Here is a 51,815-nt window from a genome sequence, read left to right as displayed (position 1 = left end):
GTTTGCAACACTACAAACGTTTCAACTCATTAAAAAGTTGATTTCTTAAGAAATCAACTTTTTAATTGTTTTATTAAATTTATTACACCTATTTTTTCGAAATAACAGTAAACATCCCTGTCATGTTAGGCGAATAATCTTTAAAATCATATTTTTCGTAGAATGACGTTTTCCCTTGCGACGCAAACAAACCAATGAATGCTTTATCTGGAGCATTCTGATTTAAGTATTCTACTAAAGTATTCATTATTTTCTTTCCAATACCATTCTTTTGATACTCTGGATGAACCACTATATCTTGAATATAGAAATAGATAGCCCCATCACCAACAATTCTGCCCATGCCGATGATTTGATTATTATCCTTGACTGTTATACAGTAAATCGAATTTTGAAGTGATATTTCCACCATCTCAAAGTTCATATAATTAGTCCATCCCACAGAATCACATAAATATTTATATTCTTCCAATGTTGGAATGTCACTTTTAATCTCATATTTCTTCAAAATGTCCCCTCCAAGAATTCATTTCCACCAATACAAAGTAAATTCGACAAACTTTTATCTAACCCTTCTTACTAACTTAGCACTGTAAATCCCGATTAACCTCACGCTAATCCTTATATAATAAAGAAAGAGGCTGACGTATAGCCGTCATCCTCTTTCTTTATTATATATTACGCCTTATGACACTCTGGACAAACGCCATAAATTTCTAAGCGATGACTATTGATAACGAAGCCTGTCGTTTTCGCAGCTTCCTCTTCCAGCTTTTCCAAGCCTCCATAAGGAAAATCAACAATCTTACCACATTTTTCGCAAATCACATGATAATGTTGACTTGTAACATAATCAAATCTACTTGAAGCGTCTCCATAAGTTAATTCCTTTACAAGTCCAACCTCTTTAAACACACGTAAGTTATTATAGACAGTTGCAACACTCATATTTGGAAACTTACCTTCTAATGCTTTATAAATATCATCCGCTGTTGGGTGCGTCATTGATTCCACAAGGTACTCTAAAATAGCATGACGCTGTGGAGTAATGCGTACACCCGTATTTTTCAGCATTTCTAGCGCTTCTTTTAATTCTTCTTTGACCACCGTCATGCACCCCGATTCTATACGGATTATTATTTTATAATTCTTATAAAGAGTGTACTCCTTTTCTTATAAATCGTCAATATTTCTACTATAAGTATGTGGTTTATTTTTATATTCAGGACTTGTTTTTATGTATCTTTCCCTTTTTCTTCATATATTACATAGAAAAAAGTGCGACATAATCGCACTTGGAATACTATCATCTGAGGAGGTATGCCCTACACTTCCACTTTATGTAAGGCAGTAAAATATGTATAGACACTTGCCTTGTTTCTGCATATTTTATCTCCAACGTAGATTTATTTTATATAAGAAAGAACATCCTCAATATGTCCTTTCACTTTCACTTTACGCCACTCTTTTACAAGTTCACCGTCTTTATTAATAAGGAATGTAGAACGCTCGATTCCCATATACTCTTTCCCAAAGTTCTTTTTTAACTTCCAAACATCGTATAACTCTGCTACTTTATGATCTTCATCTACTAAAAGTGTAAATGGCAATTCATGTTTCTCAATGAATTTCAAATGTCTATTCGCTGAATCAGGACTTACTCCAAGAATAACCGTATCCTTCTCTTGAAATACTCCATACGCATCACGAAAATCACATGCTTCAGTTGTACATCCTGGCGTCATATCTTTCGGGTAAAAATAGAGAACTACATTTTTACCGCGAAAATCAGCTAGGCTAACTTCTTCTCCGTTACTTCCCTCTAATGTGAATTCTGGTGCCATTTCTCCTACTGTAATCATTGTTATCACTCCTACTCTTTTCCTTTACTATAACAAATGCTTCCTTATTTTTCATTGTCTATTACAGACCTCATCACAAAAGCAAAAGGGAGTGTATATCCAATTAGCGCTTCTGCAATTGCAATCCATCGCCCAATTCCAATCGGAGATATGTCACCATATCCAACAGACAATAAAGTAACTGCGCTAAAATATAAACAAACTTCAACGAGTTGAAAAGAATGAGCGTTCAAACTTTCTCCGTCCTCTTTCAAAACTGCGAAACCCATTTCCTCTAATACAACGTAACTTAATCCAAACGCGATCAGTACTGTTGTATAGATCAAAAATAATGTGGCCAAATTATACAGCGAAAAAAAACGCGTTGAATCTGAATAGGAACTCCATAATAATTGGACACTTTTCAAAATAGCGATTGCTGCAATTAATAGAATAAATCCCCATAACATGTCCTCCACCTCATTTTATATGTATGAGGTGGAGGACTGATTTATCCCTTAGAAACGAACAAGCTTCTATAATTAATTACCCGCGCCACGGTATCTTTTTACTCCTTGGTTCCAGAGGTTGATTGCAATCGTAAAACAGATAACACCAACAAGTGGCGTCGCGAATGCATAACTATTCCATTCTGTTTTTCTTAAAAAGTACGCTGCTGGATATACTCCAACAAACGCGAACGGTAAAACAAACGTTAAAATGAAACGAATTACACGATTATAAATATTAACAGGATAGCGCCCGTAATTACCTATGTTATACATAAGGGGCATAATTGAACTTTTCGCATCCGACCAAAAACCAAGGCTCGCAAGCGTAACAAATATCCCTCCATATACAAGTGCTCCTCCTCCTACCATCAATATAAATAAGAAGAAATCATACCAGTAAAAAGATAATTGTAACTCCACAGCTGCATATCCCATTACAACAATCCCTGTAATGGCTCCAATTAAAGATTCAAGTTCCATTCTCTCTAATATAATTTGAAATAGGCTATGGATCGGTCGCGTTAATACACGATCCATCTCCCCTTTAATAATGTATCGATCATTAAAATCCCATATATTAAAGAAAGCTGAAAAGATGGCAAATGGTACTAAAAAGAAACCATAAATAAAGATTACCTCTTCTCGACTCCATCCCTTCAATGCTTGTGTATGCCCAAATACAACGAGAATAAATATTAAATTAACTGCTTGAAGCGATAAATCAGAAAGTAAACCAACGATAAAATCGCCTCGATACTCCAATTTCGTTTTTATATATTGACTTGCATATTGTAAAAATAAGTTTATATATAGCATCTCATCATCCCCCTTGTACAATTAGACGTTTTCTCGCCGTTCTCCACATGAGTACAATTGGAATAATAAGTACAATCGCCCAAATCACTTGAAATACTAAAGCCTCATACAACTTACTCCCCTGTATACCTTCAGAAAAAATCATACTTGGAATATAACTAATAGCCTGAAACGGTAAAAACATCATTGCTTTTTGGGCCCATAACGGATAAAAACTAATTGGTAATAATAGACCTGAAAATAAATCAATAACAACGCGTTTTGCATACATAATCCCACTATTATTAAATAGGAAAAACGTAAGCATTCCCGTCATTAAATTAATTTGTGTATTAATAATAAAACTAAATATTAAGGATAAGAAGAAATATAACCAAGTTTGAAAATTCGTTGTAATTTGCAACGAAAATAATAACGTAACGATAACCATGCCTGGAATGGAAAAGAAGGCAAAACGGAATATCCCCTCGCCAAGACCTTGCATAACTTTCATTCCCAAATAGTTATACGGACGAATTAATTCTACAGCCACACGTCCTTCTTGAATCTCCATCGCAATTTCCCTATCTATATTATTAAAATAGAAGGCACGTGCCATCCACGCGATTGCGATATACGTGGTCATTTGCGAAATAGATAAACTTTCAATATTCTCTTTTCCGCTATAAATTGCTTGCCATAAAAAATAGTAAGCACCGATATTAATCGTATAAATTAAAATCCCACTATAGTAATTTGTACGATACGCAAGCATCATTAAAAAGCGAATTCGAATCATTTCAATATACTTACCCATGCGTAATACCTTCTTCATAAATGTTACGAATAATTTCCTCTGTAGACACTTCGTTAATTTTTAAATCTTTAATTTGAAAGGCTTGTACTACTTTAGAAATCAGCATTGAAATAATAACTTCTTCATTCGGAATTTTTGCAACCCATGCATTTTCCTCTTTTGCTTTCGACCAAACGACATGATTATCTGGCATAACCATTGATAAAGCTTGATAGGAAACTGGTGCAACAAACTGAAAGTGTATTTCCTTCTCTGCTCCCCACTGCGTACGAAGATTATTTAAAGAACCGTCATACATAATATTTCCTTCATCCAGCATGATAACACGCTCACATAAAGCTTCAATATCCGTAATATCATGAGTAGTTAATAAAATTGTTGTTTTATAACGTTCATTCATTTCTTTTAAAAATTCACGTATTTTCAATTTCACAAGTACATCTAACCCAATTGTTGGCTCATCTAAAAATAATAACGGTGGATTATGAATTAAGGCTGCTGCTAATTCACAACGCATTCTTTGACCGAGAGATAATTTTCGAACTGGTTTATCTAATAAAGGCCCTATATCTAACGTTTCAATTACGTGCTCCATATGCTCCTTATACTGAGCGTCTGATACACCATACACTTTCTTTAATAAACGAAACGATTCTTGGACTGCAATATCCCACCAAAGTTGCGAGCGCTGTCCAAAGACAACACCAATTGTTCTTACAAATTCTTCTCTTTGTTTATGTGGATTCATTCCATTTACTGTGATTTGCCCTGATGTCGGAGTCAAAATCCCCGTAAGCATTTTAATTGTTGTTGATTTACCAGCACCGTTCTCACCGATATAACCAACCATTTCACCTTGCTTTACAGTAAAAGATACATCATTTACTGCTGGTACTATTTTATAATTACGATTTAATAAATCGCGAAATGCACCCTTTAAGCCCGGACGACTTGAATAGGCTGTAAACTCTTTACGTAACCCTTGTACCTCAATTACCGATTTCATAATCGGACCCCCCTCCTAAATGTCACAACGAATAGTTTACCCAACTGCCTTCGCTATCACAAACAATACGTCTTTTCGAAAAACATGTTAGAATAATACATAGATTTTTGTAAGGAGATGAATTGTAGTGAAATTCACAAAGTCAGAAGAATTACATAAAGAAGCTTTAGAGCATATCGTTGGCGGTGTTAACAGTCCTTCTCGTTCTTTTAAAGCAGTTGGCGGCGGCGCTCCTGTTGCTATGGAACGCGGGAAAGGCGCTTATTTCTGGGATGTAGACGGAAATAAATATATCGATTATTTAGCAGCATACGGTCCTATTATTACCGGACATGCTCATCCGCATATAACAAAAGCAATTACAACAGCTGCTGAAAATGGGGTACTTTACGGAACACCAACAGCGCTAGAGGTAAAATTCGCAAAAATGTTAAAAGAAGCAATGCCTGCATTAGATAAAGTCCGTTTTGTAAACTCTGGTACAGAAGCAGTGATGACAACGATTCGTGTTGCTCGTGCTTATACAGGTCGCACAAAAATCATGAAATTTGCTGGTTGTTACCACGGCCATTCTGATTTAGTACTTGTGGCAGCTGGATCTGGTCCTTCTACTTTAGGAACTCCTGACTCAGCTGGCGTACCACAAAGTATCGCACAAGAAGTTATTACCGTTCCATTTAATAATGTAGAAACTTTAAAAGAGGCGTTAGATAAATGGGGTCATGAAGTAGCAGCTATCCTTGTAGAACCGATTGTTGGAAACTTCGGTATTGTAGAGCCTAAACCAGGATTCCTTGAAAAAGTGAATGAACTTGTTCACGAAGCTGGCGCACTAGTAATTTACGATGAAGTTATTACTGCTTTCCGCTTTATGTACGGTGGTGCTCAAGACTTACTTGGTGTGACACCTGACTTAACAGCGCTTGGTAAAGTTATTGGCGGCGGTTTACCGATCGGTGCTTACGGTGGTAAGAAAGAAATTATGGAACAAGTTGCTCCGCTTGGACCTGCATACCAAGCTGGTACAATGGCAGGAAACCCTGCTTCTATGGCATCAGGTATCGCTTGTCTAGAAGTGCTTCAACAAGAAGGACTTTATGAGAAATTAGATGAACTTGGTGCAATGCTTGAAAAAGGAATTTTAGAGCAAGCAACGAAACATAATATCGACATTACATTAAACCGTCTAAAAGGAGCTTTAACTGTATACTTCACAACAAATACAATTGAAGATTACGATGCCGCACAAGATACAGACGGTGAAATGTTCGGTAAATTCTTCAAGCTTATGCTTCAAGAAGGAGTTAACTTAGCACCTTCTAAATACGAGGCATGGTTCTTAACGACAGAACATACAAAAGAAGATATTGAATATACAATCGAAGCTGTCGGCAGAGCATTTGCTGCCCTAGCAGACAATAAATAATCCCGTCATTAAAAGGAAAAAAGAAAGCTCACCTTTCTTTTTTCCTTTTTTCTATTTCATAAATCCCGTATTAATAGTATAATTATTCATAATTATCTGTTTTATATTCTTTTACAGCATTACTATCTCTGTGTACAAGGTGATTCGCACCTTAAATAGTAAGATTATTCTAACTTTTACAAGAGGGGGGATTGACGGATGCTCAATACAAAAAATACATGGACACCGTCTTTATTTCGAGATTATAGAAATGCAGAACACGATGCGTGTGGAATCGTTTCCGTTATGGAGAAACGAAAAATTGCTACAAAAGAAAACATTGACCTTTGTATTCAATCACTCGTCAAAATGAATCATAGAGCTGGTTTCATTAATGGTGAGGGCGATGGCATCGGCATTCACATTGATGTACCAAAAGCGCTTTGGAATGAAAAACTAAAAAGTAGCGGATATAATCCAACGATTGTGGATCATCCCCACTTTATCGTTGGACATTTTTTTCTAAATAAAAAAGAAAACATTACTATCTTAAAAGATTATATTCGTACGCAATTAAACAACAAAAAATTTACAATCATTTTCGAAAGTGATGATGTAACAAACTCCGATGCACTCGGTCCACTTGGTAAACAAGAAGAACCTTTATTTTGGCAAGTTGCCCTTATCGCAGAAAACGAAATTACAAATATTGAGCAAACATTATTTTCTGTCACAATAAAAATAGAGGAAAACGAAGCAATTCATGTTGCTTCATTAAGTCGTGATCATGTTGTATATAAAGTTCTAGGTGCTGGTGATACACTTGTTGCCTACTATAATGATTTACAACATCCACTTATCGCTTCAACTATGACATTAGGACATAACCGCTACTCTACTAATACATTATCTAATTTTTTTCGTGTACAACCATTTAGCATTCTCGGACATAATGGTGAAATTAACACAATTGCAAAATTACGCGATCAAGCTGAAATGATTGATGTACCACTTACTGCTGGAGGCAGTGACTCTCAAGATTTAAACCGCACCTTAGAAACTCTACTTGTTCAATACGACTACAGTTTATTTGAAGCAATGGAAATATTGTTCCCTCCAATTATTAATGAAATTAAACTTTATGAAACACCTTTACAAGATTTATATACGTATATACGTGAAGCATGGGGACATTTTGCACAAGGACCAGCTGGCATCATTTCCCGTTTTAAAGATGAAGCTGTTTTCAGTGTTGATCCCCTTGGATTACGCCCAGTATGGAAAGTAGAGACAGAGAGCTCTTATATTTTCTCTTCTGAACCTGGAGTTGTATCACCAACTAAATATGTAGCAGAACCAAAACCACTCGCCCCTGGAGAAAAGGTTGGATTAAAATGGAATGAACAAGATGAACTTGTTCTTTATGAATATGACAAATATCAAATCCAAGTATATAACCGTTTTAAAAAGCGAATTGATACTACCAATTACCATTTAAATTTATCTATCCCTGAAACGAAAAAAATCCAAGGGCTATGTGATTCTGTTCAAGTTGAAACGAAACAATATGTCGCTTTCGGATGGGACCGAGAACATATTCAGCTCCTTGAACAGATGGCAACAAAAGGCGTTGAGCCAATACGCTCACTTGGGCATGACTCACCACTTGCCGCACTCGATACTGATAGACGAAATATCGCTGACTTTATTAAAGAAAGTGTAGCTGTTGTTACAAACCCTGCAATTGACCGTGACCGTGAAATTGAACACTTCTCTACACGTACTGTACTTGGAGAGCGTCCAAGTTTATTAAGTGGCGCAAAACGGCCATTTGTAGTTGAAATGCTTTCACCAATTATTTTAGAAGGCAGCGTGGCACAACCTATTGCAGAGGAATTACACACAATTACGTACGAACAACTCATAGAGCTATTTAAGACTCATAACTCTATCGCCACAATCTCTGCTACATTCAGCTCGTCAGAAACTCTGCAATGTGCATTAAGCCGCATTAGTTTTGAAGCGATAGCTGCTGTTAACAATGGCGCTTCCCTACTAGTATTAGATGACGCAAAAGCCCATCTAAATGAACGATTGTGGATTGATCCACATTTAGTTACTGCTAAAGTACATCAAGCATTAAGTGAAAATAAATTACGCCGCAATTGTTCTCTCGTTATACGTTCTGGTGCTCTTCGCTCCTTACATGACATTGTCACGCTATATGGATTAGGAGCAGATGGTATTAATCCATATTTATTATTCGCCACTGTAAATGATGGAACAAAAACACCAATTACGAATCTGTATAATGCACTTAATAAAGGATTAGAAAAAGTCATTTCAACAATTGGAATTCATGAGTTACGTGGTTACGGACGTCTCTATTCATCTATTGGGTTACATGAAGAAATCGCAAATATATTACAAATTACAAATTTCTTCGGTTCAAATGATTTAGCCTTTTCACTTGAATCACTTACTGAAGATGCAAAAATACGAGCAGAGGATTATAACAATCCTAAAATTAGAATGCGAAAATCATTTCATATATTCCCGCGAATTTGGAAAGCAATTGGCGATGTTGCAAAAGGAAATTCTTATGATGATTACCGTGACAAGTTAAGTGAACTAGAAGAGAATAATCCAATCGCAATCAGACACCTTGTTCAAACGAAACAAACAAAACATGTCGTTCCAACTGAAGAAGTATCTATCGGCATTCAAAATCATAATTTACCATTTATTATTAGTTCTATGTCATTTGGTTCTCAAAACGAAATCGCCTTTCGCGCATATGCAGAAGCGGCCGATCAGCTAAATATGATTAGCTTGAACGGTGAAGGCGGCGAAATTAAAGATATGATTGGGAAATACCCACATACACGTGGACAACAAGTGGCATCTGGACGATTTGGAGTAAATGCCGAACTACTAAACTCATCAAACTTAATTGAAATCAAGATCGGTCAAGGCGCAAAGCCTGGAGAGGGTGGACATTTACCTGGTTCAAAAGTGACAGCCAAAATAGCTGAAGCACGTAATGCGACAATCGGCTCAGATTTAATTTCACCTTCTAATAACCATGATATTTATTCAATTGAAGATTTAGCTCAAATGATTACAGAAATTAAAACAGCTAATCAACTTGCCAAAGTAGCCGTGAAAGTCCCTGTCGTTCCTAATATCGGAACAATTGCTGTCGGTATCGCCAAAGCTGGCGCTGATTTTATTAACATTAGCGGATTCGATGGCGGAACAGGTGCTGCACGTATTCACGCATTGCAGCATGTAGGTCTCCCTGTAGAAATTGGTGTTAAAGCCGCTCACAACGCTTTATTAGAAGCAAGCATGAGACATAAAGTAGAGATTTGGGCAGATGGTGGTATTCGAAGTGTAAATGATGCCTTGAAAATCATGCTCCTCGGAGCAAACCGTATTGGATTTGGCACACTATCAATGATTGCAATCGGCTGTACTACTTGCCGTGGGTGCCATCTAGATACTTGCCATGTTGGAATTGCGACACAAATCGAGTCTGAAGCACAAGCAAAAGAACACGGATTACGCCGCTTCGTCCCGCGCGAATTAGAAAGCGCAGTTGCCGGCCTGTTAAATTTATTCACCTCTTTCGGTGTAGAACTACAACGATTAACAGGACAGCTTGGGTATACAAATTTACAAACAATTGTTGGGCGTTCTGATTTATTAGAGCAAGTTCGAGGCGAAAATTTATTAAACTTACGTAATTTACTACAAATAATAGAACATCCATCTGTTACAACAACAGAAGACGTGCCGGAAAAACAATTTAAAACCGTTCATTCCGCTGACTCAAAAGAATTAGTAGGCGTTGGTGTAGAGCAACGCGTTATGGGTGGTCTAGAATCATGTTATCGCGTTCGCAGTAAACTATATGAAGCTACTCAACTTGAACCACTTACATTAAAGTATACGAATGGTTCTATTCCCGGAAATGGGTTAGGTGCTTACAATAGTGAAAATTTATTTATACACGTAAATGGCGGCGCACAAGATGGCATTGGTAAAACTTCCTTTGGTGGTGGTATTTATATAACGAAATCAAAAGGAGAAGATGGAGTATATTATAACGGTTCTGTCGGAAAAGGATTTGGATATGGTGCACAAAAAGGGGCACTATACGTGCAAGGGAACGCTGATGCTCGCGCTGGCATTCGCCTTTCTGGGGCAGACATGATAATTGGCGGTAGAATAACAAAACCACTCCGTGAAAAAGAGCACGGGAATATAGGGGCATACTCCAATATTAAAGGGTTTGCTTTTGAATATATGACAAATGGGCGAGCGCTTGTTTTAGGTGACCCTGGTCCATGGATTTGCGCCGGCATGACTGGCGGTGTTGTTTATTTACGTCATGATTCAAACTTAGGCTTAACAGAACAAGCCTTAAAAAGAAGAATCGCAAAAGGGGCAAATGTTACATTACAACCAATTAGTAAAAACGGTTTGAAAGATGTAACTGAATTATTGTTAGACTATATTCGTGTACTAAACGAGCATGAGCAATATGAGGAAGTTGCTTTGTTAACCCCGTTATTAGATGATATACAGAACCAGTTTTTTGAAATTATCCCGAAAAAAGAACAGGCAGATCCATCTATCTCAACAGAGTAACATGAGTAATTTTCATTATTAAGAAAAAATTGACGAAGTACACTTCTCATAGTAATCTATAGTAACAATTTGAGACCTGCTGAAATTCAGCAGGTCTTTTTACTAAAAACTGATGTTTAAAAGAAATTAGGAAAAATTATAAAGTGAAACTTTAATTAGCCTACAGCAATTGAGCGTTTACCGGCATCCAGCTACTGAATTTAGAGGCGGGAATCTTACTGTTCACAATTAGCGCGATAAAATGAATACTAATTTCTTTTAACGTCACTAAAATATCACTTGCTAACATATTGTAATGAATGTATAGTATCATGTTGTACATTCATTATGACAAGAGAAAGGATCTTATTAAGGGTATGAAACTTGGTGCTCGCATTTTAAAAACGGGTATTGCCATCACGTTAGCTTTATTTGCTTGTATTTTACTTCAATTACCGAGTCCGGTATTTGCGGGAATTTCAGCTATCTTTGCTGTTCAACCGTCTGTATACCGTTCTTATTTAACCGCACTTGAACAAATTCAAGCAAATGTAATCGGTGCGATATTTGCTATCGCATTTGCTACTGCTTTTGGACATAATCCTTTTATTATTGGATTAACATGTATATTAGTAATTGCTCTTACACTGCAATTACGATTAGAAAACACAATATCAATTGCTTTAGTAACAGTTATCGCCATTATGGAGTATCAAGGCGAAGATTTCTTTAGTTTTGCCTTACTTCGCTTTGCGACGATTATGATTGGTATTATTGCGGCTTCACTTGTAAATTTAGTATTTATGCCGCCGAAATATGAAACAAAACTTTATCATCGTATCGTTGATAATACAGAAGAAATTGTAAAATGGATTCGAATGAATAGCAGGCAAGCTTCTGATTTTACAACGCTAAAAACTGATATTGATCGTATGAAAGAAAAAATGATCAAATTAAACCATTACTATTTGCTGTATAAAGAAGAAAGAAGCTACACGAAAAAAGTAAAGTTCGCAAAAATTCGTAAGCTCGTTTTATTCAGACAAATGTTAGCGACAACAAGCCGTGCTTTAAGTACGTTAAAATCATTACACCGTACTGAAAACGAACTGCGTTACATGCCGGAAGAGTTTCAGGAATCTATACAAAACGAACTTGACTCATTAACGCATTATCATGAACAAGTTTTATTAAAATTTATTGGTAAAGCAAAAAAACAACAATCTGTTGAGATGCTTGATGAAGTTGAAACAGGTAAACAAGAATTAATTGATATCTTTATGGAATATCAAAATAAGGACGATGAAGAAGCATATAAAACATGGCTACATCTCTTCCCTCTTATTTCTTCCATTATTAACTATAGTGAAGAAGTAGAGCATTTAGATTTACTTGTAGATAGCTTCTACACATACCATAAACCAGAAAAAGAACTCCAAATCGATGATAAAAAAGAAGACGAATAAAAAAACAGCTCCTTTTATGCTAAAGGAGCTGTTTCTGTTATATGTTGAAGTTGATATAAATTGTAATAAAATCCTTTTTTTCGCATTAACTCTTCATGAGAACCAGTCTCTTTAATCTCACCGTCTTCAATGTAAATAATCGTATCAACATGCGTAATCGTCGCTAATCGATGTGCGATTATAATCGTCGTCCTGTCAGCAGCTAACGTCTGAAGCGCCTCTTGAATATACCTTTCATTTTCTAAATCCAATGCCGAAGTTGCTTCATCCAATATAAGTACCGACGGATTCTTTAGAAACACTCGTGCAATTGCCACACGTTGTCTTTGCCCGCCCGATAGCTTTACACCACGTTCTCCAACGACAGTATTATAACCATCTGGTAAGTCTATAATAAAATCATGAATTTGCGCAGCTTTGGCAGCTGCAATCACTTCTTGCTCTGTAGCTTTCGGATTTCCATATAATATATTTGCTCCAATTGTATCGCTAAACAATAAATTATCTTGCAGTACAATTCCAATATTACTACGTAAATTTCTCATATTATACTTTCTTACATCTATCCCATCTACATAAACCGCTCCCTCAGAAACATCATAGAAACGCGGGATCAAACTAGCAAGAGATGACTTTCCTCCCCCACTCGCTCCTACAAGCGCTACTTTCTCTCCAGGCTGCATAGTTAATGACAAGTTGTGTAATATCTCTTTTTCATCTGCATTATAACGAAAAGAAACATTATCAAATACAATTTCTCCATTTAATTTTTTCGTTTGTACCGCATTTGGCACATTAACAATATCGTATTTTTCATCTAACAGTTCAAACACACGGTCCATCGATGCAAAAGATTGTGTTAATGTTGTAGATGAATTAACAAGGCGGCGAAGCGGACTATATAAACTATCCATATATCCAACAAAAGCTACCATCGTCCCTAGCGTTAACTGCCCTTGAATTACTTCATATGCTGCAAAACCAATCACAAGTAATGGACCTAAATCTGTTAACGTATTTACTGCTGAGAATGTTCTCGCCGTCCAACTTGTATGGGTTAATGCTTTCGTTAAAAATTCATTATTTCTTTTTTCAAACTGCTTCCCCTCATACTCTTCTAACGCAAAGCTACGTGTCACTTGCATTCCTTGAATACGTTCATGCAAATATCCTTGCATCGTCGCTAACGCTTGTGAACGCTCTTTCGTCAATTTCCGAAGACGTCCGAAAAAATATTTCACTGCAATTACATAAATAGGTAAAATCAATAACGCAACAAATGTTAATTTTATATTCATAGAAAACATAACAATGATGGCAATAGCAATTGTTGCAGTATCTAACCAGACGTTCATCAAACCAGTAATTACAAAATCCTTCGTTTGTTCTACATCATGGATGACACGCGAAATAATCTCTCCTGTTTTTGTATTGGAGTAATAACGTAAACTTAATTTTTGTAAGTGACCAAAAATATACTTCCGCAAATCATACAGTATTGTATTTGCGATACGCTGCGCGAAATATTGACGATAATATTCAATCGGTGGTCTTAATACCGCAAAAATAAAAAAAGCAATTCCAATCGCTGTTATTAATTGAGATGTTTTATCTTGAAGTGAACCTCCGCCTTGAATTACATCATCGATAATATACTTTAATAACCACGGCATAATAAGTGGGATACCAAACTTAACTAGTCCAATAATAATTGTAATAGCGATAAGCCATCGATATGGTTTAACAAATTGTAAATATCTTTTTATGCCCTGCACATAATCCCCCCTCTAATAGGACAAACCTGCCGGGAAGCCCCCTGCAGGTTTGTTTTAATTTCTGTACATTAAATATCGTTCATACCACATATCTACGAAGTCTGGTGCGAACGGACCTTTTCTTTGATGAATCCACTGTGTTAAATGTGCTACATTTCGTTTTAAAATTGTATCGATAACAGGTGGATACTGCATAATTTGACTATGTTTTTCATACTCATCTTCATCTAGAAGCGTATATGTCATATCTGGATACACTTTAATATCTAAATCATAATCAATATACTTTAATGCTTCAGAATCATACGCAAAAGGGGAGCTTAAATTACAATAATAATATACGCCCTCTTCCCTAAGCATCCCAATCACATTAAACCAATAGTTGGCATGAAAATAACAAATTGCTGGTTCACGCGTAATCCATGTTCGGCCATCCGATTCTGTAACTACTGTACGATCATTCGCTCCGATCACAAGACTCTGTGTCCCTTTTAAAATTGTTGTTTCTTCCCACATTCTATGAATGGAGCCATTATGTTTATAACTATGTATTTGTACTTTTTCTCCTTCTTTGGGAAATCCCATATATGCTCCCTTCTTTCAACTGCAAATGCCCTTTGAACGGCATTCACTTTTCTTCTATTATAACTTTTTTGTCAAAATTTTAAAACTAAAGGGATAAGACTCTATTTTCCACACTGAATATGCAGGAGGTTTATCGTTGAATACAATAATACCCAATCTTCTCAGAACACAAGGATTGTACTGTATTATTTATAAACGAGGACATGTAATAGAAAAAGCCCCTCTCTATTTGAAGGACTTTTCACCTGAAGGCAATAATATATCTTATCCTAAATTTGAAATCATTTTTTCAGTTGCAAAAGATTGGATTACACTATTCGTTTGTTCTTCAAATTTCTCATGTAACATCTTCAACGCTACTTCTGTTCTATATATTTCCTGACGGATAAAATGCAGTTCTTTTTTATCGCACGTTTCTTTTTCATTCATTTCAATTTGTTGATACTTCTCTAGATGTGCTTGTAACTTTAACAACTCATCCATCGTTTCTAATTGCTCCCCTACCAACTTATCAAAATCGTTCATTACTTACCCCCTTTTGGACTTATTCATCAGTTATTATTCCTAATTACATATTTCTAATCTTTAACTTCCTTCTCCTTTGACAACATTTGTTGACTTATTAGAAGTTATGTCGTTCACTTTCTTTTCATTACAATGACCCGCACACAAAGAAAACACTTCTCTCGAATTGGAGAAGTGTTTTTCTTTCATTACTCGTTTGAACTAGAAGATTGTGATTGTTTTGCAGCTGACTTAGCATTTTGTTTTTTCACAGCATGCACGTCTGTTTCAGTTGCAAATTCTGTACCATAACTAGCGTTTGCACTTTGTGCACCAGAAGCTTGTGCTTTCTTTGCTTCTGATTGTGCGTTTGCTTGTTTTACTGCTTGTACATTTGTTTCAGTTGCAAACTCTGTACCATAACTAGCATTTGTACTTTGAATACTAGCACCAGAAGTTGCCTTGTTATAACCTTGTTGTTTTTTACTCATCTTTCTCACCTCCACAATCAATAATGTAACCAATTCAACTAGAAGCTATCCGTAATTTTCTTTTAAAAAAATTCCGCATATATCTCTTGTTACTCATTCAAACTATAGAAAATGGAGGTGGAAATATGTATATAGGACGCGATATGACTGAACTAACGATGCTTTCAAAAAACGAATGGAAAGAAGATGAATTAGCTTATTTTCATCATTCATTACAACAGATTTTGCCCTATTTAAATGCGGAAGGGCAAAGTATTTATAAAGAAATTGTAATAGAGATCGAATCAAGGGGCGGCTTACAAGAAGGTGATGCCAGTTGGACTCATGGGACAAAAATTTCTTACGATTAAAAAAGTGTTCCCAATTTAGGGAACACTTTTTTGTTTATTGCATTGTAATTTTCTCAACACAACTCTCATAAATCGTACGATGCGATTTAGAGAAAGGTAACTGCTCAAATGCTTCTTTCGATACAAGTTTCAATGTATCTGTTTCAACAATATCACCGGTTACTTTTCCGTAAAATACAAATATATCCCAAGTACGATGTGTAAATGTATGTTGTACATTCATTGCGTACTCATCAATAGAAATCGAAAGCTCAAACTTTTCCTTCATATAATCTATAAGCTGTTCTTTCTGACTTCGAATCCCTTCGCCAAGTTCAATATTCGGAAACTCCCACATATTAGCTAATAATCCGCTACTTGGACGTTTATTAATAACGTAACGACCATCTTCAGTTTGAAGTACTCCTGCAACAAGCGGTACCATTGTAGGAGCTTTCACTTTACTTTTTACTGGTAGTTCTTTTTGAACACCTTCAGCATATCCTCTGCAATGCTCACGTACAGGACAAAGTAAGCAAGATGGATTTTTTGGAATGCAAATCAATGCACCTAACTCCATCAAACCTTGATTAAAATAAGATGGATTTTCTTTCGAAATAATTTCACGCACAATTTCTTCAAAAACTTTTCGAGTCTTTGGTTTTGCAATATCATCCCATACTGATAAAATGCGAGATAATACACGCATAACATTTCCATCAACTGCCGGCTCTGGTATACCATATGCGATACTTAAAATAGCACCTTTTGTATATGGTCCGACTCCTTTTAACTTTTCAATTTTCTTTACATCACTTGGTACAACCCCGCCGTATACTTCTTTTACCTCTTTTACTGCCGCATGTAAATTACGTGCTCTAGAATAATACCCTAAACCTTCCCATGCTTTTAATACTTCTTCATCATCTGCGTTCGCTAACGCTTCAAGTGTAGGAAACTTCCCCATAAAATTTGCGTAATATGGTTTTACAGCTTCTACTCTTGTTTGCTGTAACATAATTTCAGAAACCCAAACGCGGTATGGATCTTTATTCTTTCTCCACGGTAAGTCGCGCTGTTCTTCTTCAAACCAACCAATTAAATCATTTTGAAACTGCTCTATATTAAAATTTTTTAGTATTTCAAGTGTCAAACTTGATCCCCCTCATTTTTTTGCATATAAGTACTATTATAAAGATTTTAGGAAAAAATTTAAGTAAGATGACATAGGAAATTGAAGGCAAAGGACTTGAGGTATCGAATAAAAAGAGTTACATTAATAAAAAACGGAGGTGGATTTCTATGGACACAGCCACTCACCTTGTTATGGGTATCACTTTAGGTAGCTTAGCAACATTAGACCCAGCCATAGCACAAAGTGATATTGGCCCACAAGCTGTTATGCTTGCTACAATTGCTGGTTCCAACATTCCTGACATTGACACAGTTTTAAAATTGCGTAATAACGCTAAATATATAAGAAATCATCGCGGAGTTACTCATTCCATTCCCGCGGTAATTCTTTGGTCATTCCTTATAAGTGGCATCTCTTTCGCCTTCTTTTCAGACGCTCCATATCTTCATCTACTACTTTGGTCATTTATTGCAGTCTTCCTTCACGTCTTTGTAGATATTTTCAACGCCTATGGTACACAAGCATTACGGCCTTTCACAAAAAAATGGGTCGCACTCGGCGTGATTAATACATTCGATACCGTAATTTTCTTTATCCATATACTTGCAATTGCTTGCATGCTCGTCGGTTCTCATAAAGGATACACAGCCTTAGCAGCATATATATTAATGATTGTTTACTATATCGGACGAATTATGATGCACAGAAATATAAGAAGCGTTGTACACAAACGTTTCAAAAATGTCGAAAAGATTATCATTTCTCCTTCTTACCGATTTTATCATTATCATTTAGCAGTCGTTACAGCTGATTATTACTACGTTGCGAGGTGGCACCGTGGTAACATCATGATATATGACAAGTTCGATCGGGTACCGTTCCCAGACAATGATATTATGCGAGCAGCTAAACAAGATGAAAACATCTCGGCCTTCCTATCTTTCTCTCCTGTATATCGCTGGGATATTTTTGATCATGATCATTATTACGAAGTACGATTCATTGATTTACGGTATCGAAGTAAAGATTATTATCCATTTGTCGCGATTGTTCAGCTAGACCATAATTTAAATATTATTAGTTCCTATACGGGATGGATTTTTAGTGAAGAAAAACTTCGAAAAAAACTGGAATTACTTCCACATTAAAAAAAGCGACTCAAGTCGCTTTTTTTAATGTTTCAAATGATCTTCTTGATTAATTAAATGACTATACTTCGGATTGTTTGTACGCATTTCATGAAGGCGTACACCATGATTATTAATCCATGATCGTACCACTTGCTCAGTCATTTCCTCACCTTGATAACGCCCTGATTTTGCATAAGTTGTTTGAAAATCTTCCCAAAGTAATTCAACCCATGCACGAGCTTGTCCGTAAGAAAGCTTGTCATTCTTGTCTAATAATTCTTTCGTTAATGCTTCATAAATATCATTCATGTTCTAATCTCCTTTTACCTATTTATCCCTTCATTTCTAAAGGATAGTTTCTTCTGTTTTGCACATTCTATAAGTGATACTTCTTAAAGAGGTATCAACTGATGAGGAGGAGGGCGTTCGCGATGGGTAAACAAGCCGAATTTTGGTCTGAGTCAAAAAACAACAGCAAAATCGACGGTCAGCCGAAAGCGAAATCACGCTTCGCTTCGAAGCGACCTAACGGCACAATTAACACGCACCCACAAGAACGTATGCGTGCTGCAAATCAGCAGGAAGAGTAGTACAAATTAAATTAACTTCCTACACGAGGTGATAAAGATGAGCTACCGTGATCGCTTAGATAGTCGTTCTGAATTATTTAACCATACGTGGACTCGTCCAAAACATGCGAAAGCGCAAGTTAACGGACAGACGCAACAAACCCAGTCTCTCATTATATTGGCAAATGAATGTAAAAAACGCCAATTTTAGAATCTCCTATCTCCTTTAACGCCTACCAAAGATGAAAACCAGAGAGATATGTGCTCTCTGGTTTTTATTTTTCTTGCAATAAGGAAATTGGTATGCCAATCTCTTCATTATCATTTTGCTTATATCCCCAAGCAAATACCCCATTGAAATACGTAATTTTAAATAATACACCAGGTTCTTCTACTAATTCATATATTTCACCAATACGGAACTTGTTTATATCCGTCATATAAGCACGAGCCATTGCCATTTTTCTCATTAATACATCAAATTCATTGACAATCCCAAGCTGCTCAGCTTTTACTGCTTGCTCCTTCAAAGCGCCAATTTCTTCCCTTAGCTCATGCGGTGTCATTTCACTGTAGCGTTTTGGCATATTCATCTTATTCTCCTCATTCCTCTTCGCGTTTCATTTGCAAAAATATCTCAATTTCATCAATAGAGAATCCTTTTCTATATAACGCTTGCTTCATCTTGTTTTCAAATGTCCATCCAACATGCTTCTTATATTTCTCATAATATTTATTCCCATGATAGTGTAACGCTTCTTGTTGCTTTTCGTCATCTCTTTCGTCTTTCAATTCTTCCAAACAAATTTGAATTACTTCTCTAGAATATCCTTTTCGAACAAGCATCTCATCTAACTTTAGCTTCATTTGTAAAAAAGAATGCTTTTGATAAGATTTTTTCTTCTTTTCTATGAGAAACAAGGCATTCTCAATTTGCTTTTCCTTCGGATATTCTTGTAAACTGTGCATAATAAGTAAATCTTGAACACCTTTATTTAACAACTCTCTTTTAATAACAGTTGGACCTTTTCGATTCACATTACTTTGCGTTCGCGTATATAAAACAGCGTACTCTTTATCATTAATATATCGGTCATGTAATAATTTCGAAACGACTTCAGAGATGATGGCTTGTCCCACTTCTTTTTTTCGTAAAAAATCTTCTATTTCTTGTTTTGTTCTCATTTGATAGGATAAATAGGAGATTGCTTGTAAATATGCTTTTTGTACCTCTTCATTGTACAAAATATTTCCTAACTCTATTTCATCAATTTCTAAGCCTTTTTGTAATCCATGTTTCATTAAGATTACTTGATCCACACTAAACCCGTACTCTTCACCTTGGCCTTTATCAATATAAATATTAAATCGTTCTTTCGATCGTTTTTGTACTTCTATTTTTGTAATGACAGCCATACTCTCACCTCTCTATTATTTTAACATAGTCGAGGAACATTTTTTCTTTTCAAGAATATATATAATGAGGAGGAAATACTTGTGAAAATCGCAATTTCTGGTGGTACAGGCTTTATCGGTAAATATCTTTCTACTTTTTTTGTTCAAAAAGGATATACTGTTTACATCCTCACACGAAAAAAAACTACTGAAACTTCCGACCCTAAACTTCAGTATGTTCAATGGACACCAGATTTACAAACCTTCCCCCTCTCTTCTATTGATGTAGTTATTAATCTAGCCGGAGAGTCTATTAATAGTAGATGGACAAAGAAACAAAAGAAAGCCATTTTAAACAGTAGAATTCAAACAACAAAAGGACTCATTAAACAATTGCAGGCACTCCATAAAAAACCACATACATTTATTAATGCAAGTGCTATTGGATACTACGGAACATCTGAAGTAGAGTCTTTTACTGAGCAACAAGAAACTCCTGGAAATGACTTTTTAGCAGAAACAGTATTTTTATGGGAACAAGAAGCAGCTAAAGCATGTTCTCTCGGAATAAGAACAATTTACACAAGATTTGGCGTTGTATTAGGTGCAGATGGCGGAGCCTTGCCAAAAATGTTACTTCCCTATCAATTCTATATCGGCGGCACCATTGGTTCTGGGAAACAATGGTTATCATGGATTCATATAGACGATGTCGTTCGTATGATGGATTTCATCATACACAAAAAAGAAATTGATGGTCCTCTTAATATGACAGCACCAACACCTATAAGAATGAAGGAATTTGGAAAGACCATCGCTGCTGCAACGAGAAAACCACATTGGCTGCCTGTCCCTTCATTTATGCTTCACGCCTTATTAGGTGAGATGAGCATACTTGTACTAGAAGGGCAACATGTATTACCTAGTAAAGCAATTAAACATGGATACCAATACACATTTCCGGCAATAGACCATGCATTACAAAATATACTTTCGCATACAATGTAGTACTTCTAAAACACAATTTTACATGGGCCCTTTTAAAACTTTCATTTTCTAGGATCCGAAGCATTACCATACAAATAACCTTTCAGTTACTTTCCCTTAACTTCCATTAGCATTATAAAGTAACAGAAATGAGGTACCTATGAAAATATTGCTCAAACAAGCCATTGTATACCCTATTACATCTCCAAAGTTTCAAGGCGATGTACTCGTTACAGGAGAGCGAATTACCGAGGTCAAACCTTTTATTCAACCTACTCAAGATATGACCGTTATAGATGCACGAGCACTCCATCTCTTACCTGGCTTTATTGATGTCCATACTCACCTTGGTCTCTATGATGAAGGTACTGGTTGGGCTGGAAATGATGCCAATGAAACATCTGAAGTTTCAACACCACATATTCGTTCTTTAGATGGAATCCATCCTCTCGATATCGCCTTTCAAGACGCTGTACAAAATGGAATTACAACCGTTCACGTTATGCCTGGCAGTCAAAATATTATCGGGGGTACTACTTGTGTAATAAAAACAGCTGGAACTTGTATTGATCATATGATTATTCAAGAACCTGCTGGTTTAAAGATTGCCTTTGGAGAAAACCCTAAAAAAGTCCATAGTAATGGAACAAAAGAATCCATAACACGTATGGGGATTATGGGGTTACTTCGGGAATCATTCTATGAAGCACAACACTACGGGCACGAAGCTGATTTTCGAATGCTTCCTATTTTAAAAGCATTACGTCGTGAAATACCCGTACGTATCCACGCCCATCGAGCAGATGATATTAGTTCTGCGCTACGCTTTGCAACGGAATTCAACCTCGATCTACGTATTGAACATTGTACAGAAGGACACTTTCTTGTTGAAGAGCTTTCGAAACACAATTTGAAGGTTTCAGTTGGTCCCACTCTGACACGCCGTTCTAAAATCGAACTAAAAAACAAGACATGGGATACTTACCATATATTATCCAAAAATGGTGTGGAAGTTTCTATAACAACAGACCATCCTTATACACCCATTCAGTATTTAAATATTTGTGCTGCTGTCGCAGTAAGAGAAGGGTTAGACGAGAAAACAGCACTAGAAGGAATCACCATATTCCCAGCGCGAAATTTGCGGTTAGAGGATAGAATTGGAAGCATCGAGGTTGGAAAAGACGCCGATCTCGTGTTATGGACTCATCATCCTTTCCATTATTTAGCCAAGCCTGTACTAACTATGATTGATGGAAAAATAATTTACAAAAAAAATAAAAAAAACTAGTTTATTTTTTTGACTAGATAAAGTATTATACGATTATAAACTGAATGAAACCATAATCAATTTGTGTCGTGATTATCATTTTCAAATTGATGAATGGGGAAGGCAAATGGTGCGCCACCAGCGTTAGAAACTGGTTCTAGTGGGTTCGATTCCCACCCCGAAATTTTTTAAAGATTGATATAAAAATTTCGAGGGTGGGGTGTTTTTTCGTCATGCTACCCTCGTGTGAGGAGGAGTTAGTATGTTGAAAAAACGCGACTTACACGACAGCCACGTTCTATACGAGTTAATGGTGGATCCAGCTGTCTTCCCTTTTGTGCGTCAAAAGGCTTATTCTTATGAAGAATATTTATTCTTAACGAAACAAACGATTGAAGCTGAAGAGCGTGGTGAATTAATTTCACGCACAATTTTAGATGAATGGGGTAACCCTATCGGAACAATTACTTTATTTGATGTGCAAGAAAAAGCTGGATTTCTCGGGACATGGCTTGGCAAACCATATCATGGAAAAGGCTATAATAAATTGGCAAAAGATTCATTTTTTAGTGAACTTTTCTACGAATTAGATATTGAAACAATTTTCATGCGTATTCGTAAAATAAATATTCGTTCTATTAAAGCTGCAGAAAAACTGCAATATGTGAATCTAGCAAACGAAACAAGAAAAGCCGTATATGATGAAATTAACGCAAACGAAGAAGTATATAACTTATATGAAATTCCAAAAGATCAATACACACTTGCTACAATGCGAGATACAACCTTCCAAGATGCTCATCAATTAAAAGAAGCATAATCTAAATTTTCTGAAATGATAATCAATCATTAACATTTTCCATATGCGTATATCCCCTCATGTCTTTGGAAACGATAAATAGTAACTTTAAGACACGAGGTGATTTGTAATGGATAAAAAGAAACGTGATAAAGCAAAAAACACATTATCTAGTACACAAGAAGTTCTCTATCAACGCGAATTTCAAAAAGCAGATCGTGCAGCAGGATATCGCTCGAAAAGCATTTAAAGTGAAAATGAATAATTAGAAGTTTCCCCCCTAATTATTCATTTTCATTACATAATTTTCTCGACTGATAGAAGTAAGCAAAAAGACCCCTTATGCTTATGCATAAGGGGTCTTTTTGCTGTGGACAACTTTATCCACAAAACTGATGCAATTGTTAGTAATTTTCAAAAATACTTAATATTTTTCTATATTAAAGCATATATCAGCTGTTTTAATTGTGGATATTTTTCTAAAAATTGTGGACAATGTGGATATAGTTGTTAATATTCCGACTTTACTGTTTAATGAAAGCGCATTTTTTTGTGGATAACTGGCTAAATTTTCTTTGAAAATAATAAAGAACCCTCTTTACATATACAAAGAGGGTTTCATATTAAGTAAAAGATTGTGCAAGAGCAGGTGATTTAATAGGTATATGACGCGGTTCTGCATGATTTTCTGCCAAAATTGCATCTACAATATGACCAGCTGGCTCTGGAAGATAGATGCTTTTCATTGCTTCTTTCATTTGAAGAAGCTTCACATCATCTTGTAATAATGCCTCTGTTTTTGCGAAAACCTCACTATCATCGCGAATGACAACTGCTGCTCCTTTTTTTTCAAAGTACATCGCATTTTCATTTTCTTGTCCTGGAACAGGCTTATATAAAATGACAGGTACTTGCAACGCTGCTGCTTCACTTAATGTTATTCCGCCTGGCTTCGTAATCATACAAGAAGTAACTCGGAATAATTCATCAATATTTTCAACATACCCAAACACTTTTAATGCATCGGAATTTTGCTTCTGTAAACTTAATAAATCATGTTTTAAAGCTTCATTTTTTCCACAAACGACAACTACTTGTAAATTAGGCACTGACATAAATGATTGGCATAGTTCTTTTACATTTCCTAATACCCCATGAGCACCTGCTACAATTAGTAAAATCTTTTTATTCTTACATAACTGATATTTATTATATATGATGTCTGAATTTACCTTTAACTCAAAACTACTCCGAATTGGAATTCCTGTTTCAACAATTTGTTCCGCAGGTACACCGATATCAACCATCAATTCTTTCACGTGATCCGTTGCAACAAAATAACGATCTACTTCTCGATGAATCCATATTTTGTGCACGCAAAAATCCGTTAATACGTTATAGACAGGAATTGAAATCCCCGTTTGTTTTTTCAATTCTGGTACAGCAATAATTGGAAATGTATTAATTACAATATCAGGTTTCTCCACCTGTAACAGTGTTTTCAAACGTTTTCTTCCAAAGTTCGCATACCAAGATGCTATTTTCTTATCATAAATTTTTTCTACCCCGTAATAAAACAAACGATATAATTCTTTTCCTATTGTATAACTTTTTAAATATAGATATTTTGTAATGTCAGTTATAAATGGATGTGATTCTCCAAACAAGTCGCATACAATAACATCTTCAATTCCTTTTTGGCGAAATGTTTGTTCTAATGTTTTTGCTACTTGCACATGACCATTACCGTAATGTGCAGTTAATATTAAAACCTTGGGGTTTTTTATCAAACAAATCCACTCCTAGCTTTTTGTTTCTCCATATTGCATATACGACAATAGGAAAAACATTTTCCTTAAAAATTACATAAACAGATTCTAATAATTCCCTTTTCAGCTATGTACCTGTCGTGGATATGCAAAGCATATAAGATTGACCCCTTAATCCTATCTGTGCTCATATCTTTACATTATACTTTCCTATAAGAGCTTTCGCAATAACTTACAAATCTTCTCTATTCCATGATACTCACTCTTTTACTTCTTAATTCTTTTTACTATTTTGATTTCCCTTTACAATTATGTAAATTTATCCACTTAGTCCGTACAAAATTATGGATATTCTACTTTCAGTATACTCTTTTATCAATATATACTCTAGATTTTATTGTAAAGAAAGCAAAAAGCCTAATCCAATATTTGGATTAGACCGCTTGTAAAATATGTTTAGCATGTTCTACATTTTTCTCAGTAGGTGGTTCTACATTTGCGAGTGGGTACTTGTGTCCAAGCGCCTCCCATTTATATACACCAAGCTTATGATATGGTAACACTTCAACTTTTTGAACATTAGACAGACTTTGAATAAAGCTAGATAGTTTTTGTAGATCCTCTTCATTATCCGTAACACCAGGAACTAATACGTGTCGTACCCAAATCGCTTTATTCTTATCCGATAAATAACGAGCAAATTGTAAAATATGTTCATTTGGTTTCCCTGTTAATTTACGATGCTTTTTGGAATCGATATGTTTCAAATCCAATAAAACTAAATCTGTATAATCCATTAAAATATCTAGCTTATTTTGGAATTCTGGTTCCTCAGAATAACACCCACCAGAAGAGTCGATTGTTGTATGGATACCATCCTCTTTACACTTTTTAAACAACTCAATTAAAAAGTCTAGCTGTAATAATGGCTCTCCACCGCTAACTGTTATACCGCCTCCGGAGGCTTCAATAAATGGAAGGTAACATGTCACATCCTGCATCACTTCTTCAACTGTTATTTCTTTACCTTTACCGATTTCCCACGTATCAGCATTATGACAATATTGACAACGTAATAAACACCCTTGTGTAAATATGACATAACGAATCCCTGGGCCATCAACAGTACCACAAGACTCTACAGAATGTATTCTTCCTTTTACCATGTTACTTCCTCCTTTATTGAAACAGCCTCCCTTCGCTATGTATTAAAAGCGAAGGGACACTTTTTTCATTTACATGCTTTCATGCATTGTACGGTTAATTACATCAATTTGTTGTTCACGAGTTAATTTAATAAAGTTTACAGCGTAACCAGATACGCGAATTGTTAATTGTGGATATTTCTCAGGATGTTCCATTGCATCCATTAATGTTTCACGATTAAATACGTTAATATTTAAGTGATGGCCTTCTTTTACTGCATAGCCATCAAGCATAGATACTAAGTTACGTACTTGTACATCATCTTCTTTACCAAGTGCTTTTGGAATAATAGAGAATGTATTAGAAATACCATCTTGTGCATCTTCATATGGTAATTTAGCTACAGATAATAATGAAGCTAATGCACCTTTTGTATCACGTCCATGCATTGGATTTGCACCTGGTGCAAATGGTTCTCCAGTACGGCGTCCATCTGGAGTGTTACCAGTTTTCTTACCGTATACAACGTTAGATGTAATAGTTAAAATTGACATTGTATGAACGGAATTACGATATGTTTTATGTTTACGCAGTTTATTCATAAATGTTTTCACGAGATTTACAGCGATCTCATCTACACGATCATCATTGTTACCGTATTTTGGGAAGTCTCCTTCAATCTCGAAGTCAACTGCAATACCATTTTCATCACGGATTGGTTTTACTTGTGCGTATTTAATTGCACTTAATGAGTCTGCTACTACAGATAGACCCGCGATACCTGTTGCCATTGTACGAAGAACATTTGTATCATGAAGTGCCATTTCAATACGTTCATAACTATATTTATCATGCATGTAATGGATAACATTTAATGTGTTTAAATATAGACCCGCTAACCATTCCATTGTCATATCAAACTTATGCATAACTTCTTCGTAATTTAGTACTTCAGAAGTAATTGGTGCGTACTCAGGACCAACTTGTGCTTTTGATTTTTCATCTTTACCACCGTTAATTGCATATAATAATGCTTTCGCTAAGTTTGCACGAGCTCCGAAGAACTGCATTTGCTTACCGATTCTCATTGCAGATACACAACAAGCAATTCCGTAATCATCGCCGTAATCAGCACGCATAATGTCATCATTTTCATATTGAATTGCTGATGTTTTGATGGACATTTTCGCACAGTAGTTTTTAAAGTTCTCTGGTAATTGTTTAGACCAAAGAACTGTTAAATTCGGTTCTGGAGCTGGTCCTAAATTATCTAATGTATGCAAGAAACGGAATGAGTTCTTTGTTACTAATGGACGACCATCTAATGCCATACCACCGATAGATTCAGTTACCCAAGTTGGGTCACCAGAGAATAATTCATTATAATCAGGTGTTCTTGCGAATTTCACAAGACGTAATTTCATAATGAAGTGATCTACAATTTCTTGTACTTCTTCTTCTGTTAAAGTACCATTTGCTAAATCTCTTTCAATGTAAATATCTAAGAATGTAGAAGTACGTCCAAGACTCATTGCAGCTCCGTTTTGCTCTTTAATCGCTGCAAGATATGCGAAGTATAACCACTGGAATGCTTCTTGTGCATTTGTTGCTGGTTTAGAAATATCGAAACCATGAGAAGCAGCCATTTGTTTTAGTTCTTGAAGTGCACGCATTTGCTCAGATAACTCTTCGCGTAAACGCATTGTATCTTCGCTCATTACACCACCAGTTAAATTCAAATCAGCTTTTTTCGCTTCAATTAAATGATCAATACCATATAATGCTACGCGTCGATAGTCACCGATAATGCGTCCACGACCGTATGCATCTGGAAGACCAGTAATAACACCTGATTTACGTGCATTTCTCATTTCTGGTGTATAAGCATCAAATACACCTTGGTTATGAGTCTTTCTCCAATCTCTAAAAATACGACTAAGTTCTTTGTCCATTTCGTACCCATAAGATTCACAAGCTTGTTCTGCCATACGAATACCACCATATGGTTGTAAAGAACGTTTAAATGGTTTATCAGTTTGGAAACCGACTACTTTTTCAATATCTTTATTTAAGTATCCTGGGTCATGTGATGTAATAGAAGAAACAATTTTTGTATCCATATCAAGAACGCCACCGTTTTCACGTTCTTTTGTTGTTAAATCCATTACTTGATCCCAAAGTTGTTTCGTTGCTTCAGTTGCTTCTGCTAAGAAAGATTCGTCTCCTTCGAAAACGTTTACATTATTTAAAATGAAATCGCGAACATCAATCTCTGCTTTCCATTTTTCACCTTTAAAGTTTTCCCATGCGTTTTTAACATTTTCTAATACTTGAGTCATCCTAATCTCCTCCATTTTTGATTAGTACAGGACTAAGATTTTTTATATAACAGCTTACACACTTAGAATACTACTTTTTTACGAAAGTGAACGAAATAGTTGTGACATGTTTGTGAAATGTTGAGCAAACTACTATATATATAGTGTTAACTTCATTTAAAAGTCTTTAAAATTAACCCTTTCCTTAATTGTATTTTTTTGGTATCCTTATATACGAGTCCTATTTTGTAATATAAGAACAATACCCATTGTAGAGCTGTAATACTCTTATCTCCTAATCTGTTATAGTTTTTATAACAGAACAAAAAAGTGTACACATGTTGTACACTTTTTTTGTTACTTCTATAAAACATCTCTTTTTCTATTGCCATCATAGAATCCGCCACGATTGTCTGTTGATGCAATTATTTGCTCTAGTCCTTCTATATGATCACCTATAATTCGAAGTACAGCTGGAGGATGACCTATTTTTGCAAAATGTTCACTGGGACGAATACGGTTCATCTTATCAACCTCAACACGACATACACATGCAATTTCAAATCCAGAAAGAAGAGCCTTCACCTGTGCTACACAAGGTGACAATAAAGATGTATATCCAATTGCTTTCAAACACTTGTGGCTAAATGCATTAGGTACCGCAATAAGTGAGCCTACCCCTAAATCCTTTCTATCACAAGCTAAATTTAGTGCATACTTAAATGCAGTTACAAGATGAAGTGGTACTCTTAAATCTAAATAATGATTTAAATCATTTAATGCGACGTCCTTTCCATCTGCAATAGCTTTTGCAAAAGGATATAGTTCACTAGCTGGAATAACAAAATCACCATCTATAAATAACACAATTTCTCCTTTTGCAAAATAAGTTCCAAGTGAACGCCCTACATCGTTTCCAAGGGCTTCTTTATATACAATGGTTGTTGCGCCTTTGTCTTTTGCAATCGTTGCTGTTTTATCTGACGAACCATTTACGACAACGATTATTTCAAAAGGTTCAATTTTACGAAGCTCTTCTATAACCTTTCCAATTGTTTTCTCTTCATTTTGTACAGGAATAACAACCGATAGTTGCTTTTCTCTATACAAATTGGATGTAACGCCCCATCCTTGATAAAAATCTTCGAAATTTAAAGTATGATAGACGCTATCCCTTTTCCTATTTCCATCATAATATCCCCCGCGTATATCACTGCTTACTATTCGTTCTGCAACTGCTTCTATATGATCACCTATCATTCGTCTTTCAGATTGAGAAAGGTTCGTTCCATATGCAGCATGTTCAATCGGTCGAAATTTATTCGGCGTAATAACATCAATAGCACAATGACGGTTAATTCTCCATTTACTTTGTGCTATACGTAAATGAGCTACAATAGGATTAACTAAACATTCATATCCAATACTTTGGACGACTTCTTTCGTCAACGCATGAGGTACAGATAATAAAGAATCTATCTTTAATTCTTCACGCTCTAACATTGCATTTAATATTTGACGCCACACTGTAACGGAATGGGGTTTTTGTTTCTTTAAAAACAATGCGTCCAAATTATTTAAAACGATGTCAGTCTGATCATGTAAAATTGGATTAAGAAACAATTGTAATTTGGAAGTTGGAATAGCAAAGTCCCCATCTATAAATAGTAATACATCACCTATCGCATGTTTTGCGCCAACTGCACGCCCTACATCGTTTCCTAATAGTTCTGTATACCTGATTACTTTACAACCTAGCTGATCAGCAACCTCTTCTGTACCATCATTACAACCATTTGCTATGACAATAATCTCTACTGGATTTAACGGTTTTACCGATTGAATAACGTCTGAAATCGTATCTACTTCATTACTTGCAGGAATAATAACTGATAGCGACTTAGCCATTGTTTTCTTCACGAAACCATTTAATAGTTTCTTTCAATCCTTGTTCCCACGTTACTGTCGCTTGAAATTGAACAAGTTCTCTTAACTTTGTTACGTTCGGCCTTCTATTCGGAATTTCTTCAAAGCCATGTGGATATACTTCCTCAAAAGGAACTTTTACAATTTTCGAAGAAGATTTCGTTAGTTTTTTTATTGTTTCTGCTACTTCTTTTATACTCTGTTCGTTCTCAGAACCTATATTAATAATCTCACCATTTACCTTCTCATCCATTGCTCGAATTGTGGCTTCTACCGCATCACTCACATACGTAAAGCAACGTGTCTGCTTTCCATCTCCATATACGAGAATGTCTTCTCCTTGCAAAGCTGCACGGATAAATCGCGGGATTACCCCTGCATATGGACCATCTTTCGCTCTTGGACCATAAATATTAAAATAACGAACAATCGTTACAGGTAAGCCTTCTAATGCGTATCCTAAACATAATGTTTCTTCTAACGTTTTACAAACTGCATAACTCCAACGAATTTTAGAAGTTGCCCCATACAATCGATCTCCTTCTTCAGAGAAAGGCGGTTTGCCTTTACCATACACTTCTGAAGTAGATGCAAAAACTACTTTCTTCTTTCCTTTTAATGCTGCTTGTAAAATATTTCTCGTTCCGTCAAAATTCGTTTCAATGAGCTCTATACTTTTTTCCATTGTCGTTTTAACACCTAAAATTGCTGCTAAATGAAACACTACATCATGTTGATTTACTAATTCATAAATAGAATTTTTATCTAAAACACTTATTGGAATAACTCGAATCTCTCTCATTAGCTCATTATGATACTTATTTTTCCCTTTATAGAAGTTATCCACAATTGTGACTTCATAACCCCTTCTCACCAACTCTTCAGCTAAATGAGATCCAATAAATCCGGCCCCACCTGTAATTAAACATTTCTTACTCATACACTCACCTTCTTTATAATTCCCCTTGTATCTATTACTCGGTTCATTCCTTTAAAAAGCTTCCAATCGATATTAGAGTGGTCAGTTAAAATTAAAATACAACCTGCCTCTTTAACTGTTTGTTCATCCAAAGCAACAGATTGATACACCTTATCTCCAATTTCCGCGGAAGAAATATATGAATCATGGTATTTTATCTCGTATCCTTCTTTTATTAGTAATTGAATAATTGGCAAAGCCGGTGATTCTCTCAAATCATTTACATCTTTCTTATATGCGATTCCTACAATTAAAACTAGTCCGGGTGATTGCACCATACCCTTTACTTTCCGGACTATTTTCTCTGGCATTTCTTCATTAATTACATGTGCCGCCTCAATTAATTGACTAATTGCCCCATTCTTTTTTATTCTCCATTGAAAATATAAGGGGTCTACGGGAATACAGTGCCCCCCTATCCCTGGTCCTGGCCAATACGGAGTAAATCCAAAAGGTTTTGTAGATGCCGCTTCAATGGCCTCATAAAAATCAATCCCTAAACTTTCACATAATGTGTTTAACTCATTTACTAAAGAGATGTTAACTAAGCGCTGAATATTTTCAAATAGCTTACACATCTCTGCTACTTTCGGCGAACTAACAGGTACAACTACGTCAAAAATGGTACTATATAAATCCTGTACTTTTTGTTTACACTTTTCTGTTTGTCCACTAATAACTTTTGGAATAGATTGAACTGAATATTGACTATTTGCTGGATCAATTCTCTCAGGGGAATATCCGATATAGAAATCTTCTCCTACCTTTTGGCCAGCTTGAGAAATAATAGGAATAATAACTTCCTCAAGTGTGCCTGGATATGTGGAACTTTCAAAAATGAAGGTTTGTCCTTTTTGGAGATTTTGTTGTATATAATGCGAAGCTGAAATGAGGGCACTTAAATCTGGTTCTCTTCGTTCATTAATTGGAGTTGGAACAGTAACAATAACATAATCACTACTTTGGAAATCAGTAATACCTTTATCTGGTGTATTTACTATTAATTTATTTTTAGTCAATAAACTTTGCAACACTTTAGAAGAAACATCTGGAATATAACTTTCTCCTTTTATAATCGATTCTATTTTTCTAGTATCTTTATCTAATCCAAGTACGGTATGTCCTCTTTCTGCAAAATGGACTGCCAAAGGAAGACCAACATACCCTAATCCAATAATAGCTACTTTACTACTAGCATTCATCTGTATTCTTTTCTTCCTTTCTCAATTGTTGAATAGTGTCTCTATCGCGATCTCCATCTGTAAAACTCCCACGTTCGTCTGTATATTGTAATAGATAAGCAATCGCCTCAAGTTGATCACCGAAAATACGGTCAAATGCCGGAATACGTCCATTTACAAATCCATGTTGCTCCGGGCGTACCCGATTGGTTTTTATAACATCTACAAATTCTACTGCTGTAATAGAAAAAACCTCCAAAATAGCTTTCATTTGAGCTAATGGCGGAATAACAAGCGAGTCATATCCTATTTTCTCTATTACCCTTTTATGCATAGCATGTGGTACTGCCGTTAATGAGTTATTCCATAAATCCGGTCTTTTCGCTACTAAATTCACAAAATATTTCCCCATACTAATTGGATCTGCAGGATGAAACATATCTAATAAGCATTGTAAATCATTTAAAACCACGTCACTTCCATCTTCAACAGCTTGCAAAAATGGAGTGAGCTTTTTTGCTGGAATAACAAAATCACCATCAACGAATAAACAAATATCTGCCGTAGCATGCATGGCACCTATCGCTCGTGCTACATTATGTCCAAGCGCCTCCCCGAATTCAACAACAATAACATTCTCTAGCTTTGCCTGTTTAACAGTCTCAAAATCTGCTCCATTCGCGACAACAATAATTTCATCTACCCCTGCTTTTTTTACTTCTTGTATAACAAATCTTATCGTCATTTTTTCTTCTGACACTGGTATAATCGCACTATATTTCGCTTTTTCCTTCTTTAATACAACTGGTTTATAGTTCCCTATAAACTCCCTATCCCTGTTTCCCTCCGAAAAACCGCCGCGTTTACCATATGTTTCGATTACATATTGCAAAGCACGTAAATGATCACCCATAATACGGCTAGTCGCTTTCGGATAAGGAGAACCAGGTGATGTTCCTGTATGCACAGGACGAACCTTATTTGTGTGAATTACATCGACCGAAGCCGTATCAACAATATCTACTCCTCTAGACATCGCTATCGCTTGAAATAGTGCTGGATCTGCTAAATTCCACCACCCAAGTTTCTCGATAACTTCCCTGCTCATCGCATGTGGAATTGCAATTAAAGATCCAACAACAAGCTCCTTTTTATTCAAATAACGATTCAACATGAACTTTCCAACTGTCGTATAATGTGGTCTCATCTTTAAATAAACCGACCATGTTAAATTATTCACAACAATTTGATGCCCTTGTCGAATTCCTTTCACGAAACGTTGTAACTCTTTACTATCAATAACAATATCACCATCTAAAAACAAAACAATTTCACCTTTTGCTTCTCTAGCTCCAATAGCCCGTCCAACATCATTGCCAAGAGAATGTTTATAATAAATCACGTGACAATGATGTTGTAACGCTATGTCTTTCGTTCCATCTGTCGAGCCATTATCTACTACAATAATTTCGTAAGGCTTGAGCTTCTCCACTTCTACTAAAACTTGTGATAAAGTACTCGCTTCATTGTGCGCTGGAATAACAACTGATACTCTCATACTTGTATCACGCTTACCCTTCCAAGCGAACATAAGCAATAATAGGAGTACGCACAATTACATCTTCCGGTGGTCCATAAGAAGGAGAAGTACGAACACTTACCGCCCCATCTGTCACAGATAAAAGAATGCCTGTAACAATTTCTACAGCTGTCACAACTTGCACTAATTCACCAACATGGTTACGTAATTCATCAGTAAATAACATATATAGCTCTCCTTTCTTACACTTCTTTAATTGATATAATACTTGTAAATGGTAATAAAACTTCAGTTCCTATACCTTCTTGCAATGTTAAGAAATCATCACCGACTGCTACAATAACGCCTGTTAATTGTCCAACTGTCACCGTAATTTCAACATTTTTACCTAAATACTGCTTTGCAATTTCTTTAAAAGGTGATGTATTGCATTCTTTTAAAATGTTGCAAATAATAGATTGAAATTGGCTTGATTTTATAAATTCTTCCGTAGCTTGCTTAGAGTTTCTTTGAATAAACCTTGCAAAGTTTTGCGAAAATAAAAGTCGTTCCACAGCAGGCAATAATTTATCATCTAAAAAATAGCTTAATTGTCTATTAAACAATCTTGATAATTTATGCCAATATTTTCTGAACAGACACATACACTTCTCCTCCTATTATTTTTAGATTATAAAATTTTACATCCATACATCTTAATGTATACAAAATAGATATTTTTGTGATAGGTAAGGCATACATTTTCTAAAAGAAATATTTGTTTCAGGGCAAAAAAAAACTATCCAAAAGGATAGTTTCTTACACTTCAATATTTCGCAACATCGTATAAATGTCATTATTCACTTTACCAAATGATTTAATGTTGTTTTGAATGTTAGATAATAAAACAACATACACACTACCATTTTTACTAAATCCATTTAAACAATTCCAACCTGGCATTACACCGTGATTCGAATAGCTTCCTGGGTCTACGTACCAGCCAAATCCGTAATCTTTTTTCACGGCTGTAAACATTTGATCATAACTCGCTTTTGAAATTAACTTTCCAGAGTATAACGCTTCGTTAAATAAATATAAATCATGTGCACTCGTATATATATCACCACAACCATATAGTTGTGACATGCTCGGAATATTAGGTGTTGTCATATTATTATTTACTATTTTATAACCCGTTGATGGGAATCTTGTTTGTTCTAACGCTGTGCCAAAACCAGAATGTTTCATACCGGCAGTAGCAAAAATATGTTGTTTAATATATTCTTCAAGCGACTGTCCACTTACCTTCTCGGCAATGTATGCAAGTATAGAGTAGTTCGAATCGGAATACTTCCACTTCTCTCCTGAACCACCAATACGCTTTTGATTTCCTATCCGCTTTATCAGTTCTTCATGGGAAATATCTTCTTTTCCTTGCTCATATTCTGGAATCCCTGATGTATGTGTTAATAGATGTTTTAGCTGAATACTATTACCTTGTGGAAAATCTGGAATATACTTCGCAACAGTATCTTCAACTTGTAATTTATTTTGATCTTTCAATTGCATAATAGCAGTTGCTACAAACGCCTTTGAAATAGAACCAATATAAAAAGTCGTCTCTGAATTATTCGGTACTTGCTGCTCTTTATTTGCCATACCGTACCCTTTATTCAGAAGAACTTTTCCGTTCTTCACAATAACAGCTGTCCCGCTAAATCCTGCGTTTTGTAAATACTGGTCCAATTGAGCGTTTTCATTAATTTCTTGAGGTGGTCCTTCAGCAGGCTGTTCCGCAGCTTGCGCTTGCTTCACTTGTTCTTCCTGCTCTTTTTGTTTTTGCTTCTGTACGTCTTGTTTCTTTTTTTCTTCTTTCTTTTTTAGCTCTTCTTGTTTCTTCATTTCTGCTGCCGCTTTTAAAGTTTCTTCTTTCTTATTATGCGCAACAATTTTTGTATACATAAAATATACAAGTAATAATAGTAAGACGAGAATGATTGTTCTTTTTATGTATACAATCGGCCGACGTGCTTTCCCATTCGCATTATTTTTTTCCTGATCCATAATTGCCTTTTTCCCCTTATTCACCAATAATTTACTTCCTCTACTAAAGTTTCATTTTAGTAGATTATGGATAATCCATTCTATATCATCCCTACTTTATCACGCACTGCACATATTACCAACCTATATATACAAAAAAGAAAAAGAAAATTTACAAAAGTAAGATTCCCGTTAAATTTTCAACATAAAAAAAGAGGATATCCTCTAAAAAACTGATGTTATCAATTTTTTTGGATATCCTCTTATCTAATTATTTATACGTGTTTTTTCATATCATCGGCAACAGATTCAACATTTGTACCTACGATAACTTGTACACTTGTGTCACTCAATTTCATAACACCTTTTGCACCCGCACGTTTTAGTGCCGCTTCGTTTACTTGACCAGCATCTTTCACTTGTAAGCGTAGACGTGTTGCACAGTTATCAATAACTGTTAAGTTTTCTTTTCCGCCTAAAGCTGCTACGTAAGTTTCACCAATTGAACCTGCAACTGGTGCATCCGCATCTTCAACTAACTCATCGTCATCTTCACGACCTGGAGTTTTTAAGTTGAACTTCTTAATTAAGAAGTAGAATACTGCAAAGTAAATTGCTGCATAAATTAAACCGATACCTGCTAATAATACAGGTTTTGTTGCAATACCAAAGTTAATAACATAATCAATAGCACCTGCACTAAATGTGAAACCATCACGAATGCCAAGTGATGTTGTTATGAATAAAGAAAGACCTGTTAATACTGCATGCACACCATATAATACTGGTGATAAGAACATGAACGAGAATTCGATTGGCTCTGTAATACCAGTTAAGAATGAAGTTAACGCTAAACCAGCTAACATACCAGTAACTGCTTTACGTTTTTCTGGTTTAGCAGCCGCAATCATTGCGAAACAAGCTGCTGGTAAACCAAACATCATAACTGGGAAGAAACCAGTCATAAACATACCCGCTGATGGATCTTTTGCAAAGAAACGAGCGATATCACCATGAACAAGATCGCCAGCTGCATTTGTAAAGTCACCAAGTACAAACCAGAAGTATGTGTTCATTACGTGATGTAAACCGATTGGAATTAATAAACGGTTTAATAATCCGAATAACCCTGCACCGATTGAACCTAAGTTTACGATACCGTGTGATACTGCATCAATACCAGTTTGGATTGTTGGCCAAATTTGACCGAATACTAATCCTAAAAGAAGCATTACAATAGAAGTAATGATTGGTACGAAACGTTTTCCAGCGAAGAACCCTAACCATTCTGGTAGTTTAATCTTATGGAATTTGTTGTATAGTAATCCAGCGATAACCCCGGCAATAATACCACCGAGTATGGCCATATTTATTTTGGGCGTCAAAGCTGCTGCTTTAGAAACTTTATTCATCGTATCCGCTAATTTAGTTGGATCTACTGAACCGACTAAATCTTGAACACTTTTTAATTTATCATTTAGTTCTGCTGTTGAGTAAGTAACACTTAAAGCATTAGTTGTATTCTTCATAACTAAATAACCAATTGCACCTGCAAGACCAGCTGCACCACTACCGTCAATAGATAAACCGATTGCAACACCAATTGCAAAAATAAGTGCTAAATTATCAAAAATTGCTGCACCGGCCTGTGCCATAACAGGAATGTTTAATACGTCTTCTTGTCCTAGACGAAGCAATAATCCTGCTGCTGGTAGTACTGCGATCGGAAGCATTAAAGCTTTACCAATACGTTGTAAAAACTGCAACATTTTAATTCCCCCTAATTAAATTTATGAAATCGTTATCATTATAAGTACGCTTTAGAAAACGCTTTCTATTACATAACCATAATAACATATAGTTGTATAGATGTGTAGTTTTTATTTCTGAACTTTTTATGGATAAATCTCCTATTTCCAAACTGTTATATAAAAGGAAAATTCTCCTTTTAAAAATACACAATACTCGAAACGAAAGACCTATTATAGCACATTAAACTTTCGTTTTATCATTCCACTTTTTCATGTTATTATTTATTTCCGAGCATATCGGGAAAAGTAAACTTAGTTAATTCGAAATAGGAGCGTTGGTACTATGCAGTGCATTGAAACAAACAACTTACAACAGTTGTTAGAACAAGTAAAACCATATACGAAAAAAGGAAAACTTGCTACTTATATCCCCGAACTAGGAAATGCAAATCCAGACGATTTAGGGATTGCCATTTTCCATAAAGAAACAGAATATATCCATGCAGGCAACTCACAAACACTATTTACTCTTCAAAGTATTTCCAAAGTAATCACACTTGCCCTTGCCCTTTTAGACCGTGGTGAAGAATATGTATTTTCTAAAGTTGGAATGGAACCAACGGGTGACCCATTTAATTCTATTATTAAGTTAGAAACGACAAGTCCATCCAAACCCCTTAATCCAATGATAAATGCAGGAGCATTAGCTATTACAAGCATGTTAGCAGGAAAAGATAACGAGGAAAAAATGGAACGTATTCTTCATTTTGTACGTGAAATAACAGATAACCCTACTATTAATTATTCCTCTAAAGTTGCCGATTCAGAATTAGAGACAGCTTATCTAAATCGTTCGCTTTGCTATTATATGAAACAAAACGGTATTATCGATTGTGATATTGAAGAACTTATGGATTTATATACTCGTCAATGCGCAGTTGAAGTAAACTGCATCGATTTAGCACGTATCGGCTTAATTTTTGCAATGGATGGATATGATCCATATAAGAAAAAACAAATTATCCCTAAACATATTACAAAAATCTGTAAAACATTTATGGTCACATGTGGTATGTATAACGAATCTGGTGAATTTGCAATACGCGTTGGTATCCCTGCCAAAAGTGGTGTAGCGGGTGGTATTTTCGGCTGCGTAAAAGGCGATATGGGAATCGGCATTTTCGGACCAGCTTTAGATGCAAACGGAAATAGTATTGCTGGTTTTAAAATTCTTGAACTTCTTTCTGCTCAAGAAGGTTGGAGTATTTTTTAATCGCGAGTTATCCTGCTATACTAGCAGGATTTTTTATTTCACCAAAACCTCACTTTTGTCAGTTATCAATCCTCTTACAAAAACAGTGCTGAAAGTTTCTCTATATCATGCATATTTGTTCCCCCCTCCTGAATAATATAGTACAACCTAGCGCTATATGTGGAGGTGTGAAAGATGAAACTAATATTTCAAATGGGAAAACAACCTGTTCTTGAAAAAACAATCCTTCTTTTTATATTGAGTATTGTAGAAAGCTTGAAGTTAAAAGTTGTTTCACTCGACGAAGCTCACCGATACATATTCAATTTAGAAGTACTTGAATTATTAATGGATCGGAACATCGATGATCAAGTACTTGAACTTATTCATTTCGGGATGGGACTTGAAGACATTCATCATGTGCTTCCTGAAGAACTTGAGCACACGATTGAGGAATTAAAGTGGCTTTGCATCCAAGTGTTAAGTGAATACAGTATGCATGAAGAATCAGAGCAATTAATTGAAGACATACGCTAAAAAGCACCTATGTAGTATGTAGGTGCTTTTTATTTATTAAGAAGTAAATATCCGATGTCGATATATGCAACTTATTCAAGTATTTCCGAGGAAATGCTCGAACATTGTTTTTCTATTTTTACAACAACTGATCAATCCCAATAAGTATTAATAACACTCCTGCAATAACCGTCGCCCATTTCCCTAAGTATGCTGCTAAATATCGTTTCCCTACATATACAAAACCACTTATGCAAATAAAACTAAACACCCCAGAAATAGTCGCTGTAAGCCAAAGATTTAAATTTGTTACCCCAGCATCAAACCCACCTGCAATATTATTAATAGATAATGCAACTCCTAAAACAAGTGCTTCAGAAAAACTAATTGTTTTAGAGCCATCAAAATCTGCTTTTTCTGGATCACGTAAAATTCCCATAAGTACATTATCATCTTTAGAACCTACAGTATTTTTTTGACTCAAGAAAGGCTGACATAAAATAAACACCCCGATTATCCCTAAAACGATTGCTCCAATCAGGTTTGCTGTAAACTCTGAAATAAATAACGCAATCCAGTTCCCAAAAAATCCAGCTAGTAAAGTAAATAAAAACCCGAAGAATGCGATGATAAAATTGTTAAACCACGAAATACGAATTTTACGAATGCCATACGCAATTCCAACACCTGCATTATCTAAATTAGAAGCGATCCCGATTAAAAAAATTGAAAATAAGCCTGCCGTACTCATAAATAGTCACCCCTTTTTCTCACTTTTCAATGCATATTATGAAAATGTTGAGCAACTGTGCCTGTCTGTTTCATATACTTGTAATAAATGCTCAACATTTTTTCAACACTAAAAAAGGAGTGCCTACACTATGGCTAATGAAAACCCGAATGATCGGCTTGGTAAATTAATAAAAAAACTTTTAAAAGAACGCGCCCTATCTATGCGCCAACTAGGAATACTTACAAATATTGATCCTGCAACAGTCTCAAGAATTATTAATGGCAAACAACCGCCAAAACAAAAACATCTACAAAAATTTGCAGAATGTCTTCAAGTTCCACCCCAATTGTTATTTGATGAAATGTACCCTGATTCTCCTCACATAAATAAAGAAAAAACGGATATGTACACATCTCTTGATACCATTCAGCAAACTTTACAATCCTCTAACTTATTCGATTTCGATTACACTACAACTCGCGTAAAACAAGAACTCGAAAATTACGAACGCTATGCCCAGACAACAGAAGGCGAAAAACGTATTCATGACAGTTTTGCAAGCAAATTAGAGCAAATTGATAGTGCTGGTCCTTTTATTGAACAATTAACAGATATGTATCAACAATTTTGTAATGAAGCCATTTCAAAAGAAGAACGTGCAGTTCTTGGGAGCGCATTACTTTATTTCATATTATCGACAGATATTATTCCCGACTATCTCTTTCCAATTGGCTATTTAGATGATGCGATTGCCGTTGAATTAGCGAAAGAGAAATTAATTGAAATGAAACGAAAGACATAGCAAAATAAAGAACTATTTCAGTTGTTTATATTCAACTCTGAAATAGTTCACTAAAAAATCGTACAAGTATACATACTCGTACGATTTTACTATACAAATCTATTTTTTCGTGTGGCACCATTCATATATAAATGTTGTTATCACTTTTGTAAATTCAATTAACTGTTCAATTTCAACTTTCTCATTTACAGAATGTGCTTCTTCTAATGTACCTGGTCCATATATAATCGCTGGAATGTGAAACTCACTAAACCAACCGCCATCAGTTACCGTTGCAGACATATCTAAAATTGCATTTTTTGATAGAATAGACTCGTGTACTGAGCTAAGTTTTTTTACAGCTTTATGTTCACTATCTACTTCTAATGAAGGAAAAATTTCACCACGATCTACAATCATTGATTCTCCGCCCCACTTAAATTGTGGCGGATTTTCACTTAACCATGGATCGGCAGCTGCCACCTTTCCAATATACTCTTCAATTTCGTTTATTATTTGTTCATGTGTTTCATTCGGATAGAAGTGCACTGTTATCCACAATCGGCACTCATCCGCAATAAACGCCGCATGCCTTCCTCCCTCAATAACAGCTGGATTAATTGTTGTTGTTCCAGATGGATAGCCTTCATATGTTTTCATGACTGCCCAGTGGCGCTCTAATTCTTGTAAGCTTTGTACAATTTTCATCATTTTTTCAATCGCACTCGCTCCAAATAAACGTCCTCCAGCATGGATCATTTGTCTGCGCGTTGCATCATGAAACGTTTGTGGACTTTTCACTGTAATCCATCCAGTAATGACACCGCCTTGTCCTTGCATATGTAAATCGCTCGTATCCACTACTACTGCAAAATCAGCATCGTAACCCCTTTTGCAGCATTGAAGTGTACCTGCTTCTCCAACTTCTTCTCCAATTACCGATTGAAAAGTTAAATCTCCAGGTAATTCAATACCAGCTTCTTGTAAAAGTTGAATGGCAAATAGCGCTCCAGCCAGCCCACCTTTCATATCTGCTGCGCCACGTCCAACTAACCAGCCATCTTTTATAAATGGATCAAATGGATTTGTTTCCCACGCCTCATCTGCTGACACTTCGGCTACATCCATATGTCCATTAATAATAAGACTTTTATATGAGTCACTTTTTATCCCTTTTTTTACCCCAACAACATTCGGATCATTCGGATATACATCCCATTTATCAATACTAAAATTTCGTTTTCTTAAAAACTCTGCAACAAATTCTTGTGCTTCATTTGTATTTCTCGCTGGCGGTGCTGGTGTTTCAAAACGAATTAAAGTTTTTGTAAGTTCTAGTAATTCCTCTTTCCTTGAATCTATTTGTTTTAACAACTGCGAAACTTCTGGATTCATCGCTAATTCCCCTTTGCATACATAGTATGTTTCCAGCTTTATTTTCACAAAAAAAGAGACTGTTTACAATTTTACAGTCTCCTAATTAATCACTATTATAAACTCTCTACTTCCGTTGTATTTGTCTTTTCAATATGCTCTACATTACTTCCCTTATTTCTTGTAGCACGATAAAACAGTAAGCAAACAATCATAAATGGAATACCACAATACAATGCCATTCTTTGTTCTGGAATAAAGGCCATGCCAACGATTACTGTTAAATTTAATACTAACGCAAGAAGTGGTACAAATGGATACAATGGTGTTTTAAATTTCAAGTCCTTAACATCCCCGCCCCGCTTCATGTATGACCTTCTAGCTAATAAATTTGATAAAGCAATAGATGCCCAAACTAGTATCGCTCCGAATCCAGCGATAGAAAGCAGCCATAAATAAACTGTATCTTCCGCATAAATACCTGATAGTAGTGAGAGACACCCTACAATTGTGCTTACGATTAATGCATAAATAGGAACACCGTTTTTAGATAACTTTCCAAAAATTGGACTAATCATTCCTTGATTAGACATAGACCATAGCATACGCGAAGTTGCATATAATCCTGAATTCGCAACGGATAGTACTGCTGTAATAATAACGAAATTTATAATATCTGCTGCATAAGGAATACCAATTTTATCAAATACAACTACGAATGGACTTTCTATTACTCCTGCTTGCTGCCAAGGGAATAGTCCAGCAAGAATAAAAATAGATAGTACAAAGAAAACAAGTATACGCCAAACTGTATTGTTAATTGCCTTCGGGATCGTTTTCTCTGGATTTTCACTCTCACCTGCTGCAATACCAACTAATTCTGTTCCTTGGAAAGAAAAATTAACTGCAATCATTGTAATTAAAATGGCTGATAATCCATTTGGAAACAATCCACCATAATCAGTAAAGCTAGAGAACATTGGCGCTGGTTCATTCCCTTTCATATCTAGAAACCCAAACATTGCTGCCCCGCCCAAAATAATAAATGCAATAATTGTAATTACTTTAATACTTGCAAACCAAAATTCCACTTCCGCAAAACTTCTTGAAGATAACGCATTAATAGCAAAGAGCAGTACCGCGAACACTACACACCAAATCCATGACGGTACATCAGGAAACCAACGTTTCATCAAAATACTAACTGCAATTAATTCAATACCTATCGTAGCAGACCAGTTTAACCACGACATCCATCCCACTACATAACCTGCTGCAGGAGAAATATGCTTTGTCGCATACGTTTGATAAGACCCTGCGTCAGGCATCGCAACCGCTAACTCTCCAAGACAGAGCATCGTTAAATACATTACAAATCCACCGACAAGATACGCTACAATTGCTCCTCCAGGTCCAGCTTCATGAATCGTATAACCTGATCCTAAAAAAAGTCCTGTACCAATAACTCCACCGAGTGCAATCATAAATATGTGCCTGCTTTTCAATTCTCTTTTTAATCCTTGGTTTTGATCCATCATATAAATCCCCCCTTTTCACTTTGCCAATCCATTTAATGTAAGCGTTTTTAAAATTATTCACCGTAAAAATAATGATTGAAAATAGCAAAAATACATATCACTTACATTAATCACTGCCTGTTACTAAAAGGTCATCCCTTACTGTTATTAATAACTTTTGATCAGCAATAGCTTGTCCTTCTACTACTTCTAATGATTCAATATAACCACTGATTCCTATCTTAATTTCTACTTTCTGTTTATCTATTGTTTCAATTAACGCTAATTTCTCCCACTCGTATACGTAAGAACTTTCCGTAACAAATAACTTCTCTACTTTTCCATAACAAGGACTATACACACCTTCTATAACTGTCTTCACTTTATAAACCCCTCCCTCTTATTAATTGACACCGAAACGTTGTATATCCTGTAAAAATTCATATTCTCCCCTCTAGAGATTTCAAATATTATTTATGCAAAATGCGTACCAAGTCTCTAATTCATATATTAAATGAGAGTTTTACACAAAAAAGCGTGCACAACCGCAAAATTTTTCTATCATTTGAAAAGTTTTAAAAGAAAAATAGCAAAAAAATTTTGCGGTTTTATAAGAATTTTAATAAAATTATAAAAAGTCAGTCTTCATAGGGTGAAATGAGGAGAAGATAATCTATGCGTACAGAAGACATTAATTTTAAACAGATCATTGAAATGAACATGCTATATGAAACTTTACTCAATGAACTCGATATCGGGATTCATATTATTAATGAGGAAAGTAAAACGATTATCTATAACCGCAAAATGATGGAAATTGAATCAATGGAACGCTCAGATGTATTATATAAAAGTCCTTTAGAAATATTTGCATTTGAAGAAAATAAAAATAGTACTCTTATAGAGGCATTAAAATTAGGAAAAACAAACAAAAATATAAAACAAACGTATTTTAACAATAAAGGACAAGAAATTACAACGATTAACGATACTTTCCCTATAATAGAAAATGGAAAAATTAAAGGCGCTATTGAAATATCAAAAGAAATTAGTAACTTAAAGCAAACAATAAGAATGGGCCCTTCTCGAAAACAAAGTACTAAATTTACCTTTGATCACATAATTGGTGATTCTGAAGCTATTCAATCAATCATTACTGAAGGAAAAAGAGTAATTCGTACATCTTCCTCCATACTTCTAGTAGGAGAAACAGGCACTGGGAAAGAACTATTTGCACAAAGCATCCATAATGAAAGTCAGCGTTCAACAAAACCCTTTATTTCACAGAACTGTGCCGCTATACCTGATACACTCATGGAAAGCTTATTATTCGGTACAAACCGAGGTGCATTTACAGGAGCTATCGATAAAGCTGGTTTATTTGAAGAAGCGAACGGAGGAACTTTGTTATTAGATGAAATCAACTCATTAAGTCCAGCACTTCAAGCGAAGTTACTACGAGCTATACAAGAAAAAACAATACGAAGAATCGGAGGCACACACGAAAAAGAAATTGATGTTCGTATTATAGCAACTATCAATGAAGATCCTTTCGAAGCCATCGCACATAATCGATTAAGAGAAGACTTATATTACCGATTAAGCGTCGTTACTTTATGTCTTCCGCCTTTACGTGAAAGAAAAGAAGATATTCTAGCTCTTGTTCAGCACTTTATTGAAAAATATAATACTCAATTTGGGCTCAACGTAACCGATGTAGATGTAAATGTAAGAGAATTTTTCTATGCATACGATTGGCCTGGAAACGTACGGGAGTTGGAACATATAATTGCAGGTTCCATGAACTTGATAGAAGATGAAACCATCATTACAGCGTTTCATATGCCTACTCGCTTTCGTGAACGAATAAAAACAGAATTCAATATGCAGCATGCACTAACTAATCACAATACTGATGCACCTAAAACTTTAAAACACACAATAGAAAAAATGGAAAAGAACTACATTAATCAAATTCTTAAAGAGAATCATGGCAACATTTCACAAGCTGCAAAATTTTTAGGATTAAGTAGGCAAAACTTACAATATCGAATTAAAAAACTGCATTTACACATATGAAATGAACATGTCTCCAAGTGCAAAAACAACTTGGTAAAATATGTTATAATAAACGTATAACATGCTAGAAAGGGGCTATATATATGAGTAATGATAAAAAATTAAAGTTATTACAATACTTATACTTTTTCCCTGCCATGCTCTGTATGATGTTATTCATTAATGCCGATGTAAGCAGCTCTCCTTATGCAAAGCTATTAGGAACAATTTTTGGCTCCTTTGCAGCTATTATGCTTGCTGCTTTTTGGAATTTAAAGCTACGTATAAAAAATGAAAAATCTTCGTAATACTAAAAAAATCGAGCTACTTAGCCCGATTTTTTTATTTGCCATTAAAACTCAACATTCTCTAAATACAACCCACTTGCCTCAGCAAGACAATTAATTTGATTGCGCTGCTTTTCTTCTAAAATGTTTGGAATTGCTTCAGCATCTAATTGTCCTAATCCAACTTCAATTAATGCCCCAACAATTTTTCTTACCATATTATGAAGGAAGCCGTTACCACTTACTCTAATTTGTACAAACCCTGCCTCTTCCATCACATCAAGTGTATATACTTCTCGAACCATAGATTTTTTCTTTGATTTCGCATTTGAAAAAGCAGTAAAGTCATGTGAACCAACTAAATGTTTTGCAGCTGCTTTCATGCTTTTCACATTTAATTTTTTATTCACATGCATGCTGTATTTACGCATAAATGGATTTGTATGCTCTTCATTCCAAATTTTATACAGATATGTTTTTGCTTTAGAATTGTAACGAGCATGGAAACGATCATGTACTTCTTCCACATTCGTAATGCTAATATCATTAGGTAAATATTGATTTAAATATTTTTTCACTTTATGTTCCACTAACTTCTCATCACTTTGAAAGTTAGCAACTTGATTCAAAGCATGTACACCAGCGTCTGTTCTACTACAACCGATAATTTCAATTTCTTTTCCGATCATTTCAGATATGACACTTTCGATTTTTCCTTGAATCGTATTATCGTTATTACCGAGACGTTGCCATCCTTTAAAACGTGCACCATCGTACTGAATCGTTAATTTATAATTATGCATAATATTCTCCTTCATAGAAAATATTCCCTCATACCATGAGGGAATATTAATAAACTTTACTTTCTAACAAGCTTCACTACATTTTCTACGTGAGCTGTATGCGGGAACATATCAACTGGTTGCACATACTCCACTTCATAGCTCTTCATTAATGCTTGTACATCACGTGCTAATGAAGAAGGATTACAAGACACATACACAACTTGTTTCGGCTTCACTTTTAAAATTGTTTCCAGTAATTTATCATCGCAACCTGTACGTGGTGGATCGACAACAATTACATCTGGACGCCATCCTTCTTTTACCCATTTCGGTAACCATTGTTCAGCTTTACCTGCTTCATATTTCGTATTTGTAAATCCGTGACGCTTCGCATTTTTTCTTGCATCTGCAATCGCTTCTGGAATTACATCCATACCACGTACTTCCGCTGCATCATTTGCAAGCCAAAGTCCGATTGTACCAACACCACAATACGCATCTACAATTTTCTCATCGCCTGTTAACGCAGCTGCTTTTTTCGCTTCATCATATAAAACAATTGTTTGTTCTGGATTCAACTGGAAGAATGCACGTGCTGATAATTCAAATGATAAATCGCCAAGTGTTTCTTGAATTACTTCTTTTCCAGCTAATTTAAATGTTTTGTCTCCAAAAATAACAGATGTTTTACGCCAGTTTACATTTTGCATAATTGATTTAACCGCTGGCATCTGTTTTTGTACTTCTGCAACAAATTGTTCTTTATTTGGTAATTCTTCTTTTGTTGTAATAAGTGTAACTTGTACTTCCCCTGTTTGAACTGCAGTACGTGTTACAATTGTGCGTACTAAACCTTTTTGTTTTTTCTCATTGTAAATAGAAACATTTAATTTTTCTAAAATACGTCTTACAACTTTTGTCGCTTCATTCGTTGCTTTATGTTGAATCATACAGTGAGCAATATCAATTAACTGATGTGAGTTTTGTTTATATAGCCCTGTAATAACCTTTTCGTCTTTACGCCCCACTTGTAATTGACTCTTATTACGGTAATGCCATGGATTTTCCATGCCAAGCGTTGGACGAATTTTCTCTTCCATACTGTTTTTCATGTACTTCTCAAATGCTTGTACAACGATATCACGCTTTTGATTCAATTGTTCTTTATAATCTAAATGTTGCAGCTGACAACCGCCACACTCCTCATATACTGGACACGGTGCTTTCACACGATGCGGTGAAGCTTTACGAACTTTTTTCACTTTCGCTTCAGCGAAGCCACGCTGAATTTTCGTTGTTTCTGCAACAACTTCTTCTCCTGGTAATGCCCCTGGAATGAAAACAACTTGTCTCTTAAAATAACCAACGCCTTCTCCGTTAATCCCAAGACGTTTAATTGTCACAGGAAACGTTTGACCAACTTCCAACTTACTCTCATGTTGCTTTTGTATCATTATTACACCTCTACTCTATACTTTTCCATAAATATAACGCTGCATAACTGCAGTATGGTTCACACTCTTGTTTCACTTTTTCTAAAAATGCACCATCAGGTTTATCATCTAATTGAAATATACCTTGCACTGCACGCTGAATCCCAATGTCCGCTTTCGGGAACATATTTTTCCGTCCAAGCCCAAACATTAAAAAGTTTTGCACTGTCCATGCACCAATTCCCCTAATTGGCAACAATTGTGCTGAAACTTCTTCTTCCGTCCCATTTTCTATACTCGCTAAATTTAATGTACCACTGACAATACTTCGACCTAATCCTACTATATATTCAGCCTTTCGCTGACTAAACTTCTGCTCTCTCAATTCTTCTATTGAAATATTTGCTACTATTTCCGGAGTGGGGAAAAAGAATACACCGTTCTTCTCTATTCCATACCGTTTCACAAATTGTTCTGTTAACACAGTAGCAAATTTCAAATTTATTTGTTGGTGAATGATACAGCGAAGAAGACAAGCAAAATAATCAAATTCTAAAATAATTGGAGTATAAGCATATGTTTCAAATAGTGGACGTAATGATGTGTTTAAAAAATGATTTTGTATATCTTGAAACGGTTCATTCCAATGAAAAATGGCCCTCATTCGTTTCATGACTTTCTCCGGATTTCCTGTCTGACTAGAAATCCAAAACTGTGGATTTTGAACAGTACCAATCCCTTGTAAGCGAACAATAACCTGTTCCTCGTCTATACAAAGCGGGATATAAATGACTTTCTCATCTAATTGAATGACGTTAAGAGGATCAAAAGATAAACGTTTTAATACTTCTTCAAAATGATACGGATACTCTAACGTAACATGTTCGCTCCACATACGTTTCCCCATCCTTTTTACACATCATTATAGCATGAGAAAACCGTAAGCATACATGCTTACGGTTGATTGCTTTTTACTAAGTCATCTAGACTTTTAAAATGATACCCTTTCTCGCGCAAATCATCAATGATTTTCGCAAGTGCTTCTGCATTATCTTTTGATATTGCATGAAGTAATAAAATAGATCCTGGGTGAATCATCGTCATAACATTATTATGCGCATATTGCCATCCTCTTTGCTGATCCACTTTCCAATCCAAAAATGCAAGTGACCAAAATACATTATAGTAGCCCATTTCTTTCGTAAGAGCTAACGTTCTTTCACTAAATACGCCGCGCGGAGGACGTACATATTTCACTTCTTTTTGCCCAGTTACTTTTTTAATTTCTTCCGTTACACTCGTTAATTCTTCACGAAGCTTCTCATCATTTACCGCTGTAAAATCAGGATGACTCCAAGAATGATTTCCAATAATGTGTCCTTCATCCTTCATTCTTAACAATAAATCTTTTTGTGTTTTAATGTAATGCCCCGTTACAAAGAAAGTTGCTGGTACTTTTTTCTCTTTTAATACATCTAAGATTTTCCCTGTGTATCCATTCTCATATCCATTATCAAATGTTAAATAAATATCTTTTTTCTTCGTATCTCCTAAATAAAACCCGCCATTTTTTTGCAGTAAATCCGTATATAACTTTCCTGCATCTGGTACTGTTTCATTTTTAGGACGCGGGATTCCCCAGTTATGTGGAGTATTTGTATAAGCCAATGCCGAAACTGGAACAAGTGCCATCATAATTGAAAAAATGAGACCGATATATAACCATTTATATTTCATAAATAGTCTCCTTTCCATATATAATCGTACCTGTAGTTTCTGTTTACTTACTTACTTTCATGCTGTGCATGTTTTTCTATATATACCAAAAAATGCATCTCGAAAGATTCGAGATGCATTTTTGTTTATTTAAATACCGGCTCTTTAAAGCTCGCTAATTTTTCAAGTGATGTTTTATCAACATCTGCATGTAAACTATTACCATGAGAGTCCATCGTTACAACTGCTTTAAAACCTTCAATGCGTAAATGCCACATTGCTTCTGGAATACCAAATTGTAAGAAATCAACATCTTTCACTTCTTTAATACATTCAGCATAATATTGCGCCGCACCGCCAATTGCGTTTAAGTACACGCCGCCGTGTTCTTCTAAAGCCGCTAATGTTTTCGCACCCATACCGCCTTTTCCAATAACAGCGCGAATACCAAATTTCTTCATAATATCGCCTTGGTACGGTTCTTCACGAATACTTGTCGTTGGACCTGCCGCTTTAATTTGCCAATTGTCATTGTCATCTTTCACAACAACTGGACCACAGTGGTAAATAATTTGTCCATTTAAATCTACTGGACAATCATTATCCATTAAATGCTTATGGATTGCGTCACGACCTGTATACATCATGCCATTAATTATTACAACATCACCAACGCGAAGTCCACGAATTTGCTCTTCTGTAATTGGTGCTTGTAATACAATCTCACGTTGCTCTGTTTTTTCTTGTGCTTCATGCTGAAGTGTATCTTCACCTTCTTGATATAACCAATCCATAATTTCACCTGTTTCAGGATGGATTGTTACACCTAGGCGGCGATATGCCCAGCAATTATACGCCACAGATACGTAGAAGCTAGCCGGCAGGCGGTTATACACGCCAATTTTACAGCCCAGTAAAGTGGTTTCTCCACCAAATCCCATTGTACCAATGCCAAGCTTATTCGCATTTTCTAATACGTACTCTTCAAGTTGTTGTAACTCTGGTACTGGATTGACGTCATCTAATGTACGGAATAATTGATTTTTTGCTAATTCATAACCTGATGTGCGGTCTCCCCCGATACCAACACCAATTACACCAGCACTACATCCTTGACCTTGTGCTTGGTATACTGCATGAAGAAGGCATTTACGAATTCCTTCTAAATCACGGCCAGCTCGTCCAAGTCCTTCTAGTTCACACGGTAAGCTATATTGAATATTTTTATTCTCACAGCCACCACCTTTTAGGATTAAACGTGCATCAATATAATCTTTTTCCC

52 protein-coding genes (1 of these 52 cut by a window edge) are annotated in these 51,815 nt (G+C 35.6%); 16 read left to right on the top strand and 36 right to left on the bottom strand.

Annotated elements, in window-relative coordinates:
- Positions 1–88: 88 nt before the first annotated feature.
- The 7 genes from MHH27_RS03045 to MHH27_RS03015 form a co-directional block, all read right to left on the bottom strand.
- A complete protein-coding gene (locus MHH27_RS03045) occupies positions 89–508 on the bottom strand; it encodes a GNAT family N-acetyltransferase (protein ID WP_098235981.1) in 420 nt (139 codons plus the stop codon).
- Positions 509–678: 170 nt separating this feature from the next.
- On the bottom strand, positions 679–1,107 hold the full coding sequence (perR, locus tag MHH27_RS03040) for a peroxide-responsive transcriptional repressor PerR (protein ID WP_000237829.1): 429 nt from the start codon (positions 1,105–1,107) through the stop codon (positions 679–681).
- 299 nt (positions 1,108–1,406) lie between these two features.
- Positions 1,407–1,862: a thioredoxin-dependent thiol peroxidase gene (gene bcp, locus MHH27_RS03035; protein WP_000633711.1), complete on the bottom strand. Its 456-nt coding sequence runs from the start codon at positions 1,860–1,862 to the stop codon at positions 1,407–1,409.
- 44 nt (positions 1,863–1,906) lie between these two features.
- On the bottom strand, positions 1,907–2,311 hold the full coding sequence (locus MHH27_RS03030) for a potassium channel family protein (RefSeq protein ID WP_000964343.1): 405 nt from the start codon (positions 2,309–2,311) through the stop codon (positions 1,907–1,909).
- A gap of 72 nt (positions 2,312–2,383) precedes the next feature.
- Positions 2,384–3,169, bottom strand: a complete 786-nt coding sequence (locus tag MHH27_RS03025) for an ABC transporter permease (RefSeq protein WP_000965774.1) — start codon at positions 3,167–3,169, stop codon at positions 2,384–2,386.
- Positions 3,170–3,173: 4 nt separating this feature from the next.
- Positions 3,174–3,965 carry an ABC transporter permease gene (locus tag MHH27_RS03020; RefSeq protein ID WP_000521519.1) on the bottom strand — a complete coding sequence of 264 codons (792 nt, stop codon included), beginning with the start codon at positions 3,963–3,965 and terminating at the stop codon, positions 3,174–3,176.
- Positions 3,958–4,971, bottom strand: coding sequence for an ABC transporter ATP-binding protein (locus MHH27_RS03015; RefSeq protein ID WP_000843655.1), 1,014 nt, complete (start codon positions 4,969–4,971; stop codon positions 3,958–3,960). The genes MHH27_RS03020 and MHH27_RS03015 overlap by 8 nt, the downstream gene beginning before the upstream one ends.
- Positions 4,972–5,098: 127 nt before the next feature.
- Here MHH27_RS03015 and hemL point away from each other — a divergent pair, with 127 nt between their 5' ends.
- The 3 genes from hemL (at position 5,099) to MHH27_RS03000 (ending at position 12,477) form a co-directional block, all read left to right on the top strand.
- On the top strand, positions 5,099–6,397 hold the full coding sequence (gene hemL, locus MHH27_RS03010; RefSeq protein ID WP_053565316.1) for a glutamate-1-semialdehyde-2,1-aminomutase: 1,299 nt from the start codon (positions 5,099–5,101) through the stop codon (positions 6,395–6,397).
- Positions 6,398–6,595: 198 nt separating this feature from the next.
- The gene (locus MHH27_RS03005; protein WP_340941609.1) at positions 6,596–11,032 is read left to right on the top strand and encodes a glutamate synthase-related protein; all 4,437 of its coding nucleotides are present in this window, start codon (positions 6,596–6,598) and stop codon (positions 11,030–11,032) included.
- A 356-nt stretch (positions 11,033–11,388) separates the two neighbouring features.
- Positions 11,389–12,477, top strand: coding sequence for an aromatic acid exporter family protein (locus MHH27_RS03000; RefSeq protein WP_000765787.1), 1,089 nt, complete (start codon positions 11,389–11,391; stop codon positions 12,475–12,477).
- Between the two features lie 14 nt (positions 12,478–12,491).
- On the opposite strand, the gene MHH27_RS02995 is transcribed toward MHH27_RS03000, so the two are convergent.
- The 4 genes from MHH27_RS02995 to MHH27_RS02980 all read right to left on the bottom strand — a co-directional run bounded on the left by MHH27_RS02995 (position 12,492) and on the right by MHH27_RS02980 (position 15,832).
- Positions 12,492–14,252 carry an ABC transporter ATP-binding protein gene (locus MHH27_RS02995; protein WP_001161604.1) on the bottom strand — a complete coding sequence of 587 codons (1,761 nt, stop codon included), beginning with the start codon at positions 14,250–14,252 and terminating at the stop codon, positions 12,492–12,494.
- Between the two features lie 54 nt (positions 14,253–14,306).
- Positions 14,307–14,837, bottom strand: coding sequence for a nucleoside tri-diphosphate phosphatase (ntdP, locus tag MHH27_RS02990; protein WP_000506627.1), 531 nt, complete (start codon positions 14,835–14,837; stop codon positions 14,307–14,309).
- A gap of 264 nt (positions 14,838–15,101) precedes the next feature.
- Positions 15,102–15,362, bottom strand: a complete 261-nt coding sequence (locus tag MHH27_RS02985) for a YgaB family protein (RefSeq protein ID WP_000997578.1) — start codon at positions 15,360–15,362, stop codon at positions 15,102–15,104.
- A 188-nt stretch (positions 15,363–15,550) separates the two neighbouring features.
- A complete protein-coding gene (locus tag MHH27_RS02980; protein WP_000039034.1) occupies positions 15,551–15,832 on the bottom strand; it encodes a gamma-type small acid-soluble spore protein in 282 nt (93 codons plus the stop codon).
- Positions 15,833–15,957: 125 nt separating this feature from the next.
- Between MHH27_RS02980 and MHH27_RS02975 the strand changes: the two genes are divergently transcribed.
- Positions 15,958–16,182 (top strand): hypothetical protein, encoded by a 225-nt coding sequence (locus tag MHH27_RS02975; protein ID WP_000275439.1) that lies wholly within the window; start codon positions 15,958–15,960, stop codon positions 16,180–16,182.
- Between the two features lie 34 nt (positions 16,183–16,216).
- Here the strand turns inward: MHH27_RS02975 and mutY are convergent, their stop codons facing one another.
- On the bottom strand, positions 16,217–17,314 hold the full coding sequence (gene mutY / locus MHH27_RS02970; protein ID WP_340941606.1) for an A/G-specific adenine glycosylase: 1,098 nt from the start codon (positions 17,312–17,314) through the stop codon (positions 16,217–16,219).
- Between the two features lie 149 nt (positions 17,315–17,463).
- Between mutY and MHH27_RS02965 the strand changes: the two genes are divergently transcribed.
- Positions 17,464–18,444 (top strand): metal-dependent hydrolase, encoded by a 981-nt coding sequence (locus MHH27_RS02965; RefSeq protein ID WP_000379115.1) that lies wholly within the window; start codon positions 17,464–17,466, stop codon positions 18,442–18,444.
- A gap of 24 nt (positions 18,445–18,468) precedes the next feature.
- Here the strand turns inward: MHH27_RS02965 and MHH27_RS02960 are convergent, their stop codons facing one another.
- On the bottom strand, positions 18,469–18,735 hold the full coding sequence (locus MHH27_RS02960; protein WP_000998159.1) for a YfhJ family protein: 267 nt from the start codon (positions 18,733–18,735) through the stop codon (positions 18,469–18,471).
- Positions 18,736–18,857: 122 nt separating this feature from the next.
- Between MHH27_RS02960 and MHH27_RS02955 the strand changes: the two genes are divergently transcribed.
- Positions 18,858–19,016, top strand: coding sequence for a small, acid-soluble spore protein K (locus tag MHH27_RS02955; RefSeq protein ID WP_000517891.1), 159 nt, complete (start codon positions 18,858–18,860; stop codon positions 19,014–19,016).
- Between the two features lie 37 nt (positions 19,017–19,053).
- Entirely contained in the window at positions 19,054–19,206 is a 153-nt protein-coding gene (locus tag MHH27_RS02950) for a YpzG family protein (protein ID WP_000122093.1), read from the top strand.
- Between the two features lie 64 nt (positions 19,207–19,270).
- Here MHH27_RS02950 and MHH27_RS02945 read toward each other — a convergent pair whose 3' ends face one another.
- Together MHH27_RS02945 and recX are read right to left on the bottom strand one after the other, a co-directional pair.
- Positions 19,271–19,588, bottom strand: a complete 318-nt coding sequence (locus MHH27_RS02945) for a YfhH family protein (protein ID WP_001057023.1) — start codon at positions 19,586–19,588, stop codon at positions 19,271–19,273.
- A 10-nt stretch (positions 19,589–19,598) separates the two neighbouring features.
- Positions 19,599–20,411, bottom strand: a complete 813-nt coding sequence (gene recX / locus MHH27_RS02940; protein WP_090978258.1) for a recombination regulator RecX — start codon at positions 20,409–20,411, stop codon at positions 19,599–19,601.
- Positions 20,412–20,492: 81 nt separating this feature from the next.
- Between recX and MHH27_RS02935 the strand changes: the two genes are divergently transcribed.
- The 4 genes from MHH27_RS02935 to MHH27_RS02920 all read left to right on the top strand — a co-directional run bounded on the left by MHH27_RS02935 (position 20,493) and on the right by MHH27_RS02920 (position 23,696).
- Positions 20,493–21,398, top strand: a complete 906-nt coding sequence (locus tag MHH27_RS02935; RefSeq protein WP_000684406.1) for a TIGR01777 family oxidoreductase — start codon at positions 20,493–20,495, stop codon at positions 21,396–21,398.
- Between the two features lie 139 nt (positions 21,399–21,537).
- On the top strand, positions 21,538–22,668 hold the full coding sequence (locus tag MHH27_RS02930; RefSeq protein WP_000698297.1) for an amidohydrolase: 1,131 nt from the start codon (positions 21,538–21,540) through the stop codon (positions 22,666–22,668).
- A 241-nt stretch (positions 22,669–22,909) separates the two neighbouring features.
- Positions 22,910–23,467 carry a GNAT family N-acetyltransferase gene (locus tag MHH27_RS02925; protein ID WP_000914737.1) on the top strand — a complete coding sequence of 186 codons (558 nt, stop codon included), beginning with the start codon at positions 22,910–22,912 and terminating at the stop codon, positions 23,465–23,467.
- 109 nt (positions 23,468–23,576) lie between these two features.
- Entirely contained in the window at positions 23,577–23,696 is a 120-nt protein-coding gene (locus MHH27_RS02920; protein ID WP_000358482.1) for a YfhE family protein, read from the top strand.
- Positions 23,697–24,069: 373 nt separating this feature from the next.
- On the opposite strand, the gene MHH27_RS02915 is transcribed toward MHH27_RS02920, so the two are convergent.
- The 12 genes from MHH27_RS02915 to nagE all read right to left on the bottom strand — a co-directional run bounded on the left by MHH27_RS02915 (position 24,070) and on the right by nagE (position 38,099).
- A complete protein-coding gene (locus MHH27_RS02915; protein ID WP_000594694.1) occupies positions 24,070–25,236 on the bottom strand; it encodes a diglucosyl diacylglycerol synthase in 1,167 nt (388 codons plus the stop codon).
- Positions 25,237–25,649: 413 nt separating this feature from the next.
- Positions 25,650–26,381: a pyruvate formate-lyase-activating protein gene (gene pflA / locus MHH27_RS02910; protein ID WP_098251047.1), complete on the bottom strand. Its 732-nt coding sequence runs from the start codon at positions 26,379–26,381 to the stop codon at positions 25,650–25,652.
- A 69-nt stretch (positions 26,382–26,450) separates the two neighbouring features.
- On the bottom strand, positions 26,451–28,700 hold the full coding sequence (gene pflB, locus MHH27_RS02905) for a formate C-acetyltransferase (protein WP_000195468.1): 2,250 nt from the start codon (positions 28,698–28,700) through the stop codon (positions 26,451–26,453).
- A 152-nt stretch (positions 28,701–28,852) separates the two neighbouring features.
- Positions 28,853–29,074, bottom strand: a complete 222-nt coding sequence (locus MHH27_RS02900; RefSeq protein ID WP_002094217.1) for a hypothetical protein — start codon at positions 29,072–29,074, stop codon at positions 28,853–28,855.
- On the bottom strand, positions 29,043–30,587 hold the full coding sequence (locus MHH27_RS02895; RefSeq protein WP_340944809.1) for a glycosyltransferase family 2 protein: 1,545 nt from the start codon (positions 30,585–30,587) through the stop codon (positions 29,043–29,045). The genes MHH27_RS02900 and MHH27_RS02895 overlap by 32 nt, the downstream gene beginning before the upstream one ends.
- Positions 30,580–31,545 (bottom strand): NAD-dependent epimerase/dehydratase family protein, encoded by a 966-nt coding sequence (locus MHH27_RS02890; RefSeq protein ID WP_098251048.1) that lies wholly within the window; start codon positions 31,543–31,545, stop codon positions 30,580–30,582. Before MHH27_RS02890 ends, MHH27_RS02895 begins: the two co-directional genes overlap by 8 nt.
- Positions 31,542–32,786, bottom strand: a complete 1,245-nt coding sequence (locus MHH27_RS02885) for a nucleotide sugar dehydrogenase (protein ID WP_000994262.1) — start codon at positions 32,784–32,786, stop codon at positions 31,542–31,544. Before MHH27_RS02885 ends, MHH27_RS02890 begins: the two co-directional genes overlap by 4 nt.
- Positions 32,776–34,323 (bottom strand): glycosyltransferase family 2 protein, encoded by a 1,548-nt coding sequence (locus tag MHH27_RS02880; RefSeq protein ID WP_025118422.1) that lies wholly within the window; start codon positions 34,321–34,323, stop codon positions 32,776–32,778. Before MHH27_RS02880 ends, MHH27_RS02885 begins: the two co-directional genes overlap by 11 nt.
- A gap of 13 nt (positions 34,324–34,336) precedes the next feature.
- Positions 34,337–34,531 (bottom strand): hypothetical protein, encoded by a 195-nt coding sequence (locus MHH27_RS02875; RefSeq protein WP_000899476.1) that lies wholly within the window; start codon positions 34,529–34,531, stop codon positions 34,337–34,339.
- A gap of 16 nt (positions 34,532–34,547) precedes the next feature.
- The gene (locus MHH27_RS02870; RefSeq protein ID WP_000335542.1) at positions 34,548–34,949 is read right to left on the bottom strand and encodes a hypothetical protein; all 402 of its coding nucleotides are present in this window, start codon (positions 34,947–34,949) and stop codon (positions 34,548–34,550) included.
- Between the two features lie 154 nt (positions 34,950–35,103).
- A complete protein-coding gene (locus tag MHH27_RS02865; RefSeq protein ID WP_340941601.1) occupies positions 35,104–36,351 on the bottom strand; it encodes a serine hydrolase domain-containing protein in 1,248 nt (415 codons plus the stop codon).
- 254 nt (positions 36,352–36,605) lie between these two features.
- Positions 36,606–38,099, bottom strand: coding sequence for an N-acetylglucosamine-specific PTS transporter subunit IIBC (gene nagE, locus MHH27_RS02860; protein ID WP_097961686.1), 1,494 nt, complete (start codon positions 38,097–38,099; stop codon positions 36,606–36,608).
- Between the two features lie 325 nt (positions 38,100–38,424).
- Here nagE and glsA point away from each other — a divergent pair, with 325 nt between their 5' ends.
- A complete protein-coding gene (gene glsA, locus MHH27_RS02855; protein WP_001149850.1) occupies positions 38,425–39,354 on the top strand; it encodes a glutaminase A in 930 nt (309 codons plus the stop codon).
- Between the two features lie 174 nt (positions 39,355–39,528).
- Positions 39,529–39,870: a DUF3969 family protein gene (locus MHH27_RS02850; RefSeq protein ID WP_000766603.1), complete on the top strand. Its 342-nt coding sequence runs from the start codon at positions 39,529–39,531 to the stop codon at positions 39,868–39,870.
- Between the two features lie 118 nt (positions 39,871–39,988).
- On the opposite strand, the gene ytaF is transcribed toward MHH27_RS02850, so the two are convergent.
- Positions 39,989–40,600, bottom strand: coding sequence for a sporulation membrane protein YtaF (ytaF, locus tag MHH27_RS02845; protein WP_098235995.1), 612 nt, complete (start codon positions 40,598–40,600; stop codon positions 39,989–39,991).
- A 130-nt stretch (positions 40,601–40,730) separates the two neighbouring features.
- On the opposite strand from ytaF, the gene MHH27_RS02840 reads away from it, so the two are divergent.
- Positions 40,731–41,384: a DUF1232 domain-containing protein gene (locus MHH27_RS02840; protein ID WP_001262770.1), complete on the top strand. Its 654-nt coding sequence runs from the start codon at positions 40,731–40,733 to the stop codon at positions 41,382–41,384.
- A gap of 99 nt (positions 41,385–41,483) precedes the next feature.
- On the opposite strand, the gene MHH27_RS02835 is transcribed toward MHH27_RS02840, so the two are convergent.
- The 3 genes from MHH27_RS02835 to MHH27_RS02825 all read right to left on the bottom strand — a co-directional run bounded on the left by MHH27_RS02835 (position 41,484) and on the right by MHH27_RS02825 (position 44,636).
- On the bottom strand, positions 41,484–42,758 hold the full coding sequence (locus tag MHH27_RS02835) for an acetylornithine deacetylase (RefSeq protein ID WP_098235996.1): 1,275 nt from the start codon (positions 42,756–42,758) through the stop codon (positions 41,484–41,486).
- Between the two features lie 95 nt (positions 42,759–42,853).
- Positions 42,854–44,275, bottom strand: a complete 1,422-nt coding sequence (locus tag MHH27_RS02830; protein WP_000969253.1) for an amino acid permease — start codon at positions 44,273–44,275, stop codon at positions 42,854–42,856.
- Positions 44,276–44,381: 106 nt separating this feature from the next.
- Entirely contained in the window at positions 44,382–44,636 is a 255-nt protein-coding gene (locus tag MHH27_RS02825) for a biotin/lipoyl-containing protein (RefSeq protein WP_000859489.1), read from the bottom strand.
- Between the two features lie 293 nt (positions 44,637–44,929).
- On the opposite strand from MHH27_RS02825, the gene MHH27_RS02820 reads away from it, so the two are divergent.
- Positions 44,930–46,333, top strand: coding sequence for a sigma-54 interaction domain-containing protein (locus tag MHH27_RS02820; RefSeq protein ID WP_340941594.1), 1,404 nt, complete (start codon positions 44,930–44,932; stop codon positions 46,331–46,333).
- 83 nt (positions 46,334–46,416) lie between these two features.
- Positions 46,417–46,620: a hypothetical protein gene (locus tag MHH27_RS02815; RefSeq protein ID WP_000063861.1), complete on the top strand. Its 204-nt coding sequence runs from the start codon at positions 46,417–46,419 to the stop codon at positions 46,618–46,620.
- Between the two features lie 44 nt (positions 46,621–46,664).
- Here the strand turns inward: MHH27_RS02815 and truA are convergent, their stop codons facing one another.
- The 5 genes from truA to fumA form a co-directional block, all read right to left on the bottom strand.
- A complete protein-coding gene (gene truA / locus MHH27_RS02810) occupies positions 46,665–47,402 on the bottom strand; it encodes a tRNA pseudouridine(38-40) synthase TruA (RefSeq protein ID WP_000553114.1) in 738 nt (245 codons plus the stop codon).
- 56 nt (positions 47,403–47,458) lie between these two features.
- Positions 47,459–48,838, bottom strand: coding sequence for a 23S rRNA (uracil(1939)-C(5))-methyltransferase RlmD (rlmD, locus tag MHH27_RS02805; RefSeq protein WP_000615211.1), 1,380 nt, complete (start codon positions 48,836–48,838; stop codon positions 47,459–47,461).
- 10 nt (positions 48,839–48,848) lie between these two features.
- Complete coding sequence (locus MHH27_RS02800) at positions 48,849–49,712, bottom strand: DNA-3-methyladenine glycosylase family protein (RefSeq protein ID WP_072941434.1); 864 nt, start codon at positions 49,710–49,712, stop codon at positions 48,849–48,851.
- A gap of 59 nt (positions 49,713–49,771) precedes the next feature.
- Complete coding sequence (gene pdaA, locus MHH27_RS02795; RefSeq protein WP_000875957.1) at positions 49,772–50,554, bottom strand: delta-lactam-biosynthetic de-N-acetylase; 783 nt, start codon at positions 50,552–50,554, stop codon at positions 49,772–49,774.
- Between the two features lie 125 nt (positions 50,555–50,679).
- A protein-coding gene (gene fumA / locus MHH27_RS02790; RefSeq protein WP_000413528.1) for a class I fumarate hydratase crosses the window boundary here: on the bottom strand, positions 50,680–51,815 show its 3' portion. It continues 385 nt past the right edge of the window; only the last 1,136 of its 1,521 coding nucleotides appear in the window; its start codon lies beyond the right edge, outside the window — the gene reads right to left on this strand; the stop codon is at positions 50,680–50,682.

The organism is Bacillus sp. FSL L8-0152 (genome assembly GCF_038006365.1).
Lineage (GTDB): Bacteria > Bacillota > Bacilli > Bacillales > Bacillaceae_G > Bacillus_A > Bacillus_A cereus.
The sequence above is the reverse complement of the archived record's forward strand: the minus strand, read 5'-3'. Positions and strand labels throughout refer to the sequence as shown.

What these genes read in the sequence shown, in the direction of transcription:
- bcp (WP_000633711.1), bottom strand. Translation starts at nt 1,862, where the DNA reads ATGATTACAGTAGGAGAAATGGCACCAGAATTCACATTAGAGGGAAGT.
- MHH27_RS03030 (WP_000964343.1), bottom strand. Translation starts at nt 2,311, where the DNA reads ATGTTATGGGGATTTATTCTATTAATTGCAGCAATCGCTATTTTGAAA.
- MHH27_RS03025 (WP_000965774.1), bottom strand. Translation starts at nt 3,169, where the DNA reads ATGCTATATATAAACTTATTTTTACAATATGCAAGTCAATATATAAAA.
- MHH27_RS03020 (WP_000521519.1), bottom strand. Translation starts at nt 3,965, where the DNA reads ATGGGTAAGTATATTGAAATGATTCGAATTCGCTTTTTAATGATGCTT.
- MHH27_RS03015 (WP_000843655.1), bottom strand. Translation starts at nt 4,971, where the DNA reads ATGAAATCGGTAATTGAGGTACAAGGGTTACGTAAAGAGTTTACAGCC.
- MHH27_RS03005 (WP_340941609.1), top strand. Translation starts at nt 6,596, where the DNA reads ATGCTCAATACAAAAAATACATGGACACCGTCTTTATTTCGAGATTAT.
- MHH27_RS03000 (WP_000765787.1), top strand. Translation starts at nt 11,389, where the DNA reads ATGAAACTTGGTGCTCGCATTTTAAAAACGGGTATTGCCATCACGTTA.
- ntdP (WP_000506627.1), bottom strand. Translation starts at nt 14,837, where the DNA reads ATGGGATTTCCCAAAGAAGGAGAAAAAGTACAAATACATAGTTATAAA.
- MHH27_RS02985 (WP_000997578.1), bottom strand. Translation starts at nt 15,362, where the DNA reads ATGAACGATTTTGATAAGTTGGTAGGGGAGCAATTAGAAACGATGGAT.
- MHH27_RS02980 (WP_000039034.1), bottom strand. Translation starts at nt 15,832, where the DNA reads ATGAGTAAAAAACAACAAGGTTATAACAAGGCAACTTCTGGTGCTAGT.
- MHH27_RS02975 (WP_000275439.1), top strand. Translation starts at nt 15,958, where the DNA reads ATGTATATAGGACGCGATATGACTGAACTAACGATGCTTTCAAAAAAC.
- MHH27_RS02965 (WP_000379115.1), top strand. Translation starts at nt 17,464, where the DNA reads ATGGACACAGCCACTCACCTTGTTATGGGTATCACTTTAGGTAGCTTA.
- MHH27_RS02960 (WP_000998159.1), bottom strand. Translation starts at nt 18,735, where the DNA reads ATGAATGATATTTATGAAGCATTAACGAAAGAATTATTAGACAAGAAT.
- MHH27_RS02955 (WP_000517891.1), top strand. Translation starts at nt 18,858, where the DNA reads ATGGGTAAACAAGCCGAATTTTGGTCTGAGTCAAAAAACAACAGCAAA.
- MHH27_RS02950 (WP_000122093.1), top strand. Translation starts at nt 19,054, where the DNA reads ATGAGCTACCGTGATCGCTTAGATAGTCGTTCTGAATTATTTAACCAT.
- MHH27_RS02945 (WP_001057023.1), bottom strand. Translation starts at nt 19,588, where the DNA reads ATGAATATGCCAAAACGCTACAGTGAAATGACACCGCATGAGCTAAGG.
- recX (WP_090978258.1), bottom strand. Translation starts at nt 20,411, where the DNA reads ATGGCTGTCATTACAAAAATAGAAGTACAAAAACGATCGAAAGAACGA.
- MHH27_RS02930 (WP_000698297.1), top strand. Translation starts at nt 21,538, where the DNA reads ATGAAAATATTGCTCAAACAAGCCATTGTATACCCTATTACATCTCCA.
- MHH27_RS02925 (WP_000914737.1), top strand. Translation starts at nt 22,910, where the DNA reads ATGTTGAAAAAACGCGACTTACACGACAGCCACGTTCTATACGAGTTA.
- MHH27_RS02920 (WP_000358482.1), top strand. Translation starts at nt 23,577, where the DNA reads ATGGATAAAAAGAAACGTGATAAAGCAAAAAACACATTATCTAGTACA.
- pflA (WP_098251047.1), bottom strand. Translation starts at nt 26,381, where the DNA reads ATGGTAAAAGGAAGAATACATTCTGTAGAGTCTTGTGGTACTGTTGAT.
- pflB (WP_000195468.1), bottom strand. Translation starts at nt 28,700, where the DNA reads ATGACTCAAGTATTAGAAAATGTTAAAAACGCATGGGAAAACTTTAAA.
- MHH27_RS02900 (WP_002094217.1), bottom strand. Translation starts at nt 29,074, where the DNA reads ATGATGGCAATAGAAAAAGAGATGTTTTATAGAAGTAACAAAAAAAGT.
- MHH27_RS02895 (WP_340944809.1), bottom strand. Translation starts at nt 30,587, where the DNA reads ATGGCTAAGTCGCTATCAGTTATTATTCCTGCAAGTAATGAAGTAGAT.
- MHH27_RS02890 (WP_098251048.1), bottom strand. Translation starts at nt 31,545, where the DNA reads ATGAGTAAGAAATGTTTAATTACAGGTGGGGCCGGATTTATTGGATCT.
- MHH27_RS02885 (WP_000994262.1), bottom strand. Translation starts at nt 32,786, where the DNA reads ATGAATGCTAGTAGTAAAGTAGCTATTATTGGATTAGGGTATGTTGGT.
- MHH27_RS02880 (WP_025118422.1), bottom strand. Translation starts at nt 34,323, where the DNA reads ATGAGAGTATCAGTTGTTATTCCAGCGCACAATGAAGCGAGTACTTTA.
- MHH27_RS02875 (WP_000899476.1), bottom strand. Translation starts at nt 34,531, where the DNA reads ATGTTATTTACTGATGAATTACGTAACCATGTTGGTGAATTAGTGCAA.
- MHH27_RS02870 (WP_000335542.1), bottom strand. Translation starts at nt 34,949, where the DNA reads ATGTGTCTGTTCAGAAAATATTGGCATAAATTATCAAGATTGTTTAAT.
- MHH27_RS02865 (WP_340941601.1), bottom strand. Translation starts at nt 36,351, where the DNA reads ATGGATCAGGAAAAAAATAATGCGAATGGGAAAGCACGTCGGCCGATT.
- nagE (WP_097961686.1), bottom strand. Translation starts at nt 38,099, where the DNA reads ATGTTGCAGTTTTTACAACGTATTGGTAAAGCTTTAATGCTTCCGATC.
- glsA (WP_001149850.1), top strand. Translation starts at nt 38,425, where the DNA reads ATGCAGTGCATTGAAACAAACAACTTACAACAGTTGTTAGAACAAGTA.
- MHH27_RS02850 (WP_000766603.1), top strand. Translation starts at nt 39,529, where the DNA reads ATGAAACTAATATTTCAAATGGGAAAACAACCTGTTCTTGAAAAAACA.
- ytaF (WP_098235995.1), bottom strand. Translation starts at nt 40,600, where the DNA reads ATGAGTACGGCAGGCTTATTTTCAATTTTTTTAATCGGGATCGCTTCT.
- MHH27_RS02840 (WP_001262770.1), top strand. Translation starts at nt 40,731, where the DNA reads ATGGCTAATGAAAACCCGAATGATCGGCTTGGTAAATTAATAAAAAAA.
- MHH27_RS02835 (WP_098235996.1), bottom strand. Translation starts at nt 42,758, where the DNA reads ATGAATCCAGAAGTTTCGCAGTTGTTAAAACAAATAGATTCAAGGAAA.
- MHH27_RS02830 (WP_000969253.1), bottom strand. Translation starts at nt 44,275, where the DNA reads ATGATGGATCAAAACCAAGGATTAAAAAGAGAATTGAAAAGCAGGCAC.
- MHH27_RS02820 (WP_340941594.1), top strand. Translation starts at nt 44,930, where the DNA reads ATGCGTACAGAAGACATTAATTTTAAACAGATCATTGAAATGAACATG.
- MHH27_RS02815 (WP_000063861.1), top strand. Translation starts at nt 46,417, where the DNA reads ATGAGTAATGATAAAAAATTAAAGTTATTACAATACTTATACTTTTTC.
- truA (WP_000553114.1), bottom strand. Translation starts at nt 47,402, where the DNA reads ATGCATAATTATAAATTAACGATTCAGTACGATGGTGCACGTTTTAAA.
- rlmD (WP_000615211.1), bottom strand. Translation starts at nt 48,838, where the DNA reads ATGATACAAAAGCAACATGAGAGTAAGTTGGAAGTTGGTCAAACGTTT.
- MHH27_RS02800 (WP_072941434.1), bottom strand. Translation starts at nt 49,712, where the DNA reads ATGTGGAGCGAACATGTTACGTTAGAGTATCCGTATCATTTTGAAGAA.
- pdaA (WP_000875957.1), bottom strand. Translation starts at nt 50,554, where the DNA reads ATGAAATATAAATGGTTATATATCGGTCTCATTTTTTCAATTATGATG.